Here is a 55,772-nt window from a genome sequence, read left to right on the forward strand (position 1 = left end):
AGCTGCGCGCCGCCGCCACCCAGGAGGGCTTCAAGGGAAAGGTGGACCAATCCTTCCTGATGCACACCCTGGGGCGCCTGGGCTCCGACCGCGTCCTGCTGCTGGGCCTGGGCAACCGCGCGCGCTTCCAGCCGGAGGTGCTGCGGCTCGCCGCGGGCCGCGCGGCGAAGACGGCGCAGCGGCTGAAGTCCACCGCCATCGGCTTCCGCGTGCCCGCCACGGACAACGCGGAGGGCGCCGTGCGCGCGGTGGTGGAGGGCCTGGAGCTGGGCGTCTACCGCTTCGACAAGTACAAGTCCGCCGCGCGCGAGGACAAGGGCGCCCCGAAGCTCACCCGCGCCACGCTGTCGCTGCCCGCGGGCACGGAGAAGTCGCGCGCGCTCGAGGACGCGCTGGCGCTGGGCCTGAAGCTGGCGGAGGCCGTCAACTGGGCGCGTGACCTGGTCAACGAGCCCCCCAACGTCGTGACGCCCACGCGGCTCGCGCAGGCCGCGCAGCAGGCCGCCAAGGAGGGCGGGCTCCAGGCGGAGATCGGCGGGCGCAAGGAGATCGAGCGCCTGAACATGGGCATGTTCCTGGGCGTCACCGCCGGCAGCGTGCAGGAGCCCCGGCTCATCCACCTGGTCTACACGCCGAAGAACGCGAAGGACGCGAAGCGCGCGCCGCTGGCGCTGGTGGGCAAGGCCATCACGTTCGACTCGGGCGGCCTGTCGCTCAAGCCCACCGAGGGCATGGTGGAGATGAAGACGGACATGGCGGGGTCCGCCGCCGTGCTGGCCGCCATGAAGGTGATTGGCTCCGTCGTGAAGCCGCCCTTCCCGGTGCATGCCTTCATCGGCGCGTGCGAGAACATGCCGTCCGGCACGGCGTACAAGCCGGGCGACATCCTCACCGCGCGCTCGGGCAAGACGGTGGAGATCACCAACACGGACGCGGAAGGCCGCCTCGTGCTGGGCGACATGCTCACCTGGGCCGGCGAGCACGAGCCGTCCGCCATCATCGACCTGGCGACGCTCACGGGCGCGTGCATGGTGGCGCTGGGCAACTACATCGTGGGCGCCTTCGGCGACGACGATGACACGGTGAACAGCGTGCTGACGGCCGCGCGCACCGCGGGCGAGGAGATGTGGCGCCTGCCGGTCAGCGACCTGCAGAAGGACGCGCTGCGCTCGGAAGTGGCGGACATGAAGAACTCCGGCGAGCGCTGGGGCGGCGCCATCAACGCGGCGCTCTTCCTCAAGGAGTTCGTCGGCGACACGCCTTGGGTGCACCTGGACATCGCGGGGCCGTCCAACAGCCCCAAGGAGCGCGGCTACCTCAACAAGGGCGGCACCGGCGTCGGCGCGCGCACGTTGGTGGAGCTGGTGCGCCAGCAGGCCGCGCGCATCGCCGCGCAGCCGGAGCCCACCCCGCCGGCCCCCGCGAAGGCCGCGAAGCGCGCCAAGGGCAAGGCGGCCCGCGGGTAGTGCTCAGGGGCTCCGGGCCCGGAGCCCCGCTCCGCCGCTAACGCGGATCGCCGGGTTCGGGCTCCGGCGCACCGGGCGTGGCTCGCACGGCCACGCTCGGCTCGGGCAGCGGACGGACGCCCGCCATCAGGGCGTCCACGCTCGCCGTGATGTCGGCGGAGGCCTCCGTGGGCCAGGTGGCCAGCATCATCAGGACGCGGCCGGAGTTGCCCTCGCGCACGGCCACCTTGCCGCGCACGCCCTCCCCCACCTGGAAGTCGAACCCCACCGCGCTGTCCGACAGCGCGATGGGCTGGGGATCCGTGGTGGTGAAGCCCGGCTGCTGGCGCAGCCCCTGCGTCAGCCGCTCCGCGAACTGGGTGGGCGTCGCCACGCCGGGCGCCACCTGCAGCACGACCTGGGCCCCCGTCACGCGGTGGCGCAGGACGACGGGAATCGCGAGCCCCTCCGGGGTGCGCTCGTTCGTCTCGTCCAGCGACCACTCCGCCGTGGGCCGGACGATTTCAAACCCCAGGTCCTCGTCCACGTAGCGCCGCGTGGTGGACGCGACGGCTGAATCGTCATGGCCGGAGCCGGAGCCGCCCGTGCCGGGCTCCCCCTTCGTCACCGCGGTCCGGGACGCGCCGCACGCCGTGCTCAGCAGAAGCACTCCCCACCCCAACATCCGCATCGCGCCCATGTCGCTCGTCCCCCGCCAGCCACCAACCGTGGCGACGAACGTGGCCACCCGGGCCAGGGGCCGCCAGGGGCACATGGGGGGGCTCCGGGGGCGGTGTCCGACGGCGGAAACTCCCGCGGCGGCGCGCTACGACAGTCCCCCCTGGAGGGTGCGGTAGGTGTTGGCCAGGCGCTCCGCCACGTCCGCCGGCAGCACGTTGCGCGCGGAGAAAAGGGCGTAGGACACGAACGCGTCCAGCGCCTCCAACGCCATGGCGCGGCCCACCGCCTCGCCGCCGCTGGTGGACACGTTGGCGCGCAGGCGGGCCACGTCCACGCGCCCGTCCGGCCCCACCGTGACGCCCTGGTAGGCGTTCTCCAGGCCCGGGGGCGGCGCATCCACGAAGCCACGCAACAGGTCCACGTCGCGGCCCGCCTCGCGCAGCGCGCGGTGCACCAGCGACAGGAGGAGGTTGTAGCGCTCCTCCGCGGACAGCAGCTCCCAGGCCATGCCCTCCACCGCGGGGCCCGGAGTGGGCACCACCTCCGCGGCCCGGACGGACAGGTGGCCGCCGCGCACCGCCTCCTCCACGCCGCTGTAGAAGGCGTACTGGCTGCCCGCGTACGCGGCCCGCAGCGTCCCCAGCGACGTGCCGCCGCCCAGCTTCGCGAACAGGGCCTCCTCGCCAGGCAGCGCGCCCTGGAGGCCGGGCGTCACGTGCATGTCGTCCGGGAAGCGGCGGCGCAGCCGGCCCGTCTCCTCCGCGCGCTTGATGCCGGTGAGCACCAGGTCGCGCGTGCGCTCCGGCAGCTTCACCGCGTCCACCGCCGGGGCCTTGGCCTCCAGGAAGAGGAAGCTGCCCTCCACCATCTCGAAGAGGTTGAGCACCACCTCGCGCACCACGAACGTCATCGCGCTGTAGAGGCTGGCCTCGGTGACGATGCCCTGCGACGTGAGCACCTGGCCAATGCGGCGCGCGGGCGTCACCTGCGCGAGCGCCTGGGTGAGGCGCCCTTCCGTGATGAGCCCCAGCCGCACCATCACCGCGCCCAGCCGCTCCCACCGCTCGCTGGAGGTGGCGAACACCACCTGGCCGTCGCGGAAGGCCACCGTGCGGCGCACGGCGCCGTGCTGCACGACGAGCTGGCCGGTGCGGATGCCCGAGAGAATCTGGGCGAACACCTCCTCGACCGAGAGCGTCCCCAGGCTGCCGGCGAAGAAGCCGGACGCGCCGTGGGACTCCGGGAGGAGCACCAGCCCCTCCGGCGCGAGGAAGTGCGCCGAAAGGGGCCGGGTGGGAGAAACGACAGCGGCGAGCGGCCGCTCCAATTCGAGCGAAGCCGCCTCACCGCTCACGCGGGGCGTGGCCCTGGGTTTGGACGCCACCGCATCCCTCCCTCGATGCGCGCTGGAAGCTACTTCGCGCCCTTCAGCTCCGCATCGATGACGCTCTGGAACTCGCTGAAGGGCTGCGCGCCCGACAGCATGATGCCGTTGATGAAGAACGCCGGCGTGCCGTTGACGCCCACCTTGGAGCCGTCCGCCTGGTCCGCCTTCACCGTCGCGGCCTTCTCGCCGGAGTCGAGGCAGGCGTTGAACTTGGCGGTGTCCAGCTTCAGCTCGCCCGCGTACTTCTTCAGGTCATCCACGCCCAGCGCCGACTGGTTGGCGAAGAGCTTGTCGTGCATGTCCCAGAACTTGCCCTGGTCGTTGGCGCACAGCGAGGCCTCGGCGGCCTTCTGCGCCTGCTTGTGGAAGTCCAGGGGGAACTGGCGGAACACCAGGCGCACCTTGTCGCCGTAGGTCTTCGTCACCTCGTCCACCGTGCCGATGGCGCGGCTGCAGAACGGGCACTGGAAGTCGCTGAACTCCACGATGGTGACCGGCGCGTTCTCCGGGCCCTTGGCCGGGCCGGTGGCGGCGACCTGCTTGCGCTCCACCGGGCCGCGCGGGGGCTCCGGCAGCTCGTACTTCACGTTCGCGTTCTGGCGCAGGGACTCGAAGAACTTCTGGGCCACGTCCTGCTTCTGCTGGCCGGAGAGGAAGTCCACGATCTGCGGCTTCATCTGCTCGTAGGTCGCGCCCGGGGGCAGCTGGCCCTTGGCGCCCTCGAAGACCTCCTTGATCTTCTCTTCCGGAGGCGCGGGGATCTTGTCGTCGATCTCCGCCTTGAGCAGCTGGTCTTCGGTGATGTTGCGCTTCGCCGCCTCTTCCTTCACCAGGCGCTCGGTGACGAGCCCCTCCAGGCCGCGCTTGCGCAGCTGGTACTTCTGCTTGTCCAGGTTCGCCAGCGGCTCCTTGATGCGCTCGTTGAGCTCACCAAACGTCACCTTCTGACCGTTGCCGAAGGTCGCCACCACCGTGTCCGGTGCGGGCTCCGCGGCATTGCCGGCCTGGGCCTGTGCCGCGGGCGCCTGGGCATTGGCCGGTGCCTTCTCCTTGTTGCAGCCGGCGGTGAGGGATGCCGCGAGGAGAGCGGCCAGGGCGATGCGAGTAGAGCGCATGGACATAGGCCGCCGACTTAATAGAGGTCCCCGGGGCTGGCAAGCAATTGCCAACCGGTCGCTCAGGCGACCAGGGGCTCCAGCTCCAACGCACCCGCGAGGCTCGGGCGACCCGGCTCGCGGCCTTCCACCACCCGGCGGCTCGCGACGACGATGTCGAAGCAGGACGGGTCCGCCAGCACCTTGCGCACCAGCTTGTGATTGAGCGCGTGGCCCGTCTTGAACGCCGTCATGTGCCCGATGACGGGCCGGCCAAACAGGGACACGTCGCCGATGGCGTCGAGGATCTTGTGGCGGACGAACTCGTCCGGGAAGCGCAGGCCGTCCGGATTGAGGATGGCGGCCTCGTCCACGACGACGGCGTTCTCCAGCGACCCCCCGCGCGCCAGGCCCAGCGTCTTCAGCTTCTCCACGTCGCGAAGGAAGCCGAAGGTGCGCGCGCGGGAGATCTCCCGCGAGAAGCCGCGGTCGTTCACGTCCACGTCGAAGGACTGGCCCTGGATGACCGGGTGCTCGAAGTCGATGGTGCAGCTGATGCGGAAGCGGCGGGCCGGGGTGAGCGAGGCCTGCTTGTCGCCGTCCGTCACCGCCACGCTCTTCTTGATGACCAGGTACTCGCGCGGCGCGTCCAGCTCACGCGACCCGGCCTCCATGATGGCGTGGGTGAAGGGCTGGGCGCTGCCGTCCATGATGGGCACTTCCGGCCCGTCCAGCTCCGCGCGCACGTTGTCGATGCCCATGCCCGCCAGGGCCGACATCAGGTGCTCCACCGTGCCGACCTTCACGCCGTCGCGGCCCAGGGTGGTGGCCAGCGACGTGTCCACCACGTACTCCGCCAGCGCGGGGATGCTCACCGGCCGCTCCAGGTCCGTGCGCACGAAGACGATGCCGTGCCCCGCGGGCGCGGGCTTCAGGGTCAGCGTCACGGGAGCCCCGGAGTGGAGCCCCACGCCCCGGCAGATGGCCGGCTGGGAGAGGGTGCGCTGGAAGTCGGTGAACTGGAGCATGTCGGTGTCGCCTCTAGGAACTGCTTCGAACTGACGCACGCAGGGTACGGACCCGTCAGACCGTTCCGCGGCGGTCTGACGCGTTGCACATCGCAGCAATCAACATGCCACCAGCCCGTGACACAAGAACTGCCTCGCGAGACCGCCCCATCCGACCCAACCCCTTGGAACTGCTGGTGATCCCAGGGTCCAGAGACAGGACCGCGCGGACCGGGGCACGGACACCCCTCTTGGGAAACCCAGCACCGCTCCGCCCACCGTGACAGCGATGTCCGGAATTCATCCTTCAAACCCCGGCGCTCCCGGAAGCTCTCACGCCAACCGGGAGTGCGTGTCACCCACGCGACAGCGGCGCGTCTCTATCGCAGGCGAGTGCCTGGAAGCAAACGCACTCACGGGCTTCACGGGGAGTACCGGGCTTGACGGGAATCGCGCCGCCCCTGGGGGGTCAGCGGGCCGCGGGCGGCAGGAAGCGGTCGCGAAGGGCTTCGGCGTCCGGGCGATCAAACCCGCGGCCCTGGAGGAGGGAGCGGCGGCTGACGGCGTGGAAGGTGGTCTCCAGCGTCTGCGAGAAGCGCCGGAGGTCCTCCGCCAGGCGGCTGCGGATGCCGGGGCCCTCCGGCGGCCAGGGCAGCTCCACCAGCAGCGAGGTGAAGCGGTCGAAGGCGTCGTAGTCCGCGTAGCGCAGCAGCTGGTAGCCGCCGTCGTGGAAGTAGTCGAGGAACGACTTGAGGGCGTCCAGCACGCGCTCCGCGGCGGTGACGTCGTCGGCGCGCAGGTGGCCCTCGGCGGCGCGGCACAGCTGGGCGTAGACCCACAGGTCCTTGCGCAGACGCAGCGCGGCGTCCTGGGCGCTGGTGAGGTGGGCGAAGGCCTCTTCCCCCAGGGCGCCGTTGGGGGCCAGGGCGTCCACCAGCGCGACGATCTGCTGGCGCAGCAGCGTGGTGAAGGCCTCCGCGGCGCGCAGCGGGGCGGCGGGGTCGCGGTCCAGGTCCACCATCACCTCGCGGGCGATGCGGTCCGTCTCGCGGGCCAGGTCGCGCGCGGCGCGCAGCGTGGCGGCCTGGAGCGGCTTCGTGCCGGCCTTGGGGGACAGCTCCGTGTGCAGGTAGCTGGCGACGGCGGAGACCTCACCTCGCACCAGCGACAGGAGGACGCGCACGCGGCGGGGCGCGGGCGGCTGCATCTCCGGGTCCACGTGCGACAGGTAGTGCAGCACGCGGAAGAGGCCCAGGAAGGCGGTGGTGAAGAGGGGCCGCGTGTCGTGGGGCAGCGCGCCCAGCACGTCCAGCAGCCGCACGGAGCGAAGCCGGTCGTATTCGACGCGGAACTCCAGCGGGCGGAACGGGCGGAAGTAGCGGTTGAGGACGATCTCCCGGAGCGTCAGCTTGCCCACGTCCTGGAACAGCGACAGGCCGATGAGCGGCAGCTGGAGGAGGTTGTCGAGCAGGTTCTTGAGCGCGTCGAACGCCTCGCGCACGACGAAGAGGCTCTCCGGGGGGGTCTCCTGGTCCAGCTCCTCTTCAATCAGCAGCCGGCGCACGCGGTCGTCCGCGAGCTGGGTCTCCACGTACTTGCGGAAGACCATCTTCGGGTCGCTGTCCGGGTCCTGCAGGTGCCGGGCGACGCGCACGGCGCGGTCCATGGCGTCGCGCACGTCCACCAGCTCCTCGTGGAAGTCGCGGGTGACGAGCGGCCGCGCGCGGGCGTCCACCACGGCGTTGTGGAGGTTCAGGTAGCGCTCCACGGCGCGCAGCCACATCTCGAACTCGAAGAGCAGCTCCTCGCGGCCCTCCACCGGGACGCCCCGGAGCCAGCGCTCGCGCTCCGCGAGGAAGCCCGCGCGCGTGGCCTGCGAGGCGCGCATCAGGTCACCGTAGAAGTCGCGGGGACTGGAGAGGACCGTGGGCACGGCGGGCGCGGGGGCTTGGCTCATGGCGGAGGGCGGGGGCTAGAAGAGGGTCCCCTGGGGTGAGCTGGGGGGCGGTGTCTTCTTGAAGTACTGGTAGGTGCGCAGCGTGGCGGTGCGGCCCCGGGGCGTGCGCATGAGGAAGCCCTCCTGCATGAGGAAGGGCTCGTAGACGTCCTCGAGCGTGTCGCGCTGTTCGCCCACGCTCGCGGCGATGGTCTCCACGCCCACCGGGCCGCCGCCGAACTTCTCCACGATGGTCAGGAGGATCTTCCGGTCCATCGCGTCCAGGCCGCTGGCGTCCACGCCCAGGCGGCTCAGCGAGTCGTGCGCCAGCTCGTAGGTGATGCGGCCGTTGCCCTCCACCTGGGCGAAGTCGCGAAGGCGGCGCAGGAGGCGGTTGGCGATGCGGGGCGTGCCGCGCGAGCGGGTGGAGATTTCACGGCTGGCGGCGCGGTCCAGGGGCACGCCGAGGATGCGCGCGGAGCGGTCGAGGATCTGCTCCAGGAACTTCGGCTCGTAGTACTCCAGCCGCTCTTGAATCTGGAAGCGGTCGCGCAGCGGCGACGTGAGCAGGCCCGTGCGCGTGGTGGCGCCCACCAGCGTGAAGGGCGGCAGGTCGATCTTCATCGCGCGGGCCGCGGGCCCGGTGTCGATGGTGATGTCCAGCCGGAAGTCCTCCATCGCCGGGTAGAGGTATTCCTCCACGGCGGCGTTGAGGCGGTGGATTTCGTCGATGAAGAGGATGTCCCGCTCGTTGAGGTTGGTGAGCAGGCCCGCCAGGTCGCCCTTGCGCTCCAGCGCGGGGCCGCTGGTGACGTGGATGCCCACGCCCAGCTCGTTCGCGATGAGGTGCGCGAGCGACGTCTTGCCCAGGCCGGGGGGCCCGGAGAACAGGCAGTGGTCCAGCGCCTCGCCCCGGCTCTTCGCCGCGGCCACGTAGACCTTGAGCTTCTCGACGACCGCGCCCTGTCCCACGTACTCGTCGAAGGTGCGCGGGCGCAGGGAGGCCTCCAGCCGGATGTCTTCCGGCTGAACATCTCCCGAGAGGGTGTCGTCAGACTTCCTCGCCATCGCCATTCCGACCCTATACAGCGAAGGGGGCGCGTGTCGCTGCCCTTCTGGCGGCGCTAGACTCGGAGCGGCACGCCGACCGGCCAACCAGGGGGCCCGCTGCCCTGCTCGAAGGGAGTCGCGTCCATGATTTCCTCTTCCTCCCCGTTCCGTCCCCTGCCCCTCTTGACGGAGGCCCGCGCCGAGCGCTCACCCGGGGCCCGCCTGCAGAAGCTTCGCCGCGCCGCGCTGGAGGCCCGCGAGGCCTTCGTGCGCGACGGGCCGGTGGCGGCGGTGGCCACGTGCGACCTCATCACGTTCCCCTACCCCACGCTGTTCGCCTTCAGCGGGGCGGCGCTGTCCCCGGCGCCGTACGTGATGATGACGAACCGCATGCAGGTGGTGCAGTTCGCGGAGGCCGGCACGGGCCTGCGGCGCACGCTGCTCTTCAACCCCACCGACTACGAGCGGGGCTACGCGGCCCCCTTCTACCGCGCGCTGCGCGAGCGCTACGGCGCGTTCCTCTCCGACAAGGTGATGTCCACCCGCCACGGCACGGTGCAGGGACACCTGGAGCAGCTGGGGCTGACCACGTCGGACGTGGACTACCTGGCCTTCGACCACCTGCACATCCAGGACCTGCGAGGCTGGCTGGGCGGCGCGGGCGCCCCGCCCGTCTTCCCGCGCGCGAAGCTCCTGGTGCAGCGCGCCGAGTGGACCCTGGTGAAGCACCTGCACCCCATGCAGCAGGTGTGGTTCGTGCCCGGGGGCACGGAGATTCCCGAGGACCGCGTGGTGCTGCTGGACGGGGACGCGTGGCTGGGCCAGGGCGCGGCGCTGCTCAGCACGCCCGGGCACACCCAGGGCAACATGTCCCTGGCGGTGGCCACCGCCAACGAGGTCTTCGTGGTGAGCGAGAACGGCGTGAGCACGGAGAGCTACACGCCGCTGCTGTCGCGCATCCCCGGCGTGCGCCGCTTCGCGGAGCAGATGGGCTGGGAGGTGGTGCTCAACGGCAACACGCGCGAGGACTCGCTGGAGCAGTACGCGTCCATGGTGGTGGAGAAGCTCTTCGCCGGCCCCTCCGCGCACGACGCGTCGTTCGTGAACTTCCACCCGTCCTCGCTGCTCACCGCGCACCTGCTGGCCCCCGGCCTGGGCCCCACCGTGGTGCTGCCCGCGCCGAACACGGGCGGACTGCACCCCACGCCCGCGCTGCGGCGCGCGGCCTGAAGCCGGGCGCGCGCGCCTACTGCCGCGAGCAGCGGGCCGCGGGGAGGAAGGGCAGCGCCCAGGGCTCCTCGCCCCGCTCCGGGTCGGTGGCGACGAAGAAGACGTAGCCGCCCGCGCGCACGAAGCCGCGGGGGTCGGCGCTCAGTCCGGCGGGCGCGATGTCGCGCATCGGCTCCGCGCGATCCAGGGCGCCATTGGAGAACCAGGCCTCGCGGCCCCGCCCCGCCGTCGTCGCGGAGAAGAAGAGCCACCCGTCCTCCACCGCGAGGGACGTGGGGGCGCTGCCCTCGGGGCCCGGCTCCAGGTCCTGCACCAGCACCGTGCCCTGCGCCGTGCCGTCGGAGCGCCACAGCTCGCGGCCGTGCACGCCGTCATCCGCCGCGAAGTACAGCTGTCCGTCCATCGCGGTCAGTCCCGACGGCAGCGAGCCCAGCGGCCCCGGCCGCACATCCTTCACCAGGCGGGTGCCCACCAGCGTGCCGTCGCTCTTCCACAGCTCCCCGCCGTGGAGCAGGTCCCCGGGCTCGCCGAAGAAGCCCTCCGCGCCGGCCATGAAGTACACGGTGTCGCCCAGCGGCGTGAGCGCCACCGGGTAGTCCCCCGGGAAGTGGAGCAGCGGGAGGGTGAGCAGGGGCAGGCCCCACGTCACCCAGAGGTCCGCCTCCCCCCGGCCCTGGTCCACGAGGAAGTAGAGGCGGTCGCGCCCCGCCGGCGTCAGGGAGAAGAGCACCGTCTGCGCCGGGCCCCGGTAGAACACGCGCGCGGTGCCGGTGTCCCCCTCCGTCACCCACAGCGTCACCGAGTCCGCGCCGTACGCCACCAGCGCCAGCCGTCCGTCCCACTCCGTCAGGTCATCCAGGACGAACGAGTCCGGCCCGGGCGCGAACTCCTGCGTGAGCTGCGTGCCCTTGAGGGTCCCGTCGGAGCTCCACAGCTCGCGGCCATGCACGCCGTCATCCGCGGTGAAGTACAGCCGCCCGCCCACCGCCGTCAGCCCATCCGGCGCGCTGCCCTGCGCCCCCGGCCGGATGTCCGCCACCAGCACCGTCCCCTGCTCCGTGCCATCCGACAGCCACAGCTCCGGCCCGTGCACGCCGTCGTCCGCGACGAAGAACAGCCGCCCTCCCACCCGCGTGAGGAAGCGCGGCGTGCCGCCCTGCGCCCCGGGCCGCAGGTCCTTCACCCGCCCCGACGCCATGCTCCCCGCATCCGTCACCCACAGCTCCCGGCCCGAGACGCCGTCATCCGCCGCGTAGAAGACCTGCTCGCCCACCACCACCATCGGCTCCGGGCTCGAGCCCTCCTCGCCAGGATGGAGGTCGCCCACGGGCCACGGAGATCGACCGCAGGGCTGGGGGTCCCCTCCCGTGAGCGCCGCCTCCCGCACCGCCCCCGACACTCCGCCCCACGCCTCCACGCCCTCACCGTCGACCGCGCCACACCCCACCCCGACGACACCGGAGAGCATCAGCACGAGGACCGCGACACCACGCCACGCCGCCATCACACACGCCTCCTGAGGGCGGCGCGATCCCCATGGGACCACCGCACCCGCACTGCAAATTGATGTTTTCAGCGGAATGAGCCAGCTCGCCACCGGCTGCGATTGCACAGCTGTGTCAGCCCGTGAGCGCGGTGGATCGACGTATGACTTTGAACCAACGGCAAATTCGTTGGTCGGACAACGCCAGCGGATTCGTACGGGAATAAGCCTTGCGCCTCGATTCCAAGGACTTCTTGTTATCGGAGACACCGCGACTCACCCCCTGGATCGAGGGGGTGTTGTCTGGCTTACGAACCGGAGCGCAGGACCTTCAGGGCTTCGCGGAAGAGCACCTGGAAGGAGGCATCCGGGCCCAGCCGCTCGGTGGCCACGTCCGCGGCCTTCTCCGCCTGGGGCGGCTTGTAGCCCAGGTTGAGCAGCGCGGAGACGAGGTCGGACTTCGTGCCGGACGAAGCGGGCGCCGGGGCGGCGGTGCCGCGCGCGACGGCCTCCGCGTGGAGGTTCTTCACCTTGTCCTTGAGCTCCAGGACGAGCCGTTCAGCGGTCTTCTTGCCCACGCCGTGAATCTTGGCGAGCCGGGCCACCTCACCGCGTGACAGCGCCGCGATGAGCTCCCCCACCTCCATGCCAGACAGCACGCCCAGGGCCATGCGCGGGCCAATGCGAGACACGCTGTTGAGCAACTGGAAGAGGTCTTCCTCCTGTGGGCTGAGGAAGCCGAACAGCTCGAAGGCGTCCTCGCGCACCACGGTGCGGATGCGGATGTCCACGGGCTGGCCATCCGCGGGCAGCTTGCCCAGGGCAATCGTGGAGAGGTTCACGCGGTAGCCCACGCCGTGCACGTCGATGACGGCGTCCTCCGCGCCCTTCTCCAACACGTTTCCACGCAACCGGGCGATCATCGGGCCTCCGGGCGCTTGTAGGCGGACGACAGGCGATCCGCGAGCACCGACGCGGCGCCCTTGCGCTTGCCCTTCGCGGGCGCGCTCGCGCGGGGCATGCCCACGCGGAACTGGTTCAGGTGGCACAGCGCGACGGCGAGCGCGTCGCTGGCATCCGCGCGCTCCAGCGTGGCTTCATCCACGCCCAGCAGCGTGCGCACCATGCGCGCCACCGCGTCCTTGCCGCCCGCGCCGCTGGCGCCCACGGACTTCTTCACGCTCGCGGGGGCGTATTCGTGCACCGGCAGGCCGGCCTGCGCCGCGGCGAGCAGCGCCACGCCTCGCGCATGCCCCAGCACCAGGGCGCTCCGGGCGTTGCGGAAGGTGAACAGGCCCTCCACCGCCACGGCCTCCGGCTTGTAGCGCTGGAGCGCGGCGCCGAGCGCGGCGTGCAGGTCCTTCAAGCGCTCCGCCAGGGGCGCGGACTCCACGACCTTGATGACGCCGTGCCCCAGGTGCACGAGCCGGCCCTTCTTCTCCTCCACCACCCCGAAGCCCATGAAGCGGCTGCCGGGGTCCACGCCGAGCACACGCACCCGCCCGTTCCTTTCCCACGCGCCCTGGAAGGGCCTCACGCGGACAGCGACTCCATCAGGGATTCGTCGATCTCGAAGTTGGCGTGCACGTGCTGCACGTCGTCGTTCTCATCGAGCGCGTCCATCAGCTTCAACAGGCGCTTCGCGTTGTCGCCCTCCACCTTCACGGTGTTCTGCGGCACGAAGGTCCACTTCTGCTCGCCCAGGGAAAGGCCCGCGGCCTCCAGCTTCGCGCCCACCGCGTGCAGGTCCGCGGGCGCGGTGCGCACCTCGAAGCCGTCCGGCCCCTGGTCCACGACATCCTCCGCGCCGGCATCCAGGGCCTGCTCCATCACCTGGTCCTCGCTGGGGCCGGGCTTGACGGTGATGACGCCCTTTCGGTGGAACATCCAGCCCACCGCGCCCTCGGAGCCCAGGTTGCCGCCGGAGTTGCCCAGCAGGTTGCGCACGTCGCTGGCGGAGCGGTTCCGGTTGTCCGTGAGGCACTCGATGATGAGCGCGACGCCGCCGGGCCCGTAGCCCTCGTACGTCACCTCCTCGTACGACTCGCCGGCGAGCTCGCCCGTGCCCTTCTTGACGGCGCGCTCGATGGTGTCGCGGGGGATGTTCGCCTCGCGCGCCAGGCCCATGGCCACGCGCAGCCGGGCGTTGCCGGAGGGCTCACCTCCGCCCAGGCGCGCGGCGACGGTCAGCTCCTTGATGAGCTTCGAGTAGAGCTTGCCCTTGGTCGCGCCCATCGCGGCCTTCTGGCGCTTGATCTTCGACCATCGGTTGTGACCGGACATGGCGGCGGCTTCGGCGTGGGGTGGACGGGCGTTCAGCCCGGGGCGTCTCCGGCCTTGTGCCCCGAGCAGGCCGCCCGAGTCAAACCCTCACGACGCGTCCGGGCCGGGCTCGGTGGCGGGCCTCCCGGCCGGCTCCGGCTGCTGCTCGGGGTCGGGAGCCGTGTCCGGCGCGGCGGCGGGCTCGAACAGGCGCGGCGGCCCCGCGGACTCCCGGGCGCGCTCGCGCTCCTCCACCAGGATGGCGGGCACCAGCACGCCCAGCATGAACAGCCGGGTCGCCGCCTCGTAGGCCAGGGCCTCCGGGAAGCGGCACTCCAGCAGCATCGCGCGCACCGTGCGCCGTCCGTCGAAGAGGCGCACCACCTGTTCGACGTCCTCGGGCAGCGAGGGCAGCTCGCGCGCCAACCGGTTGAAGTCCACCGTGAGCCGCGCCGCCAGGGGCAGGCCCCGGATGCGCAGCGCCTCGAAGCGCTCCAGGCCCGGCACCACCTGTTCACACAGGAAGGAGCGGTCCATGGTGAAGGTGCCCCGCTGGAGCTCCGGGCCGAACGTCACCGTGTACGCGCCCGCGCCGAAGAAGAGCAGGCGCCGGAACGCGAGGCTGCCGCGCTCACCATGGAAGGTCGCGTCCACCACCAGGCCATGGCGGAAGGTGAAGGCCCCCGTGTCCTCCGTCAGCGTCACCCGGCCCGAGCGGACCCCCGACAGGAGCGCGCGCACCAGATCCACCCAGGGCAGCGTCCCGCTGTGCGCGTCGTAGACGTCCTCCTCGGCGCGCCGGCCGACCTTCAGCCGCGCGAGCACCGCCACGTCGCGCGCGTCCACCGGCTCCACCAGGTATTCGTCCGCGCCCACGCCCGCCGCGAGGTCGCGGTGGAACTCCTCCTGATGGCGGGCCACCAGCAGCACCGGCAGGTGCGCCACCTTCGCGTCCGCCCGGAGCGCGCCGCAGAGGCTGAAGCCGTCTCCGTCCGGAAGGTCCGCGTCGATGATGACCAGCCGGGGCAGCTCCGCCCGCGAGCCCAGCCACGCCAGCGCGTCACCCATGCCCTCCACGCGCACGGGCTCGAAGCCTTCCGCGACGAGCGCCTCCGTCACCGCCGGACGCGCCTCCGCGCCCACCAACAACACCGAACTCCCGACCCCACCCGACGGGTCGAGTGCCGGGCGACCTCCTGGGGGCGTGGCGGATTCAGGCGGCGGTGCTGCGTGCAGGTAGGCAACCATGGAAACCGTATTCTTCCAGTGAACTGGAGTGAATGCGCAACCCTCCCCCAAGTCCCTGGATTCGTTGGGTTTTGGCCATCGCGCATCCCACGCTAGGGTGCGCCCATGATGCGCCTCGCCCTTCTGCTGACCGTCCTCGTGATGCCCGCCCTGGCGGCCGCCCAGGATGCCGACGTCTCCTTCTCCAACGAGGACCCGCTGGGCTCGGTGGTCGCGCCGGTGATGCTGCCGGCGGGGGCGACGGCGCTCTACGGCTACACGGGCGCTCCCGAGGTGGGGGTGGGGTTCCGGCAGGGACTGGGTGCGCTGGAGGTGGAGGCGCGGGCGCGCTTCGACTGGTTCAAGCTGGGCGTGGCGTTGGAGTTCCTGGGCCGCAAGGAGGTGGTGCGGCGGGGGGCGTTCCAGCTCGCGCCGACGCTGGGCCTGGGCCTGGTGCTCAACTCGGGCTCCACGTACATGGACTCCCGCAACTTCTCCGGCGTGCTGGTGCGCATCCTGCCGGGGATGGTCGCGGGCTACCGGGTGGCGGACACCGTGGAGCTGCTGGGGCTGGTGGACCTGCCCATCGACCTGGGGCTCACCGGTGACAAGCAGCGCCGCTTCCAGGCGCTGGGGGGCCTGGGCGTGGAGGTGTACCTGGGCGGAAACCTGTCGCTGCTCGCGGCGGGACAGGTGGGCGTGGAGACGTTCCAGGAGCGCGCGGGCGCGGGCCATACCCGCCTGGGCCTCACCGGGCGCGTGGGCCTGGGCACGCGGTTGTTCTAGAAGTCGGGCGGAGGGCTCTGGCGCGGCGTGCCCATCAGCTCGAGCGTGCGCAGGGCGACGCGGATGAGCGTCTGGGCGCACGGCTCACAACCGCCACCGCAGCAGTGGGGCCAGCGCCCTTCCGGGTCGCGCAGGAGCGGGCGCACACTGGACTGGTAGTAGCTGGGGAACTGGTGCTCCTCGCTCGCGAGCAGGAGCGCGTCTTCGAGGGACAGGGGCGAAGGAGAGGGACCGTCGGACACGGCCCTGTTCATACCAGCCCCCCGGTCGCGGCAGCGAGCCCCGCGTGGGCCGCAGCCGCGGGCGCCGCGTCCGCCCGCCGTGCATCCCGCCGGACCAGGGACGCGGGCCCGCCGCGCTTCAGCCGCGCACCGTCACCTCGTGCACGTCGCGCTCCACCGCTTGCACGTCCACCTTCACGTCGAGGAAGTGCGCCATCGTCTCGCGCTGCGTGTGCGCATGGCTGTCCAACGCCAGCGTGCGGAAGCGTCCGCCCTTCGCCAGGGCGAGCAGCAGCAGGAGCTGATCACACAGGTGCTCGCCCACCGGGACCCCCGCGTCCAGGTAGCGCTTCACTTCGGAGGCGACGTCCTCCGCCACCACCTCGGCGCGCTTGCCTCGCTCGCCGAAGCCGGTGAACACCTCCGTGACGTGCTCGCTCTCCACCTCCACGCGCAGCACGTTGCCCGGACCGAAGGCGCGCTTGAGCTCTTCGGGCCGCTGCTGGTCGGGCCGCAGCTTCAGCACCTGGGCCACGGTCTCCAACTCGCGCCTCGCCACGTCGAAGGGAATGGAGGCCACCTGGGCCACGGCCTCCGTGCGCAGCACCCGCCCCCGCTCCATCAACTGGAGCGGCTGGAGCTTCGCCGGGTGGATGTCCACGCGGAAGCGCCCACCTCCGGCCGGGTAGAAGCCGGGCCGCTCCAGCGTCACGTCCACGCGCGGGCCCATGCGGCGCAGCAGCGGAAGGTAGGTCTTCTCCAGGAATTCGAACGGCGGCGCGGCCGGGTTGTGCGTTCCGCCCTCCAGCATCAACGTGGACGGGCCTTCGGCGTGCAGGAGCGCGGGCAGCACCGTCTGGAGCACCAGCGTCGCGCTGCCCGCCGTCCCCACCGCGAAGTGATAATTGCCCGCCGTCAACGCTCGCGGGCGGAAGGTCAACCGCTGGGAGCGCAGCTCCGCGCCCGTCACCTCCGCGGCCCCCACGGCCTCCGCGGCCTTGAGCCCGGTGAGGTGCTGCCGGAGCAGGCCCGGCTTCGCGCGGCCGGCACGCACGTTGATCATCTCGAACGGCGTCCCCGTCACCAGCGACAGCGCCAGCGCGGTGCGCAGCACCTGGCCGCCCCCTTCTCCCTGTGAACCATCAATGCGGACCATGTGCGTCGTGCTCCTTTGCGCGCTCGCGGACGGATGCAGCATCCCATCCCTGATTAAAAAATAGCGGCGCCCGCTCCCCCGCCATCACGGCCGCTTGCGCGGACCTCCGTGGGGGAACGGGCGCCTCGATGGATTCATCCCGGCATGGGCACCTCCGCGGGGTGGCGGGTGGGAAGGACTTCGGGGGGGGCTATCCCTTCACGCACACCACCTGCTTGAGCGTGTGGACGACCTCCACCAGGTCCGCCTGCGCGGCCATCACGGCGTCGATGGGCTTGTACGCGGCGGGCGTCTCGTCAATCACATCCACGTCCTTGCGGCACTCCACGCCCGCCGTCGCCTTCGCGTGGTCCTCCAGCGTGAAGCGCTTCTTCGCCGCTTCCCGCGACATCACGCGGCCCGCGCCATGGCTGCACGAATGGAACGCATCCGCGTTTCCCTTCCCGCGGACGATGTAGGAACGGGCCCCCATGCTTCCGGGGATGATTCCCATGTCGCCCTCGCGCGCCCGCACCGCGCCCTTGCGGGTCACGAAGCAGTTCTTTCCGAAGTGGTGCTCACGCGAGATGTAGTTGTGGTGGCAGTTCACCGCCGACTCGGAGAGCTCGAACGGAGGCAGCTCACGGCTCGCCTTCAGGGCATCCACCGCCGAGCGCAGCATGAGCTCGCGGTTCATCGCCGCGTAGTCCTGCGCCCAGCTCACCGCGAACACGTAGTCATCGAAGTGCTCCGTCCCCTCCGGCAGGTACGCCAGGTCCGCGTCCGGCAGGTGGACATAGAAGCGGCGCATGTCCTCCTTCGCCAGCTCGATGAAGTGGCTTCCGATGCGGTTACCCACCCCGCGCGACCCGGAGTGCAGCATCAGCCACACGCCGTCCGACTCATCGAGGCACAGCTCGATGAAGTGGTTCCCCGTCCCCAGCGTCCCCAGGTGCGCGAGCTCCGGCCCACGGCCGATGCGCGGGTGCTTGGCGATGATCTGCGCGTACCCCTTCGCGAGCGCCGCCCACGCATCCGTATGCGTCACGGGCGAGTCCTTCCACGCCCCGCGGTCATTGCGGCCGCCGTTGTCCGTCCGGCCGTGCGGCACCGCCGCTTCGATGGCGGAGCGCACCCCGCGCAGCGAGTCCGGCAGCTGCGACGCGCGCAGCGTCGTGCGCACGGCGATCATCCCGCATCCGATGTCCACGCCCACCGCCGCCGGAACCACCGCGCCCACCGTGGGCACCACGCTCCCGACCGTCGCGCCGTAACCGCGGTGCACGTCCGGCATCACCGCGACCCACTTGTGGATGAAGGGCAGGCCCCGGAGGTTGCGAAGCTGCTTCTTCGCCTCGTCCTCGAACGGCACCCCCACCGTCCACGCCTTGATGGGGCGGCCCGCCTCGTCCGACAGCACCTCGTAGTTCGTGTTCACGCGGTCCATGGTCTGCACCTTTCGGTCGTTCGACTCGGGCTTGCTGTCCCGGTCACGTGGGGGAGCTAGAGCACCCGCCGTGCCAACGCCGTCTCCGAGGGAGCCCCTGTTCGGGGATGGAAATCCATATCCCATGGGATAAATACCTATCCTGATGGCTCAAAAAGGCAGGGCGCGGCGGACCGTCGTCATCGGGATGCTGGGGACGACGCTGGACACGGGGATGGGGGCGCAGCGCTGGGCGCGGTGGCGGCCCACGGTGGCGCTGTGCCAGCAGGAGGACCTGCTGGTGCACCGGCTGGAGCTGCTGCATCCGCCCCAGGCGTCAGCGCTGGCCGCGCTGCTCCAGGAGGACATCGCGCAGGTGTCCCCGGAGACGCAGGTGCGGCTGACGCCGCTGCCCCTCCGCGACCCATGGAACCTGGAGGAGACGTACGGCGCGCTCCTGGACCACGTGCGCGCGCACGCCTTCCATCCGGAGGAAGAGGAATACCTGGTGCACATCACCACGGGGACGCACATCGCGCAGATCTGCATGTTCCTGCTGGTGGAGAGCCGGCTGATTCCGGGCCGGCTGGTGCAGACGGCGCCGGGCCGGGGCCGTGAGCACGGCACCGTGGGCACGCACGCGCTCATCGACCTGGACCTGTCGAACTACGACACGCTGGCGGCGCGCTTCCAGCAGCAGCAGCGCGAGGGCCTGTCGTTCCTCAAGTCCGGCATCGACACGCACAACGCCGCGTTCAACCGCCTCATCGAACGGATCGAGCAGGTGGCCGTGCAGTCCCGCGCGCCGCTGCTGCTGACAGGGCCCACGGGCGCGGGCAAGTCGCAGCTCGCCAGGCGCATCTACGCGTTGAAGAAGGCGCGCAACCAGGTGGCGGGACCATTCGTGGATCTCAACTGCGCCACGCTGCGCGGCGACGGCGCGATGTCCACGCTCTTCGGCCACGTGAAGGGCGCGTTCACGGGCGCGGCCGGAGACCGGCCCGGGCTGATGCGACAGGCGCACGGGGGCGTGCTGTTCCTGGATGAGATTGGAGAGCTGGGCCCGGACGAGCAGGCCATGCTCCTGCGCGCGCTGGAGGACAAGCGGTTCCTGCCCGTGGGCGCGGACAAGGAAGCGGAGAGCGACTTCCAGCTCATCGCGGGCACGAACCGCGACCTCCAACTGGACGTGGAGCGGGGACGCTTCCGCGAGGACCTGCTCGCGCGCATCAACCTGTGGACCTTCCGGCTGCCCGCGCTGCGCGAGCGTCCGGAGGACATCGCGCCCAACCTGCTCTACGAGCTGGACCAGGCCTCCCAGGCGCTCGGCACGCGGGTGACGATGAGCCGCGAGGCCCAGGAGCACTTCCTGCGCTTCGCCACCTCCCCCGAGGCCCGCTGGAGCGGCAACTTCCGGGACCTCAACGCCGCCGTGCTGCGCATGTCCACGCTGGCGGCCGGCGGGAGGATGACGCGCGAGGTGGTGGACGAGGAGCTGGAGCGGCTGCGCGCGCAGTGGCGGCCCGCGGGGGCGGCTGCTTCAGGGAATGAGTCCGTGTTGATGGAGGTGCTGGGCCCCGAGCGCGCGGCGGAGCTGGATCGCTTCGACCGTGTGCAGCTCGCGGACGTGGTCAGCGTGTGCCGCGCCGCGCGCTCCTTGTCGGACGCGGGCCGGACGCTGTTCGCCCAGTCCCGCGCGCAGAAGAAGAGCGTCAACGACGCGGACCGGCTGCGAAAATACCTGGCGCGCTTCGGACTGACCTGGGCGGAGGTGAGCGGACGCGACGCGGAGTGACGCGGCCCGCCCCCGTGAGCCCTTCCGGACGGGCCCACGGGGTCAGGCGCGGCTCAGCGCAAGGCGTCCGCCATGGCCTGACATTGCGGCGTGGCCAGTGCAGTATCGAGCACTCGGACCGGCATCTCTTCTGGTTCGGACGCGACGGGGGTCGGCGGCGGTGCCCCTTGCGCGCCCGCTCCGTTCAACCACTCGGGTGGCACCCAGCATTCGAGCGTGAGGGGACCCTCGAACGTCGCGAACTCGCTCCCGGACTTCGGCCGCGCCGTGCCTCGGACCTCCTGACCGGTGGCGGTCAGCTCCAGGGTCCCGTCCGCGAACACCATCCAGGGCCCTGAGCCAGACTGGAACTCCACCAACGCGAGCCCCGGACCCAACCCCTGCGCGGGGATGAGCCGCGCGGTGGCTCGCTTCGTCTTCAGGAACGTCTCATCCACCCCCATGACGATGTGCCATTTCGCCCCGCTCCCTGACTCCGCGCGCACCGAAACCAAGAGGAGGCGCATGGGAGGACTCGCCAGGAACGTGGCGACGAGCATCACGGATGGGGCCGCGTAGGTGCCCTCGTGCGTGCGTACCGTGACCGGGCCAGGAGGCTGGGGACGCTCGGCGGCGGCCGTTGACTCAGGCGTGGCCCTGAGCGCGTCGCGTGACGACGCCTGCTCCTGCCTGGGCGTCGCGCAGGCGCCCAGGAGCAGGCTCCCCATCAGGGCCATGGCTCGCAAGCTCAGCACCCCACCCGCAGGAGCATCGCGCTGACGGTGGAGTTGTCGTTCTCACGCAGCTCGTCCACCGCCCCCTCCGGATCCATGTCCAGGTAGATGTAATACGTGTTGAAGGGCAGCCCGGCGGGCACCGTGAACCCCAGCGAATAGGTGCCCTCCGCGAACGCGCCCAGCGAGTGGTTGTACGTGGCCACGGTGGTGCTGGACTCGTAGTAGCCAGTCGGAGGGGCCGTCGGGCTCAGGCGCACGCGCAGCGTGTACGAAGACACCGCCGCGTTGCCCATGTTGCCCACGTAGAACTTCACGCTCTGCGCCGAGCCCCGGCACACGGCCCGGGTGCCCGCGGGATCCAGCGTCTGCGCCACATCCCCCACCACGCCCATCGAGGAGGGCAGCAGGTTCGGCTTCGACTGCGCATAGCCATACAGCGTGTTCATGCCCTGCGCGTTCGTGGGCCACAGCGTGGAGGACTCATAGCCTCCCGTCACCAGGTGCGGCGGGGACGTGCGCAGGATGCTGTGCCCGCCCTCGTGCTTGAAGCCGAAGAAGTGTCCCGCCTCATGCACGAACGTGCTCCGGCCCGACGTGCCGAACGCATTCCCGGTGCGCGGCGTGAAGTCCAGGTCGCTGGCGATGCAGACGTCCGCTTCGTCGATGCCGTTGCTCCCGATGAAGCACAGTCCCACCGTGGAGTACGTCACGCCGTTGTTCCCGTCGATCGCCGCCCTGTCGCACAGGCCGATCTCGTTCTGCCCGTCGCTGTGGTCCAGCGAGCAGTCCGTCACCGGGTTCACGTTGAAGGCGCTGACGATGCGCGACAGGTCATCCCACTGCCGCAGGCCGTTCCAGTACGCCGTGTTGACGTTGCCGGAGTCCGGGATGCTGCACCGGTTGCGATACACGGCCGGCCCGGCGTACCACTTCACCGGCAGCCCGTTGCACGTGTCCCAGGCGGCGGCTTCCGCCTCCATGCCGGCCAGCGCCAGCGCCGCGACGATGCCCGCGAGTTGCGTTGTCCTCATGGCGAACCTCATCACGGCTGGCCGGGCGGGACGTCCCGCTCGGGCTGAAGGGGAACGATGCCGGACGCGGGACCCCGCGCCGGCGCGGGCGCCACCGCCACGGACAGGGACGACGCGGCGGTGACGGGCTCCGCTCGGAACGTCCCCTCCACGGTGAGCCCCCGCGCGCGCAGGTGGTTCTGGAGCAGCGACAGGAAGGCCTCACGCCCCAGTGCCTCCGGCGCCTTCCGGCCCTCCGCCCCCGCGCGCAGCGCCGGCCGCACGCCCATCAGCTCCACGGTCTCGAACACCGGCGCCGTCTGCCGCACGCCCTCGGAGTCCATGCCGGACACGAGTCCGCCTTCGGCTCCGACGAGCACCTCCCGGCCCGCCACCGTCTCCACGCGGAAGGCATGCTCATCCAGGACGGGAGACAGGCTCCAACCGGTGTTGCGCAGGAAGACGACGTAGCGCGCCCCCTGGACGAAGCGGGGCACGTGGCTGATCACCAGCCGCCGTCCGTCCGGGAGCAGCCCTCCGGCCTGCTTGAGCTGGACCTCCCGGGGGGCTGTGCCCAGGTGCGCCCGCACGTTGCCCAGCGTCACCACCGTCCACGGGCCCGTGCGCGGTGAGTACTCCGAGCGGATGTCCGTGACTTCGCCCTCCACCACCGAGGCCGTCTGGTCGAACAGGCTCAACAGGCTGTCCACCCTGCGCGGAGGACGCAGCGTGGCCTCCGCGGCCAGGGGGCGCTCCTGACGCTGGGGGGCTTCCGAGGAGGCTTCATCGGCGGCGGAGGCGGTGCAGCCCGCGCCCCCCGCCATGCCCCACAGGAGCGCCAGCGCGAACCGCGCGCGGCCCTCCCTCCTGTTGATTGACGTCCATGGCCTGTCCACGCGCATCGCTTCCGCTCCCTTCGTGTCCTCAGTGGATGAGATAGAAGGCGTCCTGCCGCGGCACGAAGAACCTCCAGCCCTCGTCCGTCAGGTACGCCGGATCTTCCTGCATCACCGCCACCTGCTGGCCGCCCCACTCTGGCACGGCGGTGACGGTGTTGAGCTCGACCGCGAGATAGGAGCCCTTGCGCAGCAACCGGGGCGCTTCCTGACGCGAGGCCGCGCGGAAGTCGATGGAGGCCCCCAGCGCGTGGCCCTGCGCGCCCAGCGGGTGGCTGTACACCTTCGCCTCGATGCCCTTCGCCTTCATCTCCGCCAGGGTGTCGTCGTAGACATCCGCCGACGAGCGCCCCGGCCGCGACGCCCGCAGCATCAGCGCGTCCTGGAGCGCCTGGGTGTTGGCCAGCGCGCGCTTCAGCCCCTCCGGCGCGTCCTGTTCCCCCTCCTTGAGCACGTAGGCCATCTTCTGCCAGTCCGTGCTCAAGCCCAACGCCGTGATGCCGAAGTCCACGTGCACCAGGTCCCCGCGCTGGATGACCACCGCCTCGTCCGCGACGGCCAGGAACCCGCGCGAGAAGCCGTCCTTCATGCCCTGCCGCTGCACGCGCAGGTCCGGCTCGAACCACGTGCCCACACGCGCCTCCCACAGCGCGTCGTACAGCCAGCGGCGCACGTCCCCCACCGTCGTCTCCCCAGGCACCACCACTTCGTTGGAGAGCGCGCGCTTCACCAGCGACTCCGTCAGCGCCACCAGGTCGCGGTACGGCGCGAACTCGCCGGGCAGCCGCGTGTCCAGGTACTCCTCGATGAGCGGCGCCGCGCTCACGAAGCGGGCTTCCGCGGACGCGCCCAGCGCCTCCACCAGCCACCGGTAGCTGGCGTGCGTCAGGCTGCGCGTCACCCCGCGCCGGCCATCCATGCCCAGCGCGATGGTGCGCGGGCGGTAGCGCGCGTCCAGCTCCGCGAGCGCCTCCTCCTGCTTGCGCTCCACGGCGGGCATCTCGAAGAACCGCGTCACGGCCTCCGTGGCGTAGCCCGTCAGCGCGATTCTCTTGAGCCCCGCGTCGCCCGCGTCCACGAAGACGAACACGTCGCGGTTGCCCGCGTAGGGCAGCGGCGGCGCGACCCAGGCCGTCAGCGGGTCATCGTGGAACTCCTCGTTGATGACCACCCACATGCCCACGCCGTGCCGCCGCATCATGTCGAGCAGCAGCGCGTGCCGCCCCGCCAGCCAGGACTCGCGAAGCGCCAGCGCCTGGGACGGAGGAGGCACACGGGTGGAGGCAGCAACGGGGGTGTCACGCACGGGCGCGGTGGCACAGGCCACCAGACACCCCAGGCTCAAGGCGGACAGGACTGCCGCGGGCCAACGCATCATGTCGGGAACTCCAGGTCGGGAAGGAGGCCGGGAGCTTAGCGCGCGAAAAACCGAAGCCCCCCGCTCCCGGAACCCTGAAGGATCCGGGAGCAGAGGGCCTGGGGCGCATCCCACCTGCTCACCCGCTCGGACGACCTCGCTCCTGCTCGCTTCCGGGCCCCGTCCCCCCCGGTCCGGAACTCCGGGACCCAACCCGGCCTTCACGGCCGGTGGATCCACTGGAAGCGGGCGGCCTTCCCCCGAAAGCCGCATGGAGCGCGGACACCCAACCGCGCGCGCCGTCACGTCAGTAGCTGGCGACCCCGTCCAGGTCGCTTTCATCGAACTCGAAGAGCGACGCCTCCCCTTCCTGCTGGGAGACCGCTTCCCCGTCCCCCTCATCCTCGGTCCGGTCGTTCCCCGGCTCCCGGACCGCGTCCTCCGTCCGCACACCCGCGCCCCCGTTGGAACCGGGCGCCCACATCGCGCCGTCCCCCTGGCTCCACGCATCGATGCGGTACATCGCGTCCCCCTGGGTGCGGTGTTTCCATCCCGCCACCGTCGCCACCGCCACGCCGCGCCTCGATAATTAGACGCCGACCGCCAGAATCCTTGGGTCGCGGCGACCTCAATTCAGGAAGTGGCCCGCCTGCCGCAGGGCGCGGGCCCGGATTCCGGCTTCCTCGCTCCACCCGGGCTCCCCCCGGCGGGCCACGGATTCGAAGGCCTCCGCCGCCTGAAGGGGCAGGCCCATCGCCCGGAGCACCAACGCCCGGTTCCACAGGGCCTGGGGATGGTCGGGTGCCTGACGCAACACGCCCTCCAGCAGCTCCAGCGCCCCCCGCAGGTCGCCGGCCGCCATCGCCACCACGGCGCGGTCGCTGTCCCGGTCCACCGAGGGCGCGCTGCGCGCCAGGAAGTCCGCGGCCTGACGCAGCTCGCCGCGCACCAGGTATGCCGCCGCGATGCCGTGCAGGTCCCCCTGCTCCTCCAGCGCGGCCAGGGTGCGCAGGGGCACGGGAGGTTCGGCGGGCAGCCCGGTCCGGTCCCCCACCGCCCCCGTCCGGACGGGGACGTAGGGCAGGTACCGGTCCGCGGCCGGGTAGGCGATGCGCGCCTCCAGCTCCCGGCCCGACGCATCCGCCCGCCACGCATCCGCCATCCGGGAGGGGAAGCCCGTGAACAGCGCGGCGGCCGCCCCCAACCCCATCGCCAGCAGCGCCCCCAGCGTCCGCCCCCGCCAACCGCGCAGCAGGCCGAGGCGGAGCGCGACCCGTTGGCGGGCAGGGGCCGGAGGCGGGGGCGCGTCGTTGTGGGCCACGGCGCCGCAGAGGGCCTGGACGCTGAGCATCTCCAGCTGCATGGCGTCATGCAGCCCGCTGGCGCACGCGCGGCAGAGGGCCAGGTGGAGCCGGAAGTGCTCCTCGTCGCCTGACTCCAGCTCGCCATCCAGGAACCGGTAGAGCTTCTTGCACCAGAGATCCATTGTGCGCCAGGCCCCGTCCCGGGCAGCCGCCTCCCGTCCCTGTCGAAACGCGGGCGGAATCAATCCTTGGGGCTTCTTCCCCGAAGGTCCGCCGCGCGTCCCTCCGCCTGCCCCACGGGGAGGAGCAGGCAGACCTCCGCGGCTTCAGCGGCGCGAGCGGGGCCGCAGGAGCGTCCCCCCGGACCGGCTCGCGCGAGGACAGGGCCAACGCGGGGCGCTGACCGCCTCCACGTCCTCCTCCCGTGCGAACCAGGGGCAGCAGGAGGCGCACCCCGGACACCGGCGGCGGAAGCGGCGCGCGCCCTGGTGCCAGGCCCGGCCCTCGCGGTCCGGAGGCGGCGGGGCGTGCTCCGGGAGGACGCCCCCGGGCCAGTGCGCCGGGACCTCGTCGTCCCAGGAGCCCGGCACCGTGTCACGGGCCTGCCGGGCGGACACCCAGCGCTCGCTCTCCGCGGCGTCCTCCAGCGCCAGCCGCGCGAGCATCTCCAGTTGCAACAGGTCATGGAAGCGCCCGGCGCAGACGTCGCAGCGGGCCAGGTGGCCCCGGACGCGGCGCTGGTCCTCCGCGGACAGCTCGCCGTCCAGGAAGGGCCGCAGGTCCTCACACGCGGTGCTCATCGTTCCCTCTCCTGCCGGCGGCGTTCCGCGGTGTCGTGGAGCATGACCTTGAGGCGGCGGCGGGCGTGGAAGAGCCACGTGCCCACCGTTCCCGCGCTGGGGGTGTTCATCCGCCGGGCGATCTCCGCGTGGCGCAGGCCGCGCGCGTGCAGTTCGAACGCCTGGCGAAGCTTCTCGTTGAGCCGGGCCACCGCCTGGCGCAATTCGTCCTCCGTGACGCACTCCCACTGCTCGGGCTCCGGCGCGTCCTCCGGATCCTCGAAGAGCATGTGCACGTTGTGCAGGTCCACCCGCCGGTCCGTCTCCGCGCCCTGGCGCCGGCACTGATCCAGGAACCGGTTGTGCAGCACGCGCACCAGCCACGCGCGACGCGCGGGCTCCGGCCAGCGCTTGAGCCGCTCCCATTGCAACAACGCCCGCAGCAGCACGTCCTGCACCAGGTCGTCGCAATCGCTGGCACTCTTGCCACAGACGTTGCGCGCGATGGCGACCAGCACCGGCTGATGGCGGATCGCGAAAGCGGCGAATTCCCCTCCAGAGCCCTCCCTGACCGGCGGCTCCTCCCTCCCTGGCACCATGCGACCGCCTCCCTTCCCTCAGAGAACGCCGAGGGTCGGATTCTTTTTTTCTCACGGATGCGACAAACGCGCGCGCGATTCACCCGGCGTCACATCTGGCAGTGCGACTGGAACACTTCAAGCAGACGCCAATTCATTGCATGGAATAGACAGACATCCAGGCACTCCCGGATCAATTCCTCTCCATGGGTGTGTATTGCCTCCGGGTGGCGCGCGCCCCGCCCGGCGTGAAAAAGGGCGTCCAGCCTGCCCCAGCCGTTCGCTGGCTCCGGAGGATATTCGCGCCGGGTGGATCCGCGCCGGGCGCGCGGCCCGCGCATGCCCCTTCTGGTGCGTCAGCCTTGGGTGACACCTCCCGCTGGGTCGCTTCGCGGCGCGGCCCGTGCCCCCTTGCCGAGGCTCAACGGCCTTGGGGAGCGAGGGAGCGGGCCGGGACCGTCGCTCATGGTGGGGGCGGCCGAGGGAAGCGCCCCGGGGCTGAAACTCCCCCTTGCGTGCCTGGGGAGTCATTTGGTCCTCTTGGGCACCGCCGTATGCCCATGGAAACCGCCGCCGACAGCCGAGAGTACCGCGTGGTCTTCTTCTGCCCCGCGTCGAACGCCCGGCTCGAGCGGCTGGAGGTCCCCGTGCGCCGGCTCTTGTCGCGCATCCAGGCCCCCCCGGCGGAGCTGGCCCCGCTGAGCGAGGCCGGGGCGCTGACGGAGGCCGGGTGGCAGGTGTACCTGGTGCGTTCGCTGACGGAGCGCTCGGCGGCGCAGGCCATGGCGGCCTACGTCAGCGAGGCCACCTGCGCGCTGGCGGCGGAGGTGGACGCGGAGGTGCTGGGCCTCTACGTGGACGTGTCGGGGGACTCGGCGCGCATCTGCCGGTGTGGGCCGGAGGACGGACCGGAGACCTTCGCCGGGCGCCGCCAGGCCGCGCTGAACCGCACCTCCGAGTGGCTGGAGGTCGCCCCCGCCAGCCTGTCCGCCCTCTTCCAGCTGGACCCTCCGGACGCGGAATACGAACCGGACGCGGACGACCGCTTCGTCGAGGAGAAGCTGCGGGAGGCGCGGACCCTGATGGAGCGCTACCGCACCGCGACGAAATGAGGTCGCGCACCCCGGAGGACCTCGCCGGCCGCTGTGAGCGGTGCTACCTGCCCACGGCGTGGTGCCTGTGCGCGGACGTGCCCGTGGTCCCCACGCGCACGGAGCTGCTCGTCATCCGGCACCACAAGGAGTCGCAGAAGAGCACCAACACCGCGCGCATCGCGGCGCTGGCCCTGCCCCGCTGCGGCATCGTCTCCTATGGCGCGCCCGGGTCGCCGTTCGACGCGGCGGTGCTGGACACCCCGGACACCTGGCTGCTGTTCCCCGACGCGCCGGAGGCGGAGGGCCCTCCGCCCAAGCGGCTCATCGTCATCGACGGGAGCTGGGCCCAGGCGCGGCGCATGATGCAGCGGGTGCCCGCCCTGCGCCGGCTGCCGGGCCTGAGGCTGCCGCCCCCGGGGCCGGACACGCGCCGCCTGCGACGGCCGCCGCACCCCGACGGGATGTCCACGCTGGAGGCCATGGCCGGCGCGCTCGCGCGGCTGGAGGGCGCGGACGTGGCGAAGCCGCTCCTCACGCTGCACGAGCTGATGATCGAGCGCGTGCTGGCGAGCCGGGGGCGGCTGGGCTGGGAGAACTACCGCTGAGCGGCGGCCAGCGGTGGCCTCCTACTGCACCGCCTTCTGCATCTCCGCCGCGAAGGGCACGGGCTCCAGGAACCCCGTCACGCGCGGGTTCTTCAGCACCGTGCCATCCGGGTTCACGAACGCCACCGTGGGCAGGCCCTCCACGCCCAGCTGCTCCATCAGCGCGTCCAGGCGGTCCTCGCTGTTCGTCGCGTCGATCTTGATGGTGAGGAAGTGCCCGTCCTCCGCCTGGGAGATGACCTCGCTCGACGGGTAGGTGTGCCGGTCCAGCTCCTTGCAGGCCGCGCACCAGTCCGCGAAGAAGTCGATGAGCACCGGGCGGCCTTCCTTCTTCGCGGCCGCGAGCACCCGCTCGAACTGGCCCGCGTCGAACGTGGCCGACTTCGGCGGCATCACGTGGTGCCACTGCCAGGCCGGCGCGGCCGGAGGCGCCACGAGCCCCATGCGCACCCAGAGCTCCCCCGTGGGCCGCGCGTCCAGCGCGCCGCCGCGCACCACCAGCGCGCCCACCACCAGCGCCACGCCCAGCGCCTTGAAGCCGAAGTCGCGCGCGCCCTCCTTGAACGAGCGGTGCACCGCGCCCAGGAGGACGCCCACCGTCACCAGCAGCGCGGCGATGACCGCGCCGGGCACCTGCCCCACCTCCGCCCCCAGCGCCTTCACCGTGTCGCGTGCCCAGGGGAAGGCATCCTTCACGTACGAGAACGCGAGCGCCACCAGCATGATGCCCAGCACGCTCTTCACCCACTCCATCCACACGCCACCGCGCGGCAGCCGCACCGTGAACACGCCGATGAGGAAGAACGGCACGCCGATGCCCAGCGCGTAGATGAACAGCAGCGCCGCGCCCAGCGTCGTGTTGGCGGACTTCGCCACGAAGGCCAGCAGGCCCGTGAGCACGGGGCCCGTGCAAGGCGCCGCGAGGAACCCGGACACGCTGCCCATGATGAACGCGCCCGCGAGGCCGGTGCCGCCCACGTTGCTCAGCTTCGTCTGCATCGCCGACGGCAGCGCCAGCTCGAACGCGCCGAACATGGACGAGGCCAGCAGCAGGAGGAACAGCGCCAGCCCCATCACCACCGCGGGGCTGCCCAGCATGGAGCCGAAGGCCTGGCCCGTCTTCGCCGCCAGGATGCCCAGCGCGCTGAACACGACGCCCATGCCCACGATGTACGCGGAGGTCAGCGCCAGCGAGCGGCCCCGCCCTTCCGCCTTGCGCGCGCCGAACACCGACACGGTGATGGGGATGAGCGGGTACACGCACGGCGTCATCGCGGTGAGCAGGCCGCCGGCGAACACCACCAGCGCGCCCCAGGCCAGGCTGCCCGACTCCAGGAACCGGGCCGCGTCCAGGCCGGCGCTCGGGCCGGTGGGCAGGAACCACGGCACCACGGCCACCACCACGCCCGCCAGCACCGCCGCCACCGTCAGCTTCTTCATGTCCATGCGTGCCTCGACTCCCCGCGCATCCCGGACCGGGAGGCTCCCTTCTATATGCGGAGGCCGGGGACGCGGCTACCCCACCGGCACCCGCGGCGGGGAGGCAGGCACGTTCAAGCCCGCGGAGCGGGCCAGCCTCATCACGCCCTCCACGGCGGCGGCGATGTAGCCAAAGGGGTTCGCTCCATCCACCGCCGTCACGTGGACCTCCCCCATCCGCTGCTGGAAGGCCGCCGCCACCTGTGGGAGCTGCCGGGCCACGGTCAGCTGGATGACCTCCGGACTCACCGTGTTCTCAATCTCACGCAGCGCCTTCGCGCGCTCCATCTCCAGGCCTTGCTGCGCCCGCGTGCGCCGCAGCTCCAGCTCCGCGATGCCGGCCTCCGCCTCCGCGATGGACTGCTTCGCCAGGAGCACCTGGAGCCGGGCGGACAGCTGCTCGGCTTCCTGCCGGGCCTCCTCGACCCGCAGCGCGTGCAGGGTGGCCTCGGCCTCCTGCTGGCGGCGCATGCGCTCCAGCTCCACCTGGGCCTTGGCGGCCTCCGCCTCCTGCTCCCAGCGAAGCTGCTCCAGCGCGCCCTGCGCGCGGTTGTACGTGAGCTGACGTTCGCTGGTGAGCCGCGCTTCCTCCAGCCGCGCGTCGGTGGCCAGCGCCTCCAGGCGGGCCTGCTCCGCCAGGGACTGGGTCCGCTGGCGCACCTCCTCGTCGGCGCCCAGCTTCGCGAGCGCCATCTCGCGCTCCACCGCCGTGCGCTCCTGCTGCTGTTGGCGCACCTGCTCCATCTTCGCCTGCGCGAGGCGCGCCTCCACCGCCAGCTGCTCCAGCCGCGCCTGTTCGTCGGTGGCCTGCGTGCGCTGGCGCACCTCCTCGCGCGCGGCGAGCTTCTGGAGGTTGAGCACGCGCTCGGCCTCCGTCTCCTCGCGCCGGACGAAGCGCTCCTTGGCGAGCTCCGCCTCGCGCGCCTGCCGCTCCTGTTCGCGGCGGAAGCGCGCCTGCATGTGTTCGAAGACGGCGGCGGACAGCACGCGCACGTCCTGGATCTCAATCGTGTCCAGCAGCACGCCCCAGCCCGAGTCGGTGCGGTCCTCCAGCCGGCCCCGGCCGGAGAGCACGGGGGCGATCTCCCGCATCAGCTCCTCCGCGATGCCCTCCTTGCGCCGAGACAGGCACTCCTCCACGGCGAGGTTGGCCACCAGCCTGCGCGCCGCGCCCACGAACATCTCCCGGAGCAGCTCCGCCAGCTTCTCCTGCGCCCGCTCCGGGTAGCTGAAGTTGAGCATCCGGAAGGCCACCAGCGGATCCGCGATGCGGTACACCGCGAGCCCCGTCACCGCCACGCCCACCTTCTCGCTCGTCACCTGCTCCGCGGTGAACTGGAGCCGCTGGATGCTGGTGGGCACGATGGCCACCGAGTCCCCCGGCAGCTTGAAGCAGCTGGCGCCCTGCCCGCTCACCTCGCGCACCCGGCCCCGGCGCATGTGGATGAGGAACTCGCTGGGCCGCGCGGTGATGAGCCCCCAGCGCTTCACCTTCTCCGGGTCCTCCGCCGGCTTGCCCGCCCGCCACCCGTCCGCGTAGCGGGAGCGCTCCAGGCCCCCCTCCAGGCGGATCAACGACGGCCGCCCCGTCCCCTCCAGCTGCGGCTCCTGACCGTTGCCCCGGGCGTGTGACTTCGCGTTGGCGCTCATGTGCGTACCCTCCGCGGCCGCTCCAGTGCAGGCGCCCGGCCATGCCTCGCGGGGCCACGAAACGGGCACTTATGGGCGCGCGAAGCACCGTTTCGGATCAGCCCGCCCCAGGACGGCGCGGTCCGAGCGCGCCACTCCGGCGAGGTGTTGAACCACGACCCGGCGCGTCGCGGATGGGGGCTCCTCGCCTTATGTTCCCTTGACCCGAGGGGGGTCGATTTTATAATTGACCAGTCCGGTCCACATTCGTGTGGGCCCATGTAGACCCTGCCGCTGCGCGCGGACCCACCGCGTCGCCGGGGAGCGGAGGGATGTTCCACCCTCCCGCGTCACTTCTTCCGAGGAAGCCATGCTGAACCTGCCCATCTACATGGACAACCACGCGACCACCCCGCTCGACCCGCGGGTGCTGGAAGCGATGTTGCCCTACCTCCGCGAGGACTTTGGCAACGCGGCCAGCCGCAACCACGCGTTCGGCTGGAAGGCCGAGGCCGCGGTGGAGAAGGCGCGCCGGCAGGTGGCGGAGCTGATTGGCGCGTCGGAGAAGGAGATCGTCTTCACCTCCGGCGCCACGGAGTCCGACAACCTGGCCATCAAGGGCGTCATCGAATTCTACAAGTCCAAGGGCGACCACATCATCACCCTGAAGACGGAGCACAAGGCGGTCCTGGACACCTGCAAGCGCCTGGAGCGCGTGCGCCAGGAGCGGCTGGATGAGCTCAAGCTGCTGCGGCTGGGCCAGCTGGCGGAGCGCGACGTGTCCCCCGAGGAGCTGGCGGAGCTGTCCGCGAAGTTCAACATCGAGGCGGACGACACGTACAAGAAGTGGGCGGAGCTGCCGACGGGCGGCGCGCGCGTCACCTACCTGGACGTGGAGGCGGATGGCCGCGTGAGCCTGGAGAAGCTGGCCGCCGCGATGACGCCGAAGACGGTGCTCGTCTCCATCATGTTCGCCAACAACGAGATCGGCGTGCTCCAGCCGGTGGCGGAGATTGGCAGGCTGTGCCGGCAGCGGGGCGTGCTCTTCCACTGCGACGCGGTGCAGGGCGTGGGCAAGGTGCCCTTCGACGTGGAGGCCATGCAGGTGGACCTGGCGTCCATCAGCGCCCACAAGATGTACGGCCCCAAGGGCGTGGGCGCGCTGTACGTGCGCCGCAAGCCGCGCGTGCGCATCGCCCCCATGGTGGATGGCGGCGGCCACGAGCGCGGCATGCGCAGCGGCACGCTGAACGTGGCGTCCATCGTCGGCTTCGGCGCGGCGGCGGAGGTGGCCAGGAAGGACCTGCCCGAGGAGGCCGCGCGGCTGCTGCGCCTGCGCGAGCGGCTGCGCACCGGCATCATGGAGCAGCTGGACATGGTCACGGTGAACGGCAGCCTGGAGCACCGCATGCCGGGCAGCCTGAACCTGTCGTTCTCCTACGTGGAGGGCGAGGCGATGATGATGTCCATCAAGGACGTCGCGGTGTCGTCCGGGTCCGCGTGCACCTCCGCGTCCCTGGAGCCCTCCTACGTGCTGCGCGCCCTGGGCGTGGAGGAGGACATGGCGCACAGCTCCATCCGCTTCGGCCTGGGCCGCTTCAACACGGAGGAGGAGGTCGACTTCGTCATCCGCCTGGTGGTGGACAAAGTCCGCAAGTTGCGAGACATGAGCCCCCTGTACGAGATGGCCAAGGAAGGCATCGACCTGAAGAGCATCGAGTGGACGGCGCACTAGGCGCCCGGCTCCTCCCTGGATTTCCGGCCCGGCGGAAAGAGCCCCCGCCCGCCTGGCCGCGCATCGGTTGCCCGCGAAGCGCATCAGTTCAAGCGTTGTGGATGTGAAGGAGCGTTAGACGCATGGCTTACAGCGAGAAGGTCATCGAGCACTACGAGAACCCCCGCAACGTGGGGACGCTCGACAAGAACGACCCGAACGTCGGCACCGGCCTCGTGGGCGCGCCCGCCTGCGGTGACGTGATGCGCCTCCAGCTGAAGATCAGCGACTCGGGCGTCATCGAGGACGCGCGCTTCAAGACCTTCGGCTGTGGCTCCGCCATCGCGTCCAGCTCGCTCGTCACCGAGTGGGTGAAGGGCAAGACGGTGGATCAGGCCATGACCATCTCCAACAAGGACGTGGCCCGGGAGTTGGCGCTGCCCCCGGTGAAGATCCACTGCTCCGTGCTGGCCGAGGACGCCATCAAGGCGGCCATCGAGGATTTCAAGAAGAAGCGCGCGTCGCGTCAGGCGTAAGGCAGCGGCACGCGGTTCTTCCAGGAGTGAGGACACCATGAACGAGCAGGCCCAGACGACCCAGGCCCCTCAGACGCCTCCCAAGCCGGCCCCCAAGGGCATTGGCCTGGCGGACAGCGCGGTGGCGCGCCTCAGGGAGCTCCTGGCGGAGCGCCAGACGCCGGACGCCGGCTTGCGCATCGCCGTGAAGGGCGGCGGGTGCTCCGGCCTCCAGTACTCCATGGAGTGGTCGGAGAAGTCCCGCGAGCGCGACAAGGTCTTCGAGCGGGACGGCGTGCGCGTCTTCGTGGATCCGAAGAGCTACCTGTACCTCATCGGCACGGAGCTGGTGTTCGAGCAGACGCTGATGGCGTCCGGCTTCAAGCTGAACAATCCCAACGTGAAGGCGGCCTGCGGCTGCGGAGAGAGCTTCTCCGTCTGAGTCGCGACGCCTTGCCCGCCCGCCCCGTCGGTCAGGGAGCGGGCTTCATGGGGTCCGGCCCGGCGCCGGGCCCCATTTCGTTTTCCCCCCTGATTCGGACGAGGACTTCCCCCACCGTGAGGACCCACTTCGACGTGTTCGGGCTGCCCCGCGCCCACGCCGTGGATGTGCCGGCCCTGGAGAAGCAGTACCGGGAGCTGTCGCTCCAACTGCACCCGGACCGCGTCGCCCCCGGCAACACCCGCGAGCGGCTCCAGGCCCTGGAGGGCACCACCGCCCTCAACGAGGCCTACAAGACGCTCAAGGACCCGGTGCGCCGGGCCTTCTACCTGCTCAAGCTCCACGGCGTGGACCTGGACCGCGAGGACGCGGGCGCGCAGAAGGACATGCCCCTGGAGTTCCTGGAGGAGGTCATGACCCTGCGCGAGGAGCTGGACGACGCCATCGCGGCGAGGGACCTGCCTCGGGCCCAGGTCATGGCGAAGGACGTGGCGGTCCGCAAGGCGGCCGCGCTCCAGGAGGCCGTGGCGGCGCTCGGGACCCTGGAGGGGTCGGGTGATTCTCCGGACGGGGTGAGAAAGGCATCGCACGCGCTGGGGCGGGTGCGCTACTTCACGCGCTTCCTCGAGCAGGTGGACGCGTTCGAGGAGGAGGTGCTCGCGTGAGCAACAACGGCTATCTGCAGATCCACGACCCGCTCAAGCCGAAGGGGCACGTGGTGGGCATCGACCTGGGGACCACCCACTCGCTGGTGGCGTCCGTCACCCAGGGCAAGCCCCGCTGCGTCCCGGTGGACGAGGGCGACTCGCTGCTGCTGCCCTCCGTGGTGCACTACGGCAAGGACGGCGGCGTGGTGGTGGGCGCCCGCGCGCGCAGGCTCGCGGCCGAGGCCCCCACGGACACCATCGTGTCGGTGAAGCGCTTCATGGGCCGGGGCCCGGACGACGCGGAGACGCGCAAGCTGGGCCACTACCGCTTCGCGCCCAGCGCGCAGGTGGTCCGCTTCGACGTGGCCGGTGGCCAGCCGGTGACGCCCATCGAGGTGTCCGGCGAAATCCTGCGCGCGCTGAAGCGCCGCGCGGAGGCGCACTTCTCCGGCAAGGTGGAGCAGGCCGTCATCACCGTGCCCGCCTACTTCGACGACGCGCAGCGCCAGGCCACTCGCGACGCGGGGAAGCTCGCCGGCCTGGAGGTCCTGCGGCTGCTCAACGAGCCCACCGCGGCGGCGCTGGCCTACGGCCTGGACAAGGGCAGCCAGGGCCTGTTCGCCGTCTATGACCTGGGCGGCGGCACGTTCGACATCTCCATCCTCAAGCTGGAGGACGGCGTGTTCGAGGTGAAGTCCACCGGCGGCGACTCCGCGCTGGGAGGCGACGACTTCGACCGGGCCATCGCGGAGCGCGTGCTCCAGAAGATGGGCGTGGGCACCCCCTCCCCCGAGCAGGTCGCGGAGGTGCTGGGCTCCGCGCGCCGCGCGAAGGAGGCGCTCACCGACGCGGCGGAGGTGACGCTCACCGTCGGCGGGCATTCGCAGCCGGTGACGCGCGCGGACTTCGAGGCGTGGATCCAACCGCTCGTGGCGAAGACGGGCGCGGTGTGCCGGCGGGCCCTCAAGGACGCGGGCGCGGCGCCGGGCGAGCTGGACGGCGTCATCCTGGTGGGCGGCTCCACGCGCGTGCCCGCGGTGCGCCGCTTCGTGGCGGAGCTGTTCGGCCGCGAGCCCCTGGGCGACATCGATCCGGATCAGGTCGTCGCGCTGGGCGCGGCGGTGCAGGCCAGCCTGCTCACCGACGGCAACCGCCAGGACGAGGTGCTGCTGCTGGACGTCATCCCCCTGTCGCTGGGCCTGGAGACGATGGGCGGCATCACGGAGAAGCTCATCCCGCGCAACTCCACCATCCCCACGGCGGCGGCGCAGGTGTTCACCACGTTCAAGGACCACCAGACGGGCCTGGACGTGCACGTGGTGCAGGGCGAGCGGGAGCTGGTGCAGGACAACCGCAGCCTCGCGCGCTTCACCCTCTCCGGCATTCCCCCCCTGGCGGCCGGCATGGCCCGCGTGGAGGTGCGCTTCCAGGTGGACGCGGACGGCATCCTCTCCGTCACCGCGAAGGAGCAGAGCACCGGCGTCGCGCAGGCCATCACGGTGAAGCCCAGCCACGGCCTGTCGGAGGAGGAGATCGAGAAGATGCTCCTCGACTCCATCGACTTCGCGGAGGACGACATCCAGGCCCGCCAGCTGCGCGAGCAGCAGGTCGACGCCGAGCGCGTCCTGGCCGAAGCGGACCGCCAGCTGCGCGAGAACGCGGCCCTGCTGGAGGCCGGCGAGCCGGAGGCCATCCAGGCCGCCATGGACCGCGTGCGCGAGGCCGCGCGGGGCAAGGACTACCTGGCCGTGAAGGAGGCCCTGCACGCGCTGGATGAAGCGTCCCGGGCCTTCATCGAACGGGTCATGAACCGCGCCATCACCCAGGTGGTGTCCGGCCATTCCGTGGAGGAGTACTGAGCCGTGCCCAAGGTCACCTTCAAGAGCCCCCTGGCGGAGGTCGCCGTGGACGTGCCCCCGGGCACCACCCTGCTGGACGCCGCGGAGAAGGGCGAGGCCCAGGTGGGCCACAGCTGCGGCGGCGTGTGCGGGTGCTCCACCTGCCACGTCTGGGTCCGCAAGGGCCTGGACTCGCTGAGCGAGCAGCGGGACGACGAGATGGACCGCCTGGACATGGGCTTCGACGTGCGGCCCTACTCCCGCCTCTCCTGCCAGACGGAGGTCGGCGGCGAGGACGTCACGGTGGAGATCACCGAGGAGTCGCTGGTCGCCTTCATGGACGAGAACCCGGCCATCCGCCGGCAGCTCGAGTCCGAGGGGAAATGGCCCCTGAAGAAGTAGGGTGAAAAAGGGTGCTTGACCGGGCGGAAGAGGTTCTTTATACGTCTCGCCCGTCGCACCGCAGCGCCCCACCCGCCCAGGTGGTGGAATTGGTAGACACACTAGATTCAGGGTCTAGCGCCTGCAAGGGCATGGAGGTTCGAGTCCTCTCCTGGGCATGAAGTTAAAGAAGGGCCCCGACCACAAGTCGGGGCCCTTTTTGTTTTCCGGCCCTGCCCTTTCGCGGCTCAGGGCGGCGCGGGTTCCACGGCCTCGTGCGCCACGTGGTGCGCGGCGGCGTTGGCCAGCCGGCCGCCCTTGCGCAGGTCGCGGATCCGCAGCTTGGAGCGGTACACGGACCACGCGCCCACGGACACCAGGCTGAGCACGGTGCCCAGGTGGGTCAGCGTGGCGAAGGCGGCCGCGTCCTCAGGGTTGGCCCCCAGCGAGCGCGCCGCCCAGCTCGTCACGAAGTAGTAGATGCCCATGCCCGCGGGGACGCCCGGCAGCGCCTGCCCCAGGGAGATGGCGCCCAGGACGACGGCGCCCGCGAAGAGGCCCCCGGGGATGTGCACGCCGCGCAGCGCGAGCCCGTACGCCAGCGCGGAGGCGAACACCGGGAAGATGGAGAAGAAGAACACCTTCGCCATGCCCCTGAAGGAGCGCGCGGTGCCCAGGCCCTCGCCCACGTGGGAGAGGAAGCTGTCCACGCGGGGCAGGCTGTGGCGCTGGTGCAGCCAGCGGCCCAGCGGGGCCGCCCAGTGGGCCAGCAGCACCACCAGCGCCACCAGGCCGATGCACAGCGACAGGGCCACCTTCATCTCCCCGCGGAAGTGGGCCATCGTCTCGCCGAAGGGGCCCAGGAAGGACAGGGCCACGAGCAGCATCAGGCAGGCGAACTCCATCAGCTTGCACACGCCCACGGTGCCCAGGCCCCGGATGAAGGGCACGTGCTGCGTGCGCGACAGGAGGAAGGCCCGCGTCACCTCCCCCAGCTTCCCGGGCAGCGCGTTGTGCACGAAGACGCCAATGCCCACCAGGTGGTAGCGGTCGCGGAACGGGATGGGCCTGCGCAGCGTGGCCTGCCACTGCACCGCCCGCAGCGGCACGAGCGACGCCTGGAGCAGCAGGAAGGGCACCAGCCACACCAGGTGCCCCGGCAGGTCGTCCACGAACTTGCGCAGCGGGAAGCGCGGGATGAACAGCTCGCCCTGCCCGCTCAGGTTCCACTTGAAGAAGGCGGTGGACAGCAGCAACACGGACAGGGCGAGCCCCACCACCGCCCCCAGCACCTTGAGCCACGTGCGTCCGCCGGCATTGGGAAGCCGCATGGTCCACCCTTCCGAGGAATCAATGGAGGCTCCGGGGTGAGCCGGTGTCCAGGTACGCCTCAGCCAGCCGCTCGTGCAGCCGCGAGCAGTGGCTCAGGCCGGACAGGTCCACGGGGCCGTGCGCGGGCCACATCACCAGGCTGTCGGACTCCACGCGCGTGAGGCCCCCGTGCGAACCGAACTCCCACGCGAAGCCCACCGTGCCGCCCTTCCGGACGGCCGCGCCGAAGAGCACCAGGTCTCCCGCCGTGTCCATGCGCGGCAACCCGTGGAGGAAGTCCGCCACGGCGTGCCGGCTGTACTCGGAGGTCAGCGGCGCGCGGTCCAGGTCCGCCGGGCCGTAGACACCGCCGCCCATCACCACCACCGCCTCGGTGCCCCGGCGCATCGCCAGCATGCCGATGTCCGGATTGTCCAGGGCGCGCGCCAGCACCTCCGGGTAGCGCGACAGCAGCTCGCGCGCCTCCAGCGGCGCCGGGCGCCCGCTCAGGTAGACGTGGGCGAAGTTGCCGGCCTCCACCACCACCGGACGGAAGGGCTCGCGCACGGACGTGTCCGGCGCCGGGGGGGCCCTGCCGTCCAGCAGCCCGCGCCACACGTCGTCATGCAGCGGCGGCGTGGGGCCCTCGAAGAGCACGGCCTCCAGGCGCCGGCCCTGGCGCTGCTCCAGGGGCAGGCTGTCCACGTGCCCGTGGTCCGACAGGAGGATGACGTCGTAGGGCTCCGGCGCGGCGCGGGCCACGGCGAACAGCTCCGCCAGCGACGCGTCCACGCGGTGCAGCTCCGACAGCGCCAGCGCCGAGCGCGGCCCCCGGCGGTGCGCGACCTCGTCGTAGTTCCCGTACACCAGGTAGATGAGCGGCACACCGCGCACCATGTCCACCAGGGACTTGGTGTACGCGAAGCTCCAGCCCAACCGCTGGAGGAGGATGCGGCTCAGGAGGAACCCCTGCTCATGGCGCCAGTCGTTGAGCGAGCGCGCCCACTGGTTCACCTCGTGCACGGCGTGCCAGGACTCCATGCCGAGCGAACACAGGAACTCCCACGCGCCGCGAGTGCGCGCCGAGCCCAGGCCCTGCATCTCGTAGGAGAGCGAGCGCGCCATCAGCTTGAAGCTCGACAGCGTGCTCATGCACATGTGGTTGCGGGCGCCCGCGTGGAAGAGCGAGAAGTAGGTGTGGCCGCCGTGGTCCAGCAGGCTCATGCGGCCGTGCCCCCGCAGGCGCGCGTCGATGGCCATCGCGTCCGCCGGGGCATTCATCTGCACCTTGCGGCCGAGCGTCCGGTCGAACCAGCTGTAGCCCGGCAGGTTGGGGTGCTGGAGCCCGTAGAGCAGCCCTGCCTGGAAGAACGGCGTGGAGGTCGGCGCGCCCCAGAATGCGTTCTCCAGGTGATACGCGCCAGACCTGACCAGATGTGAAACAAAGGGCATCTGGCCTGAAACAATGGCTTCGTCCAGGAGGGCCTTGGGAACCCCGTCCAGATGGACGAGCAATGCGTTCCGGGGCCGACGCGCCGCCACGGGCGGAACTTTCGACCCGATCCTCCGGACCAAGCGGTTGGCCCAGTTCCGTGAATTTTCGCTGACGAGCTCGTTGAGACTTTCGCGCACGTTGACGGCTCCCCCATCCGGCAAGGCAAAATGGGCATTCAGGGGGACAGGTGCTTCCGGGGCCGTGTTGCTCTCTTGGAGGGCAGGCGGGCGGAAAGGGCATCTTGTCCCGGGCTGGAATCGACGCGCCCCCCTGGGGCTTCACGGGGTTTCGATGCTGGCTCCTGTCGTCTTCCTCTTCTTCCTGCTGCTGTCGCTCAGCGCCGTGGCGGCCGGACGGACCGCGCCCGGGCTCGTGCCCGTGAAGCAGACGCCGACGATGGATGGCATCGCCCTGCCCCTGTTGAGCTTCAGCTCGGATCAAGGCTTCGGGTACGGCGCCGTGGGCGGCATGTATCTGTACGGGCCGGGCAAGTCGCCCTATGCGCACGCCCTGGCCGCGCAGGTGTTCTTCAGCTCACGCGGCGCCATGAATCATTACCTCCGCTACGACGGCCCGCAGCTGCTGGGGCCCCTTCGGTTGGAGGCACGGCTGGAGTACCGGCAGGAGAAGAGCAGCCCCTTCTTCGGCGCGGGCAACCTGTCCGCCCCGGACTTCCGCGGCGACGTGGACGACCAGAAGTACAACTTCGACAAGGGCTCGCCGGGCCTCTGGGTGCGCCTGCGCGGCCGGCCCTTTGGTGAGAACCACCCGTTCCAGTCGTACGTGGGCTACGGCTGGCGCTACACGCGCGTGTCCCCCTACGCGACGTCCATCCTGGCGCAGGAGAAGCCCATCGGCATCGAGGGTGGGCCCAGCGGGCAGCTGCTGGCGGGCGCGCTCTGGGACACGCGCGACGACGAGTCCGACCCCACCTCCGGCGGCGTGGAGGAGGTCGCGCTGCGGGTGTCCGGCCTGGCCACCTTCAGCCGCTACCAGTACGCGGGCGTGACGCTGAGCGAGCGCCGCTACATCAAGCTCACGCCGCGGCTGGTGTTCGCGCAGCGGCTCACGCTGGACATGCTGTTCGGCGAGGTGCCGTTCTTCGAGTGGATGACGACGGGCGGCGTCAACGTCTCCGAGGGCATTGGCGGCATGAGCAGCGTGCGCGGCATCGAGCGCAACCGCTTCGCCGGCAACGTGAAGGCGTTCAGCAATTCGGAGCTGCGCTTCCAGGCGGCGCGCATGAGTGTCTTCGGCCAGCCGCTCGCGCTGGGCGCGGTGGTGTTCCTGGACCTGGGCCGCGTGTGGCACCCGGGCGTGTCGGATGGCAAGTGGCATGAGTGGCACCCGGGCATCGGCGGCGGGTTGCGCTTCTCGCGCCGCGCGGCGGTGGTGCGCATGGACTACGCGCGCTCCACCGAGACGGGCCGCCAGCGCTTCTACATCACGTTCGGTCACATGTTCTAACGGCGCGCCCGGGCGCGCGCCGCGACATTTCAGACGAGCGAATCCACCCAGCCGCGAAGCCGCGCGTCCGCCTGCGCCTCGCCGCGCACGCCCTGCTCCACGTCCAGCGTCAGCGTGAGGAAGCCGCGCGACTCCAGGCCCTGGCGCAGCGCGTCCCGCGCCTGCGCGTCCGGGGCGAAGAGGATGCAGCCGTCGCCACCGCCCGCGCCGGACAGCTTGCCCGCGCAGCCGTAGGACGCCGCGAGCGCCAGCACCCGGCGCATGCCCTCGGTCTCCAGCGGGCCCAGTTCCAGGAGCAGCGCGTGCTGGGCCTTCACGGCGTCGCTGAAGGCGCGGAAGTCGCCGCCGCCCAGGCCGTCCTCGATGGCGTGGCCGAGCGCGTCCGAGCGCTCCACGAAGGCCGCGCGGCCCGCCTCCGCGAGCCGTGCCTCCACCTGGGCGATGAGCAGCTTGGTGGACGCGCTCTCACCCGTGAAGGCGTAGAGCATGGCCACGCGAGGCACGGGCATGCGCCAGAGGTCCACCGGCGGAGACTCCGCGAGCGCGGCGTTGAAGCGGCCGGTGTTGGCGGCGTCCGCGAGCGCGGTGACGTCATAGCGGCGGTAGCGCGCGAGTCCGCCCGCGAAGCTGGCCGCCACGTCACCGCCGCTGCCCTTGCCGCCCTGCCCCAGCGTGTGCGCGACGAGCGCGAGCTTCAGCACGTCGAACTTCTCTTCCAGCACGAAGCGCGCGGCCTCCGCGGCGAGCACCGTCGCGGAGGCGCTGCCGCCGATGCCCAGCTTGTGGCCGCCCGGGCCCAGCGCGCCCGGCGCCACCGCGACGTCGAAGCCCACGCTCGCGCGGCCGTGCGCGCGCAGGGCTTCATCCAGGGTGCGGGCGACGAACGAGAAGCCGGCGGGCACCTCGCGCTCCCACTTCACGCCCCGGGGCGTGGTCAGGCCCTGGAGCGTGCCCTCCTCCAGGCAGATGTGGACGCGCGAGTCGTTGCGCCTGCGCACGAAGGCGGCCGTGCGGGGCGCGACCGCGGCCACCCGCGAGACGCCTCCCCACAGCACGGCGTACTCGCCGGAGACGAACAGCTTGCCCGGGGCGGAGAGCGCTCGCTCCATCAGACCGTCACCTCGGCTCCGGGCGCCCCGGAGCATCCGTCGCGCCCGGGCCACCGCCACGGGGCCGCCGCCGCGCGCTTCATCGGGACGCGACGCGCGACGCGCGCCCCCAGGCACGGCGCGTCCACGGGAGCCTCGACCCCAGCCCGGGTGCGACGCGCGAGGCCCATCAGAACAGGTGCTCCGCCAGGAGCGTCGCGTCCCCGCCGGGCACGCAGCGCACCACGTCCACGGCCCCGCAGGCGCGGGCCAGGGCCTCCGCCGCGACCTCGTGCGCCGCGTCCGTCAGCAGCACCGGGTTCGGGCCCGCGTCGAGCGTGAACCACACGGGCACGCCCTTCTTGCGCTGCTCGCGCAGGTGCTGGATGAGCCCCAGCGTCGCTGGGCTCAGGTAGCAGAGCGGGGGATCGGCCGCGAGCGAGGTGCAGTGCATCCGCCACGCGTTGCGCTCGCACAGCTCGCCCAGCGCCTCCAGGTCCTTGCTCGCGATGAGCTCCCGGGCGCGGGGCACCTCCGCCTCCGCGTCCTTCACCCACGCCGGGTAGTACGGGCTCGTCTCCACCGTGCCCTTCATCCCGTCCCGCGACTTCACCTCTTTCTCGCCGCGGTCGAGGATGGCCACCACCATGCGCAGGTCCGCCCAGTGGCCCGCGTCGAAGCGCTGCACGGCGTAGCTGTCCTCGCCGTCCGCGCGCTCGCCACGCAGCCACTCGCAGAAGCCGCCCTGCACGCTGCGGCACGCGGAGCCGCTGCCCCGGCGGGCCAGGATGCTGGAGGCCCGCGTGTCCTCCGGCAGGCCCGCCGCCGCGCGTCCCGCCACCGCCAGCGCCGCGAACCCCGCCGCGCTGCTCGCGAGCCCGGCCGCCATCGGGAAGTCCCCGCGCGACACCACCTTCGCGGGCCCCAGGTCGCGCCCCGCCTGCACGCGCACGGCGTCCAGGAGGCGCAGCACGCGGTCGCGCTCGCTGCCCTTGGCCACGTGGCCATGCAGCTCCACCGAATCCGCCGCCGCGCCGAACTCCACCGTCGTCGTCACGTGGATGGGCGCCAGCGTGAGCGACAGGCTGGACTGGTGCGGGAGGATGAGCGCGTCGTCGCGCTTCCCCCAGTACTTCACGAGGGCGATGTTGGGATGCGCCCGGACCGTTGCCTTCATGGAATGTCTCCCTGGGCCCGCGGCCCCGCGAGCTGGCTCGCGAAGCAGCGCACGCCGTCGCGAGTCAGGCGCGCGACCACGGGCTCCGGTTCGAGGAAGAGGCCGATGACCGCGCCACCGTCACCTCCCGCCCCGGTGAATTTGGCGCCCAGCGCGCCCAGACCGCGCAGCCGGTACACCATGTCCTCCAACGCGGGCGAAGACAGGCCCAGGGCGCTCAGGAGGCCCTGGTTGACGTTCATCGCGTCCCCCAGCCCCTCCAGGTCCCCCGCCTCCACCGCCTTCGACGCCTCGGTGACGAGCTTCCCCACCTGCGCGAACAGCCGGCGGTAGCGCTCCGGCCACCGCGCCTGCCGCTCGCGCAGCGCGCCCACCGTCACCTTCGTGGGGCTGCGCGCGCCCGCCAGCGCCACCACCACCGACACCGCGCGCGGGCTCTTCACCTCGCGCGCCCGGCCGGTGACGCCCGACGGCGTCTGGATCCGCCGGTAGAGGATGAGCTTCTCCTCCGCGCTCGTGGTGTGGTCCACGCCCGACGGGGTGCCGTGGAACTCCTGCTCCATCTCCCACGCCAGCAGCGCCGTCGCCTTCGGCGTGGGCACCTGCCCCGCCGCCTGCAACAGCACCCGCGCCGTGGCCACCGCCAGCGCCGCGGAGCTGCCCAGCCCCGCGGACAGGGGCAGCTGCGGCTCCAGCGTCACCTTCACCTTCGGCTCGCCCACCCGCTGGGCCGCGCGCGCGAAGGCCTTGCGCATCATGCGCTTCTGCCCGGCGTCCGCCGTCACCGGCACGTCGAGGGTGCAGGAGCGCGCCGGCACGCCGCGCGCCGTCACGCCGATGCTCAGCGGACCCGCGAGCGCGGGGTAGCCGTACACCACGCTGTGCTCACCCAGCAGGATGACCTTGCCGGCACCAAAGGCGACCAGGGGATTCTTTGCGGGAGTCATGGCACCGGGAACACACGAGGGGGCGGGCGCTTTCTCGGGCGCCCTGCCCGGCTCCGTCAAGCGCCCCGCGTCGGGTACGCGGGGCTGGACGTCAGCCGTTGGTCACCGTGGCGGCGATCACCGGGGCCTCCGGGGGCAGGTTCGCGAGGATCTCCCGCGCCTTCTCCACCTTCACGTGCCCGGCCTTCACCAGCAGGTTGGCGACCTTCTCCACGTCCCCGCCGCGCGCGCCCGCCGTCACCGCGACGCAGCGGGCGTGCATGGCCATGTGGCCCTTCTGGATGCCCACCGAGCCCAGGGCCCGGAGCGCCGCGAAGTTCTGCGCGAGGCCCACCGCCGCGAACACCATGGACAGCTCGCGCACGCCCGACACGCGCATCAGCTTGAGCGCCATCTGCACGCCCGGGTGGACCTTGATGGGGCCACCCACCGTGCCCAGCGCCAGCGGCAGCTCGATGCGGCCCACCAGGTGCCCCTCTTCCAGGTACCAGGTGGACAGCGGCCGGTACTGCCCGCCGCGGCACGCGAACGCATGCGCACCCGCCTCGATGGAGCGCCAGTCCTGGCCCGTGGCGATGGCCACCGCGTCGATGCCGTTCATCACGCCCTTGTTGTGCGTGGCGGCGCGGTACGGGTCCGCCTCCGCGAAGCGGCTGGCCTGGGCGATGCCTTCGGCGATCTCCTCGCCCGGCAGGTCGAAGTCCGCCAGCAGCGGCAGCGGGATGCGGCACGTCGCCCGCGACAGCCGGCGGTCCGCCAGGTTGGACAGGATGCGCAGGTACACGCGGCCCCCCGTCACCTGTTCGATGAGCGGCGCCACGCCCTCCGCGACGGTGTTGATGAGGTTCGCCCCCATCGCCTCCTGCGTGTCGATGAGGATGTGGACGATGAGCAGCGGCTCGCCACGCGGGCCTTCCGGCGCGGGCAACAGGCGCACCTCCACGTCCCGCGCGCCGCCGCCCCGGGCGACCATGGCCGGGTGGAAGCTGTTGGCCAGGGCGAGGATCTGCTCCTTCGCGTCCAGGATCTTCTCGGTGGCCCGGCCGGGGTCGCCGTAGTTGGACACCTGCACCTGGCCGATCATCATCGACTCGTCGGCCTCCGCGACGAACCCGCCCGCCTCGCGGACGATCTTCGACGCGAACGACACCGCGGCGACGACGGAGGGCTCCTCCACCGCCATGGGCACCAGGTAGTCGCGCCCGTTGACGTTGAGGTTGAGGCCCAGGCCCAGCGGCAGGGAGAACGTCCCCACCGCGTTCTCGATCATCTGGTTCGCCAGCGTGAGGTCCAGCGTGCCCTCGCCGCGAAGCTGCTCCAGCTCCGTCTCCGTCAGCCGGAACATCCGGCCAATCTGCGCGAGGCGCTCCTCCAGGGGCAGCTTGTGGAATCCGGCGAGCCGGGACGTCACGGTGTCAGACATTGTCTTCCTTCCCAACCTGGGATCCACGCTGCATCACAGCGCCGCCAACCAATCCTTCAACGCTCCGGACACCACGCGAGGGCGCTGCCGCAGCGCCGCGACGGTCCGGCTCCCCGTCAGGACCAGCGCCTGCCGGAGCGACGTCAGGATGACCTGGAGCGCGTCCTCCGCGCCCGCGAGCCCGCCCTGCTGCTGGGCCCGGAACAGCGGCAGCGCCATGCCCGCCAGGTCCGCGCCCAGCGCCAGCACCTTCGCCGCGTCCAACCCGCCCCGCACGCCACCGCTCGCGACGAGCCGCACGTCCGGCCCCACCGCCCCGCGCACGCTGGCGATGGCCGCCGCGGTCGGGATGCCCCAGCCGCTGAACTCCGCGCCCACCTGCGCCTGCGAGCCCGCCGCGCGAAGCTGCTCCACCCGCACCCACGACGTGCCGCCCAGCCCGGAGACGTCCACGTTGCGCACGCCCAGCTCCACCAGGCGCCGCGCCACGTCCGGACCAATGCCGCACCCGGTCTCCTTCACCAGCAGCCGGTCGCCAAAGGCCCGCGCCAGCTCCTCCACCACCCGGTAGCCGCCCCGGAAGTCCCGGTCGCCCTCGGGCTGCGTCAGCTCCTGGCCGGCGTTGAGGTGCAGCGCCATGCCGTCCGCGCCAATGGCGTCCGACAGCCGCCGCACGCCGTCCACGCCCAGCCCGATGGCCTGATAGAGGCCGATGTTGCCCAGCAGCGCCACCGTGGGCGCCACGTCCCGCACCGCGTACGACGCCGTGCGCGAGGTGTCCTCCGCCATGGCGCGCTGGCTGCCCACGCCGAAGGCCAGCCCGTGGCGCTCGGCGAGCAGCGCCAGGTCCCGGTTGACGGCACCCGCACGCTCGGTGCCACCCGTCATCCCGGTGACGAGCAGCGGCGCCTTCAGCCGCCGGCCCAGGAACGGCGTGGACAGGTCCACGTCGTCCACCGCCATCTCCGGCATGGCGCAGTGGACGAGGTGCACGTGCTCCAGCAGGGTGGAGTTCTGCGCGGGCTCCACATCGCCGGTCGCGCACAAGTCGAGGTGGGCATCCTTCCGCCTGGCTGTCGTCTCATCGCCCATGTCGCTGAATGCCACCCGCTCTGGCGCTGCAAAAAACGTGTAAGACTGGAAGGTCCTTTGGTTCCTAGCAAGCGGCGGGGCCGGGGTGCAAGCCAAAGGGCCCGGCCGGTCGCGCTCGGGGCGTGAATGGACGTGGTGGCTTCTGGACGGTATGAGCCACCGCGTGAGCGCGTCGGACAACAGGGTCGTCGTCTTCCTGCACAGTGGCGAATACGACCGGGTCCACCAGGGCTTCTCCATCGCGGCGGCGGCAGTGGCGGCCGGGCGGCGCGCGGAGGTGTACCTGTTCTGGTGGGCCCTGGAACGCTTCCTACTGGACCGCCTGGACGACCCGGACTTCACCGGCCGTGAGGACGTGGCGGACCGCTTCGAGGCCCGCCGCATGCCCTCCATCCGCGCGCTGTGGGAGCACGTGCGGGAGTCGGGGCTGGGCACGGTGGCGGGCTGTACGGGCTCGCTCGGTGCCCTGGGGAGCGAGTCGAAGGCGGGCGACAGTGGCATCGACGTGTGGCTCGGTTGGAGCGCCATCCTCCAGCGTACGGCGGGCGTGACGGATCGTTTCTACCTTTGAGGCGGACGGTGGCTGGTGCCGTGGGCCTCCGGGGCGGCTTGGACCCGCCACGTTGACGCCTCCCTGCGCCTGCTTACGTTTCGTGTGGCCCCCTCGCGGGGCGAAAGGCACGGAACGAGGACCATGGCGCAGCGTGCCCCCCAGATGACAACCCGAGGACCGGCCACCCCGGCGCTCAAGGGCGGCGGGTGGCACCGGCTGGGCAACGCATTGAAGACGACCGTGCTGCTGGCGGGACTGACGGCGCTGGTGCTCGTCATCGGTCAGCGGCTGGGCGGCGCGCAGGGGCTCGCGATGGCGGGCGTCTTCGCGGTGGTGATGAACTTCGGCTCGTACTGGTTCAGCGACCGCATCGCGCTGGCCATCCACGGCGCGCAGCCCCTGAGCTACGAACAGGCACCGTGGCTGCATGAGATGGTGGCGCGGCTGGCCGCGCGGGCGGGGATGCCGAAGCCCAAGGTCTACCTGCTGCCCACGGCGCAACCCAACGCGTTCGCCACGGGCCGCAACCCGAGCCACGCGGCGGTCGCGGTGACGGCGGGCATCATGGACATCCTGGACCGGCGGGAGCTGGAGGGCGTGCTGGCGCACGAGATTGGCCACGTTCGAAACCGGGACACGCTCATTGGCACGGTGGCGGCGACGCTCGCGGGCATCATCAGCTACGCGGCGCAGATGCTCTTCTGGTTCGGCGGCAGCATGCTCAGCCGGAGCGACGACGACGAGGGGGGCGGCATCGCGGGAGCGCTGTCCAACCTGGGCCTGCTGCTGGTGGCGCCCATCGCGGCCACGCTGCTGCAGCTGGCCGTGAGCCGCTCGCGCGAGTACGGCGCGGACGCCACCGGCGCGGAGCTGTGCGGGGACCCGGACGCGCTGGCGAGCGCGCTCCTGAAGATGGAGCGCGGCGCGGAGGCCATCCCGTATGACCGGGCTCCGGCCACGTCGCACCTGTTCATCGTCAACCCGCTGCACCATGGCGGGGTGATGTCGCTGTTCTCCACGCACCCGCCCATCCCGGAGCGCGTGCGCCGGCTGCGCGAGATGAGCGCGCGCATGGGCGGCGGGAGCCGGGCCCGCGGCGGCTGGGAGTACGCGTACTAGGGCGTGGCACCGGGAGCATCCGGCGGCGGTCCGAAGGACTCCACCGGGTGCTCCAGCATCTCGCGCAGCGTGTTGGCGATGACGCCCGCGTGGTAGCCGTCAATGAAGCGGTGGTCGAAGGACGCGTTGATGTTCATCACGCGGCCGGGCACCACCCTCCCCTCCTCCACCACCGCCACCTCCCGGATCGAACCGGGCGCGAGGAACACCGGCACGCGGGTGAAGGGCGCCAGCGGCAGGTACGCCGTGTCCAGCCCCAGCGCGCCCACGTCCACCACGACCGCGCCGCCGAACGGATCCCGGGGCAGCCCCATCCACGACGGGTCCACGTTCAGCGTGTACGTGAGGAACGACATGAGCCCGGTGAAGCGCTGCAGCAGCAGGTTCGGCACGCGCTCCAGCAGGCGGCGGCCCTGCTCCATCCGGGGGTCGCGGCCTCCGCGCGCACGCGCCACCGCGGCCTCCACCTCCAGCGCGAGCTCCCGCACGGGCTTCTGGTCCACGTCCTCGATCCGCACGGGCGTGGGGCCCGCCCCGTCCTCCTCCCGCCCGGGGAGGACCCCGCACACGGTGATGCGCTGGCGCAGGTAGATGCGCTGGTAGCGCAGGAGCGCGTTGGCGTCCGGGCACCGGCGCAGCGCTTCCCCCGTGGCCTTGAGGACCAGGTGCGTCGTGGTGAGCCGCACGCCGGTGCGCTGGCGGAAGGCCTCCAGGTATTCGAGCGCCGCGTCCATCCGCACCGTCAGCGTGCCGTAGACGGTGGGGTCGTACGCGGTCGTCCAGCTGCCGATGGCGAGCTTGCGGAAGCTCGACACGTCACGCTTCGGCTTCAGCTCCAGGTGCGCCATGCCCCCCAGCGTGCACCAGGATGGCCCTCATGGGGGACGGAAAGCAGGCGGGCGGCTGCGCCGGGCCGGCGCGGTGGGCGGGGCCCGGCGGGTCGCCTGCCAGTGAAGCCTTGACGCGCCATGTCCGGGCGGTAGGCTGCCCCGCTTTTTGCATCCTTCTGTGGAGGTCGTTCCCTTGCTGTTTGCACTCATCCTCGTATCGGTCGGGTTCGCGGTGACGCTCGGCCTGCTGCTCTTCAGAGACACGAGCGGCACCGGCGCCAACGCCGGCCGGCCCTCGCTTTCGACGTCCTCGTCGCCCTCCGTCCGGGGCGAGCTGGAATCGGAGACCAAGGCGCGCGCGAAGGCGGAATCGGAGGTCCAGCGCAAGCAGAAGGAGCTGGACGAACAGCGCGCGCAGCTCCAGGAGGTCAAGGAGCAGCTCAAGCAGGCCAAGCGCAAACTCTTCGAGCAGAAGGAAGGCGACAAGGGCTCCAACGACCTGGTGAAGGCCCGCGCCGAGGTGGAGCGCAACGCCAGCGTCCAGTTGGAGCAGACCCGCTCGGAGCTGGCACAGGCCCTGACGGAGAACGCCCGGCTGCGCGCGGACAGCGAGTCGCGCGGTGGCGCCCGTCGCCGTGAGGCCCCCGCCGCCGCCCCGGCGCAGACGCCCGCCGCCGCCCCCGCCGAGCAGATCGCCGCGCCCGCGAGCGAGCCCGTGGTGAGCGCGGCGGTGTCGGTGACGCCCGTCCCCGTGGCCCCGGCGGAGCCCGTGCGCCGCTACCGCGAGCTGAACGACGCGGACCGCGAGAAGATGGACCGCCTGGAGCAGGCGGCGAACAAGGACCGCGCCCGCGCCGTGGAGCTGGAGAAGGACCTGCGCCGGGTGAAGGGCCGCGCCGACACGCAGGCGCGCATCCTGGCCGTGACCAAGTCCGAGGCCGACCTGGGCAAGGACAAGTACAAGGCGCTGGAGAAGCGCCTCAACCGGACGCTGCTGGAGCGCGACCTGCTTCGCCGGGCCATCAAGGACCTGGAGAAGAAGACGGGCATGCTCGCCGAGCGCACGGAGCTGACGCCGGACGAGGTCGCCGCCAGCGACCAGCGCAGCGACGAGATGGCCCGCGTCCGCGCGGAGGCGGAGGCCCGCGCCGCCGCCCCGGCCACGCCGACCGAGTCCGCGCCCTCCGAGACGGCCGCCGCCCCGGCGTCCGCCGAGGCCGAGGCGAAGCCCTCCGAGGCCTCTTCGTCCAACGCCTGAGCCGCGCTCCCGCGTGAACCACCGAGGCCCCGCCGTCCCCTCTCCGGGACGCGGGGCCTCCGTGTTTCTCGCTCCGCCCCATTTCAGTCGCGAGGCGGGGGCATCATCACCAGGGCCTCGACGGGGGCACGGATCTCCTCGGTGCTGTCGTCCACGCCGCCCACCACCAGCACGGAGCCATCCGGGAGCGCCGAGCACGTGTGCCACGCGTGAGGCTGCGGCAGCAGCTTCAGGCCCAGCACGGTGGGCCGCGCGCCCGGATGCGGGGTGATCAACTCCGCCCAGGCCGTCGCGGACGTCGCGCCGGAGTCCGTCCCCCGCCCGCCCAGCACCATCACCCGACCGTCCGGCAGCGACACCGCGCACGGTTGGCTCCGGGGCAGCAGCGAGGGGCCGTCACTCACGGTCCTCACGTCCTCCAGGAGCTCGGAGGCCCCCACCGCCCGCGCGCCCCGGGCCGGGTCCACACCGTCGAAGCCGCCCATCAGCAACGGGCGCGGGGATTCCTCCGGCCGCCCCAGCACCGCCACGGTCGCGCCCACCCGAGGCACCCGCAGCCTTGGCGGCACGTGGGCCAGCCACTGGAGGTCCGTTCCGGCGAACCCGACGGCCAGCACCTCCGGGACAGGCCCTGCCGTGTCCGCGCCGCCCGCGACCAGGAAGGTCCTCCCGTCCTCCAGCACGGCCAGCGACGTGTCGACACGCCGCACCTCTCCGGCCACGTCGACGAAGCGACCCGAGGCCATGTCGAAGGCTTCCGCCGTGAACACCGGGCTCCCATCCGCCGTGCGTCCGCCCACCAGCAGCACGTGCCCGTCCACGTCCACCGCCGCCGCGTGCTGGTAGCGCGCCACCTTCGGCGCGAGCTCGCTCACGGTGCCCGCCCCCAGGTCCACGAAGCGCGACGTGCGCTGCAGCGACACCGGGGCGAACGACTCCGCGCCTCCCGTCAGCAGCACCTTGCCATCTGGCAGCAGCGACGCCGTGTGGAACGCCCTCGGCCCCACGTCGGGCCCGGGCAGGAACGTCCCGTCCGCCGGATCGAACACCTCCGTGGACCCAGACACCGGCCGCGCCCCATCCACCCGGGGCGCGAAGCCCCCGGCGATCAACACCCGTCCGTCCGGCAGCGTCGTGGCCGTGTGCCCGGCGCGCACCTCCGCGGGCACCGAGCACGTGCCGGGGCTCGACGCCAGGTTCACGGGCACGAAGGCCCCCAGCCGCCGCAGGAACACGCGCACCGGCGCGGCCTGCCCCTCCGCCACGTCGAAGGGCCTGGAGCGCCCCAGCGACACCAGCTGCCCGCCCTGATCCGGGGCGCCCGCGTAGGCGCGCACCTCCAGCACCCGGGCGCGACCCACCGGCAGGGCCGGCACGGCCTCCGCCATCCAGTCCACCGTCGACACCCGCTCGAGGGGCGCGTCGAGCCCCGGGCCCGTCACGCGGAAGCGCAGGTGCGTCGCGCCCTCCAGGGGCGGCGTCCCGGCGCAGGCCACCGTGATGAGGTCCAGGGAGGGACGGACCTCCTTCTGTCCGCAGGCGGGGACCAGGGCCAGGAGGGAGGCGGCCAGGAGCGTGGAGCGGACGAAGCGCGGAGCCATGGGCGGACGCTACCAGCCCCCTCCCCGGAAGGGCGGAGTCTGGACGGCCGGGCGGGGCGGAAGCAGGCGTGCCGGCGGGGATTGCGCTGTAATGCACCCGCCCCAGGACGTATGTCCTGTCCCCTCCGCCATGAAGCTCTCGCTCGCCACCCGCATCTTCCTGGGCTACGCGCTGGTGCTGCTGACGTTCGGGACGGTGTCCCTCTTCAGCGTGGCGGAGCTGCACCGCAACCGGTTGGAGATCCGGCTCGTCAGCCAGGGCTACCTCCAGCTGTCCCAGGACGCCGCGGCGCTGGAGACCTTCCAGACCAGCCAGGAGAAGGACACCGAACGGGTCCTGGAGCAGAACAGCGTGGAGACGCGCCGCGCGCTCATCCGGCTGGCGAGCCTCTACTACGCGCCCCAGATGGCCCAGCGGCTGGAGGCCGCCCGCGGCAAGGCCCGCGAGGTGCTCACCTTCGCCCCTGGCGGCGAGGTGCCCTTCGTGATGGAGCTGGACTCTCGCTTCGCGGAGCTGTCGCGCAACTCCCAGGCCTACGGCCGCGCGGTGGAGGCCGTGTTCACCGCGCTCTCCTCCGAATCCCCCGAGAGCCAGGACGTGGCGCGCGCCACCGCCGAGCTGCGGCAGCTGGAGAGCGCCATTGGCCGGGAGCTGCGCGTGCTGCGCGCCACGCTGGGCAACCGCATCCGCGAGCGCGTGGATGGCGCCGAGGAGCGCGAGCGCCGCACCGGGCTCACCATCATCGCGCTGTCCATCATGGCCATTGGCGTGGGCGTGGGCGTCACCGCGTGGAGCGCCCGCACGCTGCGCCCGGTGCGCACCCTCATCGAGGGCGTGTCCCGCATTGGCCGGGGTGACTACTCCGCCCAGCTGGGCGTGCGCGGCGAGGACGAGGTCGCCTTGCTCGCGCGCGAGTTCGACCAGATGGCCCGCTCGCTCCAGGCGCGCGAGGCGCAGCTCAAGTCCCAGGCCGAGGCGCTGATGCGCGCCGAACAGCTGGCCGCCGTGGGCCGCATCTCCGCGCAGATCGTCCACGAGGTGCGCAACCCGCTGTCCTCCATTGGCCTCAACGTGGAGCTGCTCCAGGACGCCGTGGACAGCGCGGCGTTCGACTCCGCCGACACCGCCGCCGAGGCGCGGGAGCTGCTCTCCGCCGTCACCCACGAGGTGGACCGCCTCACCGACGTCACCGAACAGTACCTGCGCATGGCCCGCCCGGCCCGGCCGGACCTGGAGCCCGAGGACATCATCGCGGTGCTCGACGGCGTGCTCGACTTCACCCGCGAGGAGCTGGTGCGCGCGGGCGTGGAGGTGGTGCGCGACTTCGCGCCCGACACGCCCCGGGTGCTCGCGGACCAGGGCCAGCTGCGGCAGGTGTTCCTCAACCTCCTGCGCAACAGCCGGGAGGCCATGCCCACCGGAGGCAGGCTCACCGTGGCCACCGCGCCGCGCGACGCCGACGTGGAGGTCACCGTGCGCGACACCGGCGACGGCATGACGGAGGAGGTCCGCCGCCACCTCTTCGAGCCCTTCTTCACCACCAAGGAGGGCGGCACGGGCCTGGGGCTCGCGGTGAGCCAACAAATCCTCCAGGCCCACGGGGGCTCGCTCTCCTGCCAGAGTATTCCCGGCCAGGGGACGACCTTCGTGTTAAGGCTTCCCCGCGCATGAGCTTTACACCGTACCGGGACGTGCTGCCCTCCGGGCTGCGCGTCGTCACCGTCGAAACGCCCCACCTGCACACCGCCCTCCTGGCCGTCTACGTGCGGACCGGCAGCCGCCACGAAACGGTGGAGAACAACGGCGTCAGCCACTTCCTGGAGCACCTCTTCTTCCGGGGGAGCGAGGGCTGGCCGGACACGGTGAAGATGAACGCGGCGGTGGAGGAGGTGGGCGGCAACCTCAACGGCGCCACCACCCGCGACCACGGCTACTACTACACCCCGCTGCACCCGGCCCACCTGCGCGTGGGCCTGGACGTCATCGGCGACATGCTCACCCGCCCCCGCCTCACCGACATGGAGGTGGAGCGGCAGATCATCCTGGAGGAGATGCTCGACGAGGTGGACGACAAGGGGCGCGACATCGACCTGGACAACCTGTCCAAGCGCCTGCTGTTCCCCGGCCACCCGCTGGCCTTGAAGATCGCCGGCACCCGAGAGTCCGTGCAGGCCCTCACCCACGCCCAGGTGCTCGAACACTTCGCCCGGCACTACGTGGCCGGCAACCTGGTGGTGTCCGCCGCGGGCAGCGTGAAGCACTCGGAGGTGCTGGCGCTGGCCGAGCGCGCCTTCGCCCACCTGCCCCAGGGCGTCGCCTCCACGGAGAGCGCGCCCCCCGCCCTGGGCCCGGGCCCGCACTTCCACTTCGTCTCGCATGACGAGTCGCAGACGGAGTTCAAGCTCACCTTCCGCGCCGTGCCGGAGCAGCACGAGGACTTCCCCGCGCTCCAGATCCTCCGGCGCCTGCTGGACGACGGGCTGTCGTCGCGGCTGCCCTTTGAGATCGTGGAGAAGCGCGGCCTGGCCTACTCCGTCCAGGCCGGGCTGGACACGTACCACGACATCAGCCTCTTCGAGATTGAAGCGGCCAGCGCGCCGGAGAAGGCGTCGCTGGTGGTGGCCGAGGCGCTGCGCGTCCTCTCCGCGCTCTGCGAGGAGGAGGCGAGCGAGGAGGAGCTGAACCGCGCCAAGCGCCGCCACCGCATGCTGCTGGAGTTCTCGCAGGACTCGCCGGGTGAGCTGGCCGGGTGGTTCGGCGGCGTGGAGCTGTTCCGCACGCCGGAGACGTTCAGCCACCGCGCGGATCAGGTGGACCGCCAGACGGCCGCGAGGGTGCGGGAGGTGGCCCGTCGCTACTTCACCCGCGAGAACCTGCTCGTCGTGGCGGTGGGCCAGCGCAAGGGCCTCAAGGCGCTGGAGCAGGTGGTGGCGGACGCGGAGGGCCTTCCCTCCTCCGCGGGGGTCAGCGCCGGCCGCCGCGGATGATGAGGGGCCCCGTGGGGGCCTTCTTCTTCTGCGGTGTCGCCTTGTCGATGGCCTTCTGGATGCGCAGGTACTCGGGGTTCTGCGGCTCGCGCTTCAGGGCCTCGTCGATGAGCTTCCTGCCGCGCGGCAGCTGGGTTTCGAACTGCGCGTAGAGGTTCGCGAGCGCGGCCTTCTCCTCCACCGACGCCTCGCCCAGGCCCATCAGCCGCTCCAGGACGGTCTGCGCGTCCGGCTTGCGGCCCGCCTTCAGGTGCAGCCGCCACATGCGCGACAG

General features: G+C 71.7%; 52 protein-coding genes and 1 tRNA gene (2 of these 53 cut by a window edge). 19 read left to right on the forward strand and 34 right to left on the reverse strand.

Translation table 11 applies throughout. From position 1 onward, the window contains the following. Nucleotides 1-1,466, forward strand: partial view of a leucyl aminopeptidase gene (locus FOF48_RS30105; protein ID WP_143907261.1) — the 3' portion only. 133 nt of this gene lie to the left of the window's left edge; 1,466 of the gene's 1,599 nt are visible here — the last part of the coding sequence; its start codon lies off the left edge, out of view; its stop codon occupies nt 1,464-1,466. A gap of 37 nt (nt 1,467-1,503) precedes the next feature. Here FOF48_RS30105 and FOF48_RS30110 read toward each other — a convergent pair whose 3' ends face one another. The 6 genes from FOF48_RS30110 to ruvB all read right to left on the reverse strand — a co-directional run bounded on the left by FOF48_RS30110 (nt 1,504) and on the right by ruvB (nt 8,624). Next, nucleotides 1,504-2,145 (reverse strand): hypothetical protein, encoded by a 642-nt coding sequence (locus FOF48_RS30110; protein ID WP_143907457.1) that lies wholly within the window; start codon nt 2,143-2,145, stop codon nt 1,504-1,506. 126 nt (nt 2,146-2,271) lie between these two features. Then, nucleotides 2,272-3,510, reverse strand: coding sequence for a DUF4388 domain-containing protein (locus FOF48_RS30115; RefSeq protein WP_143907263.1), 1,239 nt, complete (start codon nt 3,508-3,510; stop codon nt 2,272-2,274). Between the two features lie 29 nt (nt 3,511-3,539). Next, nucleotides 3,540-4,634, reverse strand: a complete 1,095-nt coding sequence (locus FOF48_RS30120) for a thioredoxin domain-containing protein (protein WP_143907265.1) — start codon at nt 4,632-4,634, stop codon at nt 3,540-3,542. A 56-nt stretch (nt 4,635-4,690) separates the two neighbouring features. After that, entirely contained in the window at nt 4,691-5,635 is a 945-nt protein-coding gene (gene lpxC / locus FOF48_RS30125; protein ID WP_143907267.1) for a UDP-3-O-acyl-N-acetylglucosamine deacetylase, read from the reverse strand. Between the two features lie 448 nt (nt 5,636-6,083). After that, nucleotides 6,084-7,571: a hypothetical protein gene (locus FOF48_RS30130; RefSeq protein ID WP_143907268.1), complete on the reverse strand. Its 1,488-nt coding sequence runs from the start codon at nt 7,569-7,571 to the stop codon at nt 6,084-6,086. Between the two features lie 15 nt (nt 7,572-7,586). Further along, nucleotides 7,587-8,624 (reverse strand): Holliday junction branch migration DNA helicase RuvB, encoded by a 1,038-nt coding sequence (ruvB, locus tag FOF48_RS30135; protein WP_143907270.1) that lies wholly within the window; start codon nt 8,622-8,624, stop codon nt 7,587-7,589. Nucleotides 8,625-8,744: 120 nt separating this feature from the next. On the opposite strand from ruvB, the gene FOF48_RS30140 reads away from it, so the two are divergent. Then, nucleotides 8,745-9,830, forward strand: a complete 1,086-nt coding sequence (locus tag FOF48_RS30140) for a hypothetical protein (protein WP_143907272.1) — start codon at nt 8,745-8,747, stop codon at nt 9,828-9,830. Nucleotides 9,831-9,846: 16 nt separating this feature from the next. Here FOF48_RS30140 and FOF48_RS30145 read toward each other — a convergent pair whose 3' ends face one another. From FOF48_RS30145 to FOF48_RS30165, 5 genes are all read right to left on the reverse strand, one after another. Continuing rightward, the gene (locus FOF48_RS30145) at nt 9,847-11,334 is read right to left on the reverse strand and encodes an ELWxxDGT repeat protein (RefSeq protein WP_143907274.1); all 1,488 of its coding nucleotides are present in this window, start codon (nt 11,332-11,334) and stop codon (nt 9,847-9,849) included. Between the two features lie 287 nt (nt 11,335-11,621). Next, on the reverse strand, nt 11,622-12,236 hold the full coding sequence (gene ruvA / locus FOF48_RS30150) for a Holliday junction branch migration protein RuvA (RefSeq protein WP_143907276.1): 615 nt from the start codon (nt 12,234-12,236) through the stop codon (nt 11,622-11,624). Further along, nucleotides 12,233-12,811 (reverse strand): crossover junction endodeoxyribonuclease RuvC, encoded by a 579-nt coding sequence (gene ruvC, locus FOF48_RS30155; protein ID WP_143907278.1) that lies wholly within the window; start codon nt 12,809-12,811, stop codon nt 12,233-12,235. Before ruvC ends, ruvA begins: the two co-directional genes overlap by 4 nt. A 35-nt stretch (nt 12,812-12,846) precedes the next feature. Next, on the reverse strand, nt 12,847-13,596 hold the full coding sequence (locus tag FOF48_RS30160; RefSeq protein ID WP_143907280.1) for a YebC/PmpR family DNA-binding transcriptional regulator: 750 nt from the start codon (nt 13,594-13,596) through the stop codon (nt 12,847-12,849). 87 nt (nt 13,597-13,683) lie between these two features. Continuing rightward, entirely contained in the window at nt 13,684-14,823 is a 1,140-nt protein-coding gene (locus tag FOF48_RS30165) for a PleD family two-component system response regulator (protein ID WP_143907282.1), read from the reverse strand. Nucleotides 14,824-14,928: 105 nt separating this feature from the next. Between FOF48_RS30165 and FOF48_RS30170 the strand changes: the two genes are divergently transcribed. Beyond that, a complete protein-coding gene (locus tag FOF48_RS30170; RefSeq protein WP_143907284.1) occupies nt 14,929-15,588 on the forward strand; it encodes a hypothetical protein in 660 nt (219 codons plus the stop codon). On the opposite strand, the gene FOF48_RS30175 is transcribed toward FOF48_RS30170, so the two are convergent. From FOF48_RS30175 to FOF48_RS30185, 3 genes are all read right to left on the reverse strand, one after another. Further along, nucleotides 15,585-15,842, reverse strand: coding sequence for a hypothetical protein (locus FOF48_RS30175; RefSeq protein ID WP_143907286.1), 258 nt, complete (start codon nt 15,840-15,842; stop codon nt 15,585-15,587). The two genes, FOF48_RS30170 and FOF48_RS30175, sit on opposite strands and share 4 nt — an antisense overlap. Nucleotides 15,843-15,948: 106 nt before the next feature. Beyond that, nucleotides 15,949-16,965: an RNA 3'-terminal phosphate cyclase gene (gene rtcA, locus FOF48_RS30180; protein ID WP_143907288.1), complete on the reverse strand. Its 1,017-nt coding sequence runs from the start codon at nt 16,963-16,965 to the stop codon at nt 15,949-15,951. A 190-nt stretch (nt 16,966-17,155) separates the two neighbouring features. Then, nucleotides 17,156-18,391 carry an RtcB family protein gene (locus FOF48_RS30185; RefSeq protein ID WP_143907290.1) on the reverse strand — a complete coding sequence of 412 codons (1,236 nt, stop codon included), beginning with the start codon at nt 18,389-18,391 and terminating at the stop codon, nt 17,156-17,158. 145 nt (nt 18,392-18,536) lie between these two features. Between FOF48_RS30185 and rtcR the strand changes: the two genes are divergently transcribed. Beyond that, nucleotides 18,537-20,165, forward strand: coding sequence for an RNA repair transcriptional activator RtcR (rtcR, locus tag FOF48_RS30190; protein ID WP_143907292.1), 1,629 nt, complete (start codon nt 18,537-18,539; stop codon nt 20,163-20,165). Nucleotides 20,166-20,218: 53 nt separating this feature from the next. Here the strand turns inward: rtcR and FOF48_RS30195 are convergent, their stop codons facing one another. From FOF48_RS30195 to FOF48_RS30230, 8 genes are all read right to left on the reverse strand, one after another. Continuing rightward, nucleotides 20,219-20,890 (reverse strand): hypothetical protein, encoded by a 672-nt coding sequence (locus tag FOF48_RS30195; RefSeq protein WP_143907294.1) that lies wholly within the window; start codon nt 20,888-20,890, stop codon nt 20,219-20,221. A 2-nt stretch (nt 20,891-20,892) separates the two neighbouring features. Next, complete coding sequence (locus FOF48_RS30200) at nt 20,893-21,912, reverse strand: CARDB domain-containing protein (protein WP_186002132.1); 1,020 nt, start codon at nt 21,910-21,912, stop codon at nt 20,893-20,895. Between the two features lie 11 nt (nt 21,913-21,923). After that, nucleotides 21,924-22,787 (reverse strand): hypothetical protein, encoded by an 864-nt coding sequence (locus FOF48_RS30205; protein ID WP_143907298.1) that lies wholly within the window; start codon nt 22,785-22,787, stop codon nt 21,924-21,926. 28 nt (nt 22,788-22,815) lie between these two features. Further along, nucleotides 22,816-24,165 (reverse strand): M24 family metallopeptidase, encoded by a 1,350-nt coding sequence (locus tag FOF48_RS30210; RefSeq protein WP_143907300.1) that lies wholly within the window; start codon nt 24,163-24,165, stop codon nt 22,816-22,818. Between the two features lie 286 nt (nt 24,166-24,451). Beyond that, entirely contained in the window at nt 24,452-24,718 is a 267-nt protein-coding gene (locus tag FOF48_RS30215; RefSeq protein WP_143907302.1) for a hypothetical protein, read from the reverse strand. 54 nt (nt 24,719-24,772) lie between these two features. Continuing rightward, the gene (locus FOF48_RS30220; RefSeq protein WP_143907304.1) at nt 24,773-25,630 is read right to left on the reverse strand and encodes a zf-HC2 domain-containing protein; all 858 of its coding nucleotides are present in this window, start codon (nt 25,628-25,630) and stop codon (nt 24,773-24,775) included. Nucleotides 25,631-25,774: 144 nt separating this feature from the next. Continuing rightward, nucleotides 25,775-26,248 carry an anti-sigma factor gene (locus FOF48_RS30225; RefSeq protein WP_143907305.1) on the reverse strand — a complete coding sequence of 158 codons (474 nt, stop codon included), beginning with the start codon at nt 26,246-26,248 and terminating at the stop codon, nt 25,775-25,777. Then, nucleotides 26,245-26,826, reverse strand: coding sequence for an RNA polymerase sigma factor (locus FOF48_RS30230; RefSeq protein ID WP_143907307.1), 582 nt, complete (start codon nt 26,824-26,826; stop codon nt 26,245-26,247). Before FOF48_RS30230 ends, FOF48_RS30225 begins: the two co-directional genes overlap by 4 nt. A gap of 539 nt (nt 26,827-27,365) precedes the next feature. On the opposite strand from FOF48_RS30230, the gene FOF48_RS30235 reads away from it, so the two are divergent. Both FOF48_RS30235 and FOF48_RS30240 read left to right on the forward strand, forming a co-directional pair. Then, on the forward strand, nt 27,366-27,917 hold the full coding sequence (locus FOF48_RS30235; RefSeq protein WP_143907308.1) for a hypothetical protein: 552 nt from the start codon (nt 27,366-27,368) through the stop codon (nt 27,915-27,917). Then, nucleotides 27,914-28,504, forward strand: coding sequence for a tRNA-uridine aminocarboxypropyltransferase (locus FOF48_RS30240; RefSeq protein ID WP_143907310.1), 591 nt, complete (start codon nt 27,914-27,916; stop codon nt 28,502-28,504). The genes FOF48_RS30235 and FOF48_RS30240 overlap by 4 nt, the downstream gene beginning before the upstream one ends. 21 nt (nt 28,505-28,525) lie before the next feature. On the opposite strand, the gene FOF48_RS30245 is transcribed toward FOF48_RS30240, so the two are convergent. Then, complete coding sequence (locus FOF48_RS30245; RefSeq protein ID WP_143907311.1) at nt 28,526-29,950, reverse strand: protein-disulfide reductase DsbD; 1,425 nt, start codon at nt 29,948-29,950, stop codon at nt 28,526-28,528. A 69-nt stretch (nt 29,951-30,019) separates the two neighbouring features. Then, nucleotides 30,020-31,633 (reverse strand): SPFH domain-containing protein, encoded by a 1,614-nt coding sequence (locus FOF48_RS30250; RefSeq protein WP_143907312.1) that lies wholly within the window; start codon nt 31,631-31,633, stop codon nt 30,020-30,022. Between the two features lie 352 nt (nt 31,634-31,985). Between FOF48_RS30250 and FOF48_RS30255 the strand changes: the two genes are divergently transcribed. The 7 genes from FOF48_RS30255 (at nt 31,986) to FOF48_RS30285 (ending at nt 37,328) form a co-directional block, all read left to right on the forward strand. Next, nucleotides 31,986-33,347, forward strand: coding sequence for an IscS subfamily cysteine desulfurase (locus tag FOF48_RS30255; protein WP_235685984.1), 1,362 nt, complete (start codon nt 31,986-31,988; stop codon nt 33,345-33,347). A gap of 122 nt (nt 33,348-33,469) precedes the next feature. Next, on the forward strand, nt 33,470-33,862 hold the full coding sequence (gene iscU, locus FOF48_RS30260) for a Fe-S cluster assembly scaffold IscU (protein WP_120553652.1): 393 nt from the start codon (nt 33,470-33,472) through the stop codon (nt 33,860-33,862). Between the two features lie 37 nt (nt 33,863-33,899). Beyond that, complete coding sequence (locus FOF48_RS30265; protein WP_143907316.1) at nt 33,900-34,283, forward strand: iron-sulfur cluster assembly accessory protein; 384 nt, start codon at nt 33,900-33,902, stop codon at nt 34,281-34,283. Nucleotides 34,284-34,399: 116 nt separating this feature from the next. Then, entirely contained in the window at nt 34,400-34,948 is a 549-nt protein-coding gene (gene hscB, locus FOF48_RS30270; RefSeq protein WP_143907318.1) for a Fe-S protein assembly co-chaperone HscB, read from the forward strand. Continuing rightward, the gene (hscA, locus tag FOF48_RS30275) at nt 34,945-36,789 is read left to right on the forward strand and encodes a Fe-S protein assembly chaperone HscA (protein WP_143907320.1); all 1,845 of its coding nucleotides are present in this window, start codon (nt 34,945-34,947) and stop codon (nt 36,787-36,789) included. The genes hscB and hscA overlap by 4 nt, the downstream gene beginning before the upstream one ends. Nucleotides 36,790-36,792: 3 nt before the next feature. Then, entirely contained in the window at nt 36,793-37,170 is a 378-nt protein-coding gene (locus FOF48_RS30280; RefSeq protein ID WP_143907322.1) for a 2Fe-2S iron-sulfur cluster-binding protein, read from the forward strand. Nucleotides 37,171-37,244: 74 nt separating this feature from the next. Further along, nucleotides 37,245-37,328: transfer RNA gene (locus FOF48_RS30285), tRNA-Leu, on the forward strand. A 69-nt stretch (nt 37,329-37,397) separates the two neighbouring features. Here FOF48_RS30285 and FOF48_RS30290 read toward each other — a convergent pair. Then, on the reverse strand, nt 37,398-38,480 hold the full coding sequence (locus FOF48_RS30290; RefSeq protein ID WP_143907324.1) for a lysylphosphatidylglycerol synthase transmembrane domain-containing protein: 1,083 nt from the start codon (nt 38,478-38,480) through the stop codon (nt 37,398-37,400). 19 nt (nt 38,481-38,499) lie between these two features. Further along, nucleotides 38,500-40,092 (reverse strand): alkaline phosphatase family protein, encoded by a 1,593-nt coding sequence (locus FOF48_RS30295; protein ID WP_143907326.1) that lies wholly within the window; start codon nt 40,090-40,092, stop codon nt 38,500-38,502. A 154-nt stretch (nt 40,093-40,246) separates the two neighbouring features. On the opposite strand from FOF48_RS30295, the gene FOF48_RS30300 reads away from it, so the two are divergent. Continuing rightward, complete coding sequence (locus tag FOF48_RS30300) at nt 40,247-41,422, forward strand: BamA/TamA family outer membrane protein (RefSeq protein WP_143907328.1); 1,176 nt, start codon at nt 40,247-40,249, stop codon at nt 41,420-41,422. A 29-nt stretch (nt 41,423-41,451) separates the two neighbouring features. Here FOF48_RS30300 and FOF48_RS30305 read toward each other — a convergent pair whose 3' ends face one another. From FOF48_RS30305 to fni, 5 genes are all read right to left on the reverse strand, one after another. After that, on the reverse strand, nt 41,452-42,531 hold the full coding sequence (locus FOF48_RS30305; protein WP_143907330.1) for a mevalonate kinase: 1,080 nt from the start codon (nt 42,529-42,531) through the stop codon (nt 41,452-41,454). A 169-nt stretch (nt 42,532-42,700) separates the two neighbouring features. Beyond that, a complete protein-coding gene (gene mvaD / locus FOF48_RS30310) occupies nt 42,701-43,687 on the reverse strand; it encodes a diphosphomevalonate decarboxylase (RefSeq protein ID WP_143907332.1) in 987 nt (328 codons plus the stop codon). Next, on the reverse strand, nt 43,684-44,634 hold the full coding sequence (gene mvk / locus FOF48_RS30315; protein ID WP_143907334.1) for a mevalonate kinase: 951 nt from the start codon (nt 44,632-44,634) through the stop codon (nt 43,684-43,686). The genes mvaD and mvk overlap by 4 nt, the downstream gene beginning before the upstream one ends. A gap of 91 nt (nt 44,635-44,725) precedes the next feature. Beyond that, nucleotides 44,726-46,057, reverse strand: coding sequence for a hydroxymethylglutaryl-CoA reductase, degradative (locus FOF48_RS30320; RefSeq protein ID WP_143907336.1), 1,332 nt, complete (start codon nt 46,055-46,057; stop codon nt 44,726-44,728). 33 nt (nt 46,058-46,090) lie between these two features. Further along, nucleotides 46,091-47,149 (reverse strand): type 2 isopentenyl-diphosphate Delta-isomerase, encoded by a 1,059-nt coding sequence (fni, locus tag FOF48_RS30325; protein ID WP_143907338.1) that lies wholly within the window; start codon nt 47,147-47,149, stop codon nt 46,091-46,093. Nucleotides 47,150-47,312: 163 nt separating this feature from the next. On the opposite strand from fni, the gene FOF48_RS30330 reads away from it, so the two are divergent. Both FOF48_RS30330 and FOF48_RS30335 read left to right on the forward strand, forming a co-directional pair. Continuing rightward, complete coding sequence (locus FOF48_RS30330) at nt 47,313-47,720, forward strand: hypothetical protein (protein ID WP_255442849.1); 408 nt, start codon at nt 47,313-47,315, stop codon at nt 47,718-47,720. A 144-nt stretch (nt 47,721-47,864) separates the two neighbouring features. Beyond that, nucleotides 47,865-48,821, forward strand: coding sequence for a zinc metalloprotease HtpX (locus FOF48_RS30335; protein ID WP_201756530.1), 957 nt, complete (start codon nt 47,865-47,867; stop codon nt 48,819-48,821). Here the strand turns inward: FOF48_RS30335 and FOF48_RS30340 are convergent. Continuing rightward, nucleotides 48,818-49,669, reverse strand: a complete 852-nt coding sequence (locus tag FOF48_RS30340) for a 2-oxo acid dehydrogenase subunit E2 (protein WP_143907344.1) — start codon at nt 49,667-49,669, stop codon at nt 48,818-48,820. The genes FOF48_RS30335 and FOF48_RS30340 overlap by 4 nt on opposite strands. 175 nt (nt 49,670-49,844) lie before the next feature. On the opposite strand from FOF48_RS30340, the gene FOF48_RS30345 reads away from it, so the two are divergent. After that, complete coding sequence (locus FOF48_RS30345) at nt 49,845-50,909, forward strand: cell envelope biogenesis protein TolA (protein WP_143907346.1); 1,065 nt, start codon at nt 49,845-49,847, stop codon at nt 50,907-50,909. Nucleotides 50,910-50,992: 83 nt separating this feature from the next. Here the strand turns inward: FOF48_RS30345 and FOF48_RS30350 are convergent, their stop codons facing one another. Continuing rightward, nucleotides 50,993-52,510, reverse strand: coding sequence for a kelch repeat-containing protein (locus FOF48_RS30350; RefSeq protein ID WP_143907348.1), 1,518 nt, complete (start codon nt 52,508-52,510; stop codon nt 50,993-50,995). A gap of 130 nt (nt 52,511-52,640) precedes the next feature. Between FOF48_RS30350 and FOF48_RS30355 the strand changes: the two genes are divergently transcribed. Together FOF48_RS30355 and FOF48_RS30360 are read left to right on the forward strand one after the other, a co-directional pair. Further along, entirely contained in the window at nt 52,641-54,182 is a 1,542-nt protein-coding gene (locus FOF48_RS30355; protein WP_143907350.1) for a HAMP domain-containing sensor histidine kinase, read from the forward strand. Further along, nucleotides 54,179-55,498, forward strand: a complete 1,320-nt coding sequence (locus FOF48_RS30360; RefSeq protein WP_143907352.1) for a pitrilysin family protein — start codon at nt 54,179-54,181, stop codon at nt 55,496-55,498. Before FOF48_RS30355 ends, FOF48_RS30360 begins: the two co-directional genes overlap by 4 nt. Here the strand turns inward: FOF48_RS30360 and FOF48_RS30365 are convergent. Next, nucleotides 55,476-55,772: the end of a tetratricopeptide repeat protein gene (locus tag FOF48_RS30365; protein ID WP_235685979.1), read on the reverse strand. It continues 1,017 nt past the right edge of the window; only the last 297 of its 1,314 coding nucleotides appear in the window; its start codon lies beyond the right edge, outside the window; its stop codon occupies nt 55,476-55,478. The genes FOF48_RS30360 and FOF48_RS30365 overlap by 23 nt on opposite strands.

The sequence above is a fragment of the Corallococcus sp. Z5C101001 genome, from assembly GCF_007352635.1.
GTDB classification, from domain to species: Bacteria; Myxococcota; Myxococcia; order Myxococcales; family Myxococcaceae; genus Corallococcus; species Corallococcus silvisoli.

Bases quoted from the DNA above. Each gene is read 5' to 3' on its own strand.
- FOF48_RS30110 (WP_143907457.1), bottom strand. From the start codon at position 2,145: ATGGGCGCGATGCGGATGTTGGGGTGGGGAGTGCTTCTGCTGAGCACG.
- FOF48_RS30120 (WP_143907265.1), bottom strand. From the start codon at position 4,634: ATGTCCATGCGCTCTACTCGCATCGCCCTGGCCGCTCTCCTCGCGGCA.
- lpxC (WP_143907267.1), bottom strand. From the start codon at position 5,635: ATGCTCCAGTTCACCGACTTCCAGCGCACCCTCTCCCAGCCGGCCATC.
- FOF48_RS30130 (WP_143907268.1), bottom strand. From the start codon at position 7,571: ATGAGCCAAGCCCCCGCGCCCGCCGTGCCCACGGTCCTCTCCAGTCCC.
- ruvB (WP_143907270.1), bottom strand. From the start codon at position 8,624: ATGGCGATGGCGAGGAAGTCTGACGACACCCTCTCGGGAGATGTTCAG.
- FOF48_RS30140 (WP_143907272.1), top strand. From the start codon at position 8,745: ATGATTTCCTCTTCCTCCCCGTTCCGTCCCCTGCCCCTCTTGACGGAG.
- FOF48_RS30145 (WP_143907274.1), bottom strand. From the start codon at position 11,334: ATGGCGGCGTGGCGTGGTGTCGCGGTCCTCGTGCTGATGCTCTCCGGT.
- ruvA (WP_143907276.1), bottom strand. From the start codon at position 12,236: ATGATCGCCCGGTTGCGTGGAAACGTGTTGGAGAAGGGCGCGGAGGAC.
- FOF48_RS30160 (WP_143907280.1), bottom strand. From the start codon at position 13,596: ATGTCCGGTCACAACCGATGGTCGAAGATCAAGCGCCAGAAGGCCGCG.
- FOF48_RS30165 (WP_143907282.1), bottom strand. From the start codon at position 14,823: ATGGTTGCCTACCTGCACGCAGCACCGCCGCCTGAATCCGCCACGCCC.
- FOF48_RS30170 (WP_143907284.1), top strand. From the start codon at position 14,929: ATGATGCGCCTCGCCCTTCTGCTGACCGTCCTCGTGATGCCCGCCCTG.
- FOF48_RS30175 (WP_143907286.1), bottom strand. From the start codon at position 15,842: ATGAACAGGGCCGTGTCCGACGGTCCCTCTCCTTCGCCCCTGTCCCTC.
- rtcA (WP_143907288.1), bottom strand. From the start codon at position 16,965: ATGGTCCGCATTGATGGTTCACAGGGAGAAGGGGGCGGCCAGGTGCTG.
- FOF48_RS30185 (WP_143907290.1), bottom strand. From the start codon at position 18,391: ATGGACCGCGTGAACACGAACTACGAGGTGCTGTCGGACGAGGCGGGC.
- rtcR (WP_143907292.1), top strand. From the start codon at position 18,537: ATGGCTCAAAAAGGCAGGGCGCGGCGGACCGTCGTCATCGGGATGCTG.
- FOF48_RS30200 (WP_186002132.1), bottom strand. From the start codon at position 21,912: ATGAGGACAACGCAACTCGCGGGCATCGTCGCGGCGCTGGCGCTGGCC.
- FOF48_RS30210 (WP_143907300.1), bottom strand. From the start codon at position 24,165: ATGATGCGTTGGCCCGCGGCAGTCCTGTCCGCCTTGAGCCTGGGGTGT.
- FOF48_RS30220 (WP_143907304.1), bottom strand. From the start codon at position 25,630: ATGGATCTCTGGTGCAAGAAGCTCTACCGGTTCCTGGATGGCGAGCTG.
- FOF48_RS30225 (WP_143907305.1), bottom strand. From the start codon at position 26,248: ATGAGCACCGCGTGTGAGGACCTGCGGCCCTTCCTGGACGGCGAGCTG.
- FOF48_RS30230 (WP_143907307.1), bottom strand. From the start codon at position 26,826: ATGGTGCCAGGGAGGGAGGAGCCGCCGGTCAGGGAGGGCTCTGGAGGG.
- FOF48_RS30235 (WP_143907308.1), top strand. From the start codon at position 27,366: ATGGAAACCGCCGCCGACAGCCGAGAGTACCGCGTGGTCTTCTTCTGC.
- FOF48_RS30240 (WP_143907310.1), top strand. From the start codon at position 27,914: ATGAGGTCGCGCACCCCGGAGGACCTCGCCGGCCGCTGTGAGCGGTGC.
- FOF48_RS30245 (WP_143907311.1), bottom strand. From the start codon at position 29,950: ATGGACATGAAGAAGCTGACGGTGGCGGCGGTGCTGGCGGGCGTGGTG.
- FOF48_RS30250 (WP_143907312.1), bottom strand. From the start codon at position 31,633: ATGAGCGCCAACGCGAAGTCACACGCCCGGGGCAACGGTCAGGAGCCG.
- iscU (WP_120553652.1), top strand. From the start codon at position 33,470: ATGGCTTACAGCGAGAAGGTCATCGAGCACTACGAGAACCCCCGCAAC.
- FOF48_RS30265 (WP_143907316.1), top strand. From the start codon at position 33,900: ATGAACGAGCAGGCCCAGACGACCCAGGCCCCTCAGACGCCTCCCAAG.
- FOF48_RS30290 (WP_143907324.1), bottom strand. From the start codon at position 38,480: ATGCGGCTTCCCAATGCCGGCGGACGCACGTGGCTCAAGGTGCTGGGG.
- FOF48_RS30300 (WP_143907328.1), top strand. From the start codon at position 40,247: ATGCTGGCTCCTGTCGTCTTCCTCTTCTTCCTGCTGCTGTCGCTCAGC.
- FOF48_RS30305 (WP_143907330.1), bottom strand. From the start codon at position 42,531: ATGGAGCGAGCGCTCTCCGCCCCGGGCAAGCTGTTCGTCTCCGGCGAG.
- mvaD (WP_143907332.1), bottom strand. From the start codon at position 43,687: ATGAAGGCAACGGTCCGGGCGCATCCCAACATCGCCCTCGTGAAGTAC.
- mvk (WP_143907334.1), bottom strand. From the start codon at position 44,634: ATGACTCCCGCAAAGAATCCCCTGGTCGCCTTTGGTGCCGGCAAGGTC.
- FOF48_RS30320 (WP_143907336.1), bottom strand. From the start codon at position 46,057: ATGTCTGACACCGTGACGTCCCGGCTCGCCGGATTCCACAAGCTGCCC.
- fni (WP_143907338.1), bottom strand. From the start codon at position 47,149: ATGGGCGATGAGACGACAGCCAGGCGGAAGGATGCCCACCTCGACTTG.
- FOF48_RS30335 (WP_201756530.1), top strand. From the start codon at position 47,865: ATGACAACCCGAGGACCGGCCACCCCGGCGCTCAAGGGCGGCGGGTGG.
- FOF48_RS30340 (WP_143907344.1), bottom strand. From the start codon at position 49,669: ATGGCGCACCTGGAGCTGAAGCCGAAGCGTGACGTGTCGAGCTTCCGC.
- FOF48_RS30350 (WP_143907348.1), bottom strand. From the start codon at position 52,510: ATGGCTCCGCGCTTCGTCCGCTCCACGCTCCTGGCCGCCTCCCTCCTG.
- FOF48_RS30355 (WP_143907350.1), top strand. From the start codon at position 52,641: ATGAAGCTCTCGCTCGCCACCCGCATCTTCCTGGGCTACGCGCTGGTG.
- FOF48_RS30360 (WP_143907352.1), top strand. From the start codon at position 54,179: ATGAGCTTTACACCGTACCGGGACGTGCTGCCCTCCGGGCTGCGCGTC.